Genomic DNA, 53,524 nt, shown 5'->3' with positions numbered 1-53,524 from the left:
GCTTTCTTTTTCACTTCTACTGGATAGCTGACTCTCGTTGCCAACGCAAAAACACCTCCATAGTTGTCCCCATATCTTACGACATGGTTGCATTCTCTTGAAGGTGTTTTTAATCTGTCTCACGTTATGGGGTCAGTCCCGGTCCTCGGCGGATGATCCATGCTTCTTTTGTATGGAGGATAAAGAATCGCTGCACATGAGTTACCAAAGTTCGACGCAGGTCAGGTCGTACGTCGTCGCCAGTTCCTGCCGATGCCGATAATAGCTCTCTTCTTCCTGTTAAGACGATGGACGCTTACGGATCAGCTCAATCACGCTGGCGAAGTCGTCCCCGCCATAACCTTCCTCCACCCGTCGTTTCATCAGCTCGAAGATCGGCGCGAATGTTTCGGCGCTGACGCCTTGTACCCTGCTGACCTCCCCGATGGTGTCATGAGCGGCTTGCATCGCCAGACTCGCATCCTTGGCGGAATAATCTCCGGTATCGATCTGCTTCGCCATTTCCGGCATGGTGGAGATCATGGCTTGCAGAAACGGAATCAGCAGCGTTGTCGTGAAATCCGCTGCCTTCGTGCCTTCGGAACCCGCAAGCGCCACGGCATGGATGAAGCCGCCGAACATGCCGTACATGCCGCTTAGCAGTGCCAGGTCATTCAGTGGAGCGAGAGCAGGGTCGGAGCCTAAATAGTGACTAGTCCCTAAGCTTTCTAAGACCTGTTTATATGTTTCGTAAGCAGTTTGAGAACCGCTGTAGAGTATGACGGCATGAGGCGTGGCGATCAGGGAAGGCACGGCCATGATGCCGCCATCCAGATATTCGGCGCCCTGGGTTCTCATCCAGGTCCCCATCGTGCGGGCCTCTTCGGGAGTGCCGGTTGTCAGATTTACGACAACCTTGCCGGAAAGCTTCTCCCTTATGGGTTCAAGAATATGGCGGGCGGCATCATAATCAAGTACGCATACAATCAAGAGGGGACTGGCGGCGATGGCATCCGCGATGTCCGTAGTGCCGGAGGCACCCAAGCCTACAAGTTCAGCGGCTTTTTCAGGCGTGCGGTTCCAGACGGTGGTGACATATCCGTTGTTCACGAAGGTGCGGGCCAGTGTGGAGCCCATGGCGCCTAATCCGATCACGGTTACCGGACCAAGGATAGAGCCGTCCGCCTGCGCATCGTAAGGATGATTACCATTAGAAAATTTCTTTGGATTTGTATTCATCGGTATAACCCCTTTCTGGGTTTGGGATGATACCCATCCTAAAGTATGACACTAGTGATAATGTCAAGAGAGACGATGGTCATGAAAATGGATGCTACACCTTATAAAACGTAAATAATCAGGCATTGCGCGTCTAGAATGTTCGTTTTCAAGAGTTTTTTAATGGTAATACGAAGGTGTAAATAATCAGTAGCGATGTTATTATATGGATTGTGTCTTTTTGCAGCAAATTTTTCGTCCAAGCGCCGATAGCCCATCATAGATTTTTGAAACGATTCCCAATATAATGCGTAACAATACTCACTGCTTTAAATGGAAGGGGTTGTCATCATGGATTATGGAATGAACGTTATTTTGTTTGAAAAGAGACCGGACGGTGAGCTGGTGCAGATTGAAGAGCGGGCATGGACGATGAACATGGTCGCTGCGCTGGAGCACGTGAATTATATCGTCGCGGGCGGCAGGGAATATGAAACGATCGAAGGCAGATTAAACGTGGACACGGGTAAACTGGAGCTTCTGCTCGTTCCGATGCGGAACGATTAATTCTGTCCGAAAGGAGACATCATCTTGAGTAATGAAAAAGACAAAAAAGACCAGCCCGCTTCCAAATGGCTGACGCCGGAAGGCAAACCGATTCGAGTCTTGTCAAGCTCGCTCGGCATCGCCTTGTTGGCGAATGCGTTTCTGGTGTCGGGCGCGGCAGCGAAGGATCTCGCTTCGGAAGCGGTTACCTCATCCGAAGAGCCGCAGCTGGTATCCTGGTCGACGGAAGAAGTAAAGAAGTATTTTGACAAGAACGTGGACTGGAACATCCCGTTCCCTAGCGCAGAAGAATTCGAGGAAGAGCCGGCGGAAGGAGCATCCGCAGGATCAGGCGGGGGAACGACGGTAATCAATAACTATGGCGGCTACAATTCCGGTTTCGGGTGGGATGATCTGCTGCTCTACCACATGCTGTTCAACAACGGCTCCTACTATTCCTCCAGCGGATGGTACAACAATCATCGCGGATATTACGCGAATAACGGCAAGCCTTACAAACCCCGCACGTATTCGAGCGGTACGTTCCAGAACAAACCGGTGGTGAACTCCAATGTCCGTCCCAAGACCTCAACGTCCTCTTCGGGAACGATAACGCGCCGCTCCACATCGTCCAAGTCCGGCGGCATTGGCGGCAATTCCAGCGGCTTCAGCTCCTCGGGTTCGAAATCCAGCTCCAGATCCGGCGGTTTTGGCGGATGAGCCGCGAAAGCGTGTTTACCGTTTCGGGACAGCCTGACCCCAATCGGGATGAGCGGGTATCGAAGCTCGCCGAGCTTGGCTTTACCTGGGCGAATCTGGAAGGGGAAGCCTACTGGATAGACCAAATCGTCACCATACGTCAAGAGACCTATCGCGAGCTGGAAGAAGCCGCTGCGGTACTGTGGGCGACGCTGGACAAAACCGTACGTTACGTTCATCGCAACCATCATATTTACAGCTTGATCGGCATTCCGCCGATTCTGTGGCAGATGCTGGACGAATGTCCGCTGCCGGAGGAAGGGTTGATCAGCCGGTATGCCAGATTTGACTTTGCGATTGCCCATGACGGCAGCATCAAGCTTCTGGAGCTGAATGCGGACACACCCACAGGGTATGTTGAGGCTTCCATTGCAACGCCGTGGATGTGCGCTCAGGCCGGCATCTATTCTCCCAATGAGCGGATGCAAGAGCTGGTGGCACAAGCGTGGGCGGCAGAGCGTCCGGATACGGCCGCATGCATTGCTTACGGCGAGCATCTGGAGGACTCCGGCACGATCGAAGCATTGGTCCGGCACAGCGGGCTGGATATCAAGCTGGTGGATTGTCTGGATCTATGGGTGGACGAAGGCATGCTGAAGGACGGCGAAGGCCGGGAGATTCACCGGATGTTTGCTCTTTATCCGAAGGAATGGATGTCCGTCGATGATGGCGGAGATGCGCTTGCCTATGCCATCGAGACGGGGCGACTCCAGCTGTTCAACTCGCCGCACAGCATTCTGCTGCAGTCCAAAGGCTTGCTGGCCGCCATGTGGGGCATGTATGAGCTGGGCCTATTGTTCGATGAGCAAGAACGTGAAGCGATCGTTAAATATATGCTGCCGACATACAACAAACCGGTGTTTTCCGGCAATTTCGTATCAAAGTCGATGTTCGGCCGAGAGGGTGGTTCTGTCAAACTGTACGACCAGACAGGACAAATCGAGGTAGAGGATCAGGACGGATATGATACTAGCGTCATGTTTCCGACGGTCTATCAGAGGAGGGCCGAGCTGGCTCGCGTCGAGACGGCGGAAGGGGAATTTCATTTGCTGACGGGGTTGTTCGTCCTTAATGGTATCCCATGCGGTTTGCTGGGACGGGCGGGCGGTTTGATTACGGGCAATTCGAGCCATTTTATCGCAATGGGAGTGAAATAAATGCAGTTGAAACAAGAGAAAAGGCAGCAAAGCGGTGCTCCGAAGGGAAAGAGGAAACCTCCGGTCGTCCTGGCGGTGCTTATCTTATCCCTTTTGGTTTTAGCGCTGAGCGCATGCTCCGGCGGCAGCTCCACCGTGTTCCATACCGGATCGGAGGAAGTATCTTCAACCTCTAGCCGCGTGCCTTGGGACTATCGCATCATTGAAGGGACCGTCGGCGATTTGATTGGCGGCGACATGACCGTCCTGCCGGATAACGAGCTCCTGCCTAACGATAACAACTATGCTACAGGGGACAAAATTTGGACGCTGCAATTCATGGACGCCGAGCTGACCACGGATGCGAATCAGCGCAACGATATCCGGTTATCGTCCTGGCAGACCATTAAGTCGTTCAAGGATAAAAAGACCGCGGAATCGGATTTGGCCAACCTGAAAGTGACCGTCAAAACCGACGTGAAGCTGGTTGGGGTATATAAAACAACGTACAAAAAAGACACCAGGCATTTTGCCGTCGTTGAGCTGCCGACGGGCAACCGGATCAAGCAGCCGATCGACGAGAAGCGTTATGCCGCAATGGAGAAGAAGGACACGGTTGGTGTTGTATTGGAGGAAGTGCATGATTTCGCCGATTACGACTTGGCCTATGCAAAATTTCGGGGGTGGGCGGATTGACGGTCGTCATTAATATTGTTATAAGTGTGATCTGCATTATCGTGCTTCAATTGCTGGGTATGCTGATTTTCAGCTGGATGACCCGGTTTAACGACATGGAAGAGCTGAAGAAAGGCAATGTCGCGGTTGGTCTGGCATTCGGCGGCAAGTTTATGGCAACGGCCATTATTTTGGGCATATCGGCATATACGAATTCATCGATATGGCATATGATACTGTGGTTTGCCGTTGGATATGTATGCTTGATCGTTGCCTATTGGGTATTCGAGCTGGCGACGCCGGGTCTTCGAATTTCCGAGCACCTGCAAAAGGGCAACGTAGCGATCGGCATCCTGCTGGCGATGGTGTTCATCGGCACAGCCTTTGCGATCAGCAGCCTGATCATTTAGGCTGATTTGCACCCATGGGGAGAGGAGCAGGAGCGTGCACTTTTTTCTGAGATTATCTTTGAAAATGATGCGTCTGCGTAAAACAACGATCAGCGTGATCGTGGTGCTGTTTGTGGTGCTTTGCTCGACCCTGGCATTCCTGCTGGAGCCAGAAACGTTTCACCAGTGGTTTAACGCCCTTTACTGGGTGCTTACCACGATGGCCACCGTAGGTTATGGCGATTATTATGCAGCTACCGTGCCGGGCAAGATATTAACGATATTCATCTATATCTTCGGTATCGGGCTGCTCAGTTTAGTGATCGGTAAAGTGATCGAATCGTTTGGAAGCATGCAGCGGCAGAGAGGAGCGGGCAGGTTGAACTTTAAGGGCAGCGGCCATGTCATCATTATCAATTGGAGCAAAAAAGCGATGTCCGCGATCGACGAGATTCTGTCGTATTCGCCGCAGTCCGAGATCGTGGTCATCGACGATTCCAGCCGGCATCCCGTGGAGCATCTCGAACAGGTGCATTTTGTAAGCGGCGATCCTGCATCGGATGACGTGCTGATGAGAGCCAACATTCTGGAGGCCAAATCGGCCATTGTCTTCGCGGACGCCCGGATCGACGAATCAGCGCTGGTGGACGGCAAGTCGCTCCTGATTGTTTCGAGCATCGAGCGGATAGCTCCGGACGTACATACCACGGTGGAGATCATGCAGGAGAAGCATGTGCAGAATTTCCGCCACAATCAAGTAAACGAGTTTGTCCTCTCGCACGATGCCGTTTCCCGATTGGCGGTGCGGGCAGCGCTGCAGGAAGGAAACTCGGATGTGCTGATGCAGCTGCTCAGCCGCCAGCACGGCGACGATATTTACGAAGTGGCATTAAACCCCGCATGGAAGACCTACGGGGATGCATTTCAGGATCTGCTGCGGCAAGGAGCGACGCTGATCTCCGATCGCAGTGACCTCAGCATCAACCGCAAGCTCGATTTGCCGATTCCGCGGGATGCGAGGCTGTATGTGGTTTCGGACGAAGCGACCATGAACCGGATTGCCGGTAAGCTTGTTTGAGGGGCTGCGAACATTTCATTAAAAGACCATGCTGTCTCACGTGAACGGGTGAGGCAGCATTTTTTATTGCGAAGCTGCCAATTACGAATTGACGTTTCGAAATCATATGCGTTAATCTGCTTGTTTCAGGTGGTCGGTGTAAATCGACTGCTTGACCTGCTGGATTCTCGAAAATGAACTTGGGTCAGCGGTCGGATGTCATGGGTAACCGGCAGCTGACTCCTCGTTTGAGGGCTGTCGGCAGCCAAAGTATGGGACATCCGTCGCGGATGCATGGACATACTCCAAAGTGAAAACGCCCCTGTTTAAACAGTGGGCGTTTTTTCCTATGGGCTTCAGATCATGTCTCTTAGCAAGTTCACGCTGCTCTTCTCCAGTGCCATGGGAAACAGCTTCACCTTGCCGGGAGCTAACGATCGAACCTCTTCATATACGGCATCAGAGGCATACACCTGATCGGATTGCTCGATCCGCTGCAGCAGGTCTTCCCGATGATCCAGACCGGCCAGGCTGGCACGGACCACATCGATACCGGCTTCTTGAACGCGGCCGGCCATCCACTGCGCACCTGCCTTCCCCAGGCAGACAAAACTGAGATGGCTGCCAGGTGTCAGCCGGGCAATATCAAGCAGGACCGACGTTTCCGCATTCGCGCCAATAACGAAAGCTTTTTTGTCGTATTTGCTGCACAGGGCTTTGACTTCGGAATCATGATTAAGCGTCGTGACAATGAGGCTCGAATAGTCGAACGCTTCGAGCAGCGCTTGTTCTCCCGCCAACAAATCCTCCAGAAACACCGTTTTGACTTCCGCGCCCGTAATTTCCTCAATCGCTTTCTGATAGAAGGGGAAATCATGCCCTTTACATTCGATGAACAGAATTCGCCGCTCTGCGTTCAGGACAGGCTCCTGCAGCAGCGTATAGGCAAGGGATGCGGCAAAGAACTCGCTCGCCGGGATATGAAGGGAGCCCAGCTCCTCCGTCGTTCGCTCTGCGAGCTCATGCATCAGCTTTCTGCGATTTCGAAGCTCTTCTACCTGAGGGTTGTTCAGAACCTGCGTTCCTTTGCCTTTATGCATGGAGACGATCCCCTCGTCCTTCAGCTGGTTGTACACCAGGTTTACGGTGTTGCGGTTCAGCCCGAGGTTGTCCGCGAGCGCGCCCGCCGGGGGCAGCATATCGAATGGTTCGATCTGTCCAATACCAATCAGCCACTTTAGCTGTTCCTTGACTTGCGTGCTTACATTCATGGGAGCGTGCGGGTCGACTCGAAGCATGAGCTTGTGCGCCATATCGAGACCTTCTTTCCTAGTCAACTAGTAATTTAACTTTACACAATAAACGGAAAATATACAACAAAGGTATTGACATGTATAGTTTTAAATCGTTATTTTATATATAACTAAATAACTAGTTAATTATGAATATGGAGGGTTAATATGAAGGATCAAGCTGATTCTTATTTGCAGAAAATGAAAGGGGGGGCTAGAAGTCCGTTGACCGTTCGTCCCATGAATCTCGCCGTTGGCTTTATCGGGGGTGCCGTTTCGATCGGCTTACTGGCCCTTCTCTCCTCGCTCGCAGGAAGTCCATGGATCATGGCGCCCTTTGGGGCGAGCTGCGTGCTGGCGTTTGCAGTCTGGGATGCGCCGTTATCACAACCAAGAAACCTGGTCGGAGGGCATCTTATTTCCACGCTTACGGGACTTGTCGCGCTGGAGGTCCTGGGTGACGGAATATGGGCCATGGCGATCGGGGTGGGAGCCGCGATCAGCCTGATGGGAATGACCAAGACGACCCATCCTCCCGCCGGCGCAGACCCCTTGGTCGTTATTATGGCTGGCAGCGGCTGGTCATTCCTGTTCACGCCTGTGCTCGTCGGATCGGTCATGATCGTGGTGGTGGCTCTGCTTGTCAATAATGCGGTAAAGGAACGAAGATATCCGACTTTTTGGTGGTGAAGGCAGTTTTTTCTTTGATGAATAAACGGTAATCATGGCAAGTTCTTCAATCTCATATCGTCAACAACAGACCCGGACCGACAATGGACCGGGTCTGATTTATGTTGTCGCACCGCAGATTTGAACATTAGCCAAACTAATTTATATAACGCAATGAGGGGAAATCCAAACCGAAATCCCGAAAAATAGGCGATACTTACCACTTGATCCTGGTTATCAAATCTATAGAATATTACACAATCCCGGTACAGGACTCTATTCTCATTTTGGATAAAAGGTTAATATTGCCAAACCTTTACAGAATGCGGTTCTCAGCCGTTTTTTTATACGACTTTGGTATCAAATTTGTCATAACTATGGATAATGATGTAAAAATGACCGGAACTTTAGCAATTTTTTTGCGTTTAACATTACGATTCGCGAAAATTTTCTGAAAATATTCGTAAATCTCGCTGTATCTCACGTATGGGATGAAGTCGTTCGGTTCCAGCCTTGTCAGGGCAAACGCACATTGGTTTCACACAACTAACATCAGGCTGTGAAGTTGTCAATGAACAGGCAGGAAGGAGCAGCGATTTGATTTATCGGGGGGAAAATTATGGAAGAAGTTTGTTTTACTTCTTTTTGACTACTATCGAGATCGGAAAAGTTGGTAAAGAAGGAATATGGTATCGGGAGCGCATCGGCTATAGAATGACGAGTATGGCTCAGTCGTCATATGTCGGTGCAGCAACAAGCATGTCAAAGAAAGGGCAGGTGAGCAACGAAGACGATGAGCAGGCGAAAATGGTGGGTGGTCGCAGCATTTTGCACTATAGTGCTTCTCTGCGGTGCCGCTGTAATCTTAGGATATCTACGGCCGTCATTAAAAACGTATGCGGATGCGGACGGCGTGAAAATGAAATTCAAAACAGAGGGAACCTCCTTTCTGGTATATGAGGATGAAGAGGTTTGGAAAGAGGTTTTTGCCAAGGGCGTGAACCTGGGCGCAACCGTACCCGGGCACTTTCCCGGCGAGCTGCCGGCCACCGAGGAAGATTATCTGCGCTGGTTCAAACAGATCGATGATATGGGAGCAAACGTCATTAGGGTCTACACGGTGCATAATCCGGTCTTTTATTCCGCGCTGGTGAAATACAACCGGGATAAAGGCGATGATCCCCTGTACTTCATGCAGGGCATCTGGTCGCCGGAGGAGCAGCTAATCGAGCGTCGGGATGCGTATGACGAAGAAATCGTCCAAACGTTTAAAGCGGAGATCTCGAAGGCTGTCGCTGCAGTTTACGGGGATATCAACGTTGAGCCCAAGCATGGGCAGTCGAGCGGCAAGTATAAGGTCAATGCGGGCAAGTACCTCATGGCCTGGCATGTGGGTACGGAATGGGACCCAGCCATGGTTGATAACACCAACAAGGTACATAAGGGTGTCCCTCAGTATAAGGGGTCCTATTTCTCGGGGACGAAGGACGCAAGTCCCTTCGAGAATTGGCTGGCATCTTTATTGGACTACACGGCTGCCGAGGAGCAGAAGCACGGATGGCAGCATCCGATGACATTTACCAATTGGGTCACGACCGATGTGCTTGAGCATCCGGGGGAACCGCTGTTTGAAGAAGACCTGGTGTCCGTCGATGCAAGGCATGTCGAACCGGTGAACTGGGATGCGGGATATTTTGCGGCATACCATGTGTACCCGTACTATCCGGATTTTTTCCGGACGGACAAAACATTGCAGACCCTTCCCGACGGGGACGGTGGCTACAACACGTACAAAGCCTATTTGCGAAAATTGAAGGCAGAGTTCGAGGATATGCCGATCATGGTTACCGAGTACGGCGTGCCTTCCTCCATCGGTATTTCCCACCACGGTCCTGGAGGGAAGGATCAAGGAGGACATGACGAGGCGGAGCAAGGCGAAGTAAATGTCTCGCTGACCCAGGATATTTACGACGAAGGCTATTCCGGAGCGATCTTGTTCATGTGGCAGGACGAATGGTTCAAGAAAACATGGAACACGATGCCTTTTGAAATACCGGCAGACCGCCGGGCATTCTGGTTGAATGTGCTGACCAACGAAAAGATGTTCGGCGTTCTGGCGATGCAGCCGGGTAAAGCGGAACAAATTACGATCGACGGGGATTTGACCGACTGGGATCAGGTTCCTGAAGGGGAAGTCAAAACCTGGTCCGGTACGGCTCCGGGCGTAAAGAACATGAAGTTGACGCATGACGAGGCTTATCTGTATATCGGCATGGAGCTGGACGAAGCATTTGATCCGAAACGTTCCAAACTCTTCATCGGAGCGGACACCATCCCTGGCGGCGATATACCGAAGAAAGAGCTGGCGGGACGAACGCTCACCGGCGGGGCTTTGGAAACGTTGATTCAGGTAGGTCAAGAGGACGAATCCCAGGTAACCATAGCGCCATCTTACGATTTCCACAGCCGGCTGTACGGCAAGGAAGGCTATTGGATGCTGCCGGGAGAGGAAGCCAAGGGAACGAAGGACGATCCCGTCGTACCGGGCGGCTCGTTCCATTCCTGGAAGCTGGCCATCAGCCTGCTGATGAATCCGCCGGACACCCGATTCTCCCATCCGTTTGTGGATGAGACGGTGGGGACGCTGAAACGGGGAACCAGCGATCCGGAATCTCCGGATTTCAACTCCCTTACGGCATGGCAGTATCAAGACCGCTTCGTCGAGATGAGGATTCCGTGGATGCTTCTAGGATTCGGAGATCCGAGCTCGCTGCAGGTGCTGGACTACGGTCCGCTTCAAGACAAGCGCACGTTCAGCACGACCACGGCGGACGGTATCCGGCTGGTTCCATGGATCACGGAAAGATCCGAGAACACCGGCAAACCTGCTTCAGGATCGGGGCAGTCCATTAATCTGCAGGACATCGAGCCTTATACATGGGAGCTGTGGGAAGCAACCCAATACAGCGAACGCTTGAAGCAAAGCTATTACGATATGCAGGAAATATTCACGCGTCTCCCTGAAACGGGGCGGCAGCCAGATGCTAAATAAAAGGAGGAGCCATCGGAGATGTTTTCAAATTTAGAAATGGCATACGTCTTTGTCTATGTATGTCTCGGCCTGATTGCAGCCGGCATTATCCTGTTGTTCCAAATGAAGATCAAGCATAATGCCATACAAAGAGAAACGGAACGATTTACGGAAAAACACCATGATTACTTTGTGTATGTGCAGAGTCATCTGCATGATGATACGACGCTGGAGCTGCCGCCAGGCAAATTGACGTCGGCCGAACGCCGGGTCATTCAAGCCAAGTTTATGGAGTGGATCGAGCAATTCAAAGGCGACGCCAGAGAGAAGCTCCTGCGTTTGTGCCGGGACGCCGGGTTTGTGGAACAGGAAATTCGGGCATTATCCAGCATGAGGAAAGACCGCCGCATTGAAGCGGTCTACCGCCTCGGCGGGATGCGGGCGGAAGAGGCCGTTCCCCAGCTCCAGCAGCTGATGAACCGGACGAAATACGGTCCGATGACCATCATCATTGCGCGGGCAATTGCCAAAAGCGCGGTTTCGTCCCAGCAGATTCGGGAAATGTTGTCCAAGCTGCTGTCTTACGATAAAGCCATTCACCATATGGCTGCCGATATTTTGCTGGAGACCCGGCTGGATTCGGCCAGCCTCATGCGCAAGCTACTGGACGATCCCGATCCCGGGCTGGTCAAGGTTTCGCTTGTTGCCATGTGGGGACAGGCCATTCCGGCAGTCGTGCCGGCACTCGACCGATTGGTCGGATCCGAGGAGAAGGACGTGCGTGCCGAGGCCGTCAAGCTGTATCTTGGCTCGAACCCGGCCCTGAAGGATGACACCATCGCGGCACTCATGAATGATCATGAGTGGGAAGTGCGGGCGGCAGCGGCGAAAGCGCTCGGACGGCTTCATGCCGCAGGCAGCATTCCGCTCCTGGCTTCAGCCCTGAAGGACGAGAATTGGCATGTGCGGAACAACAGCGCGGAGAGTCTTGCCATGTTGGGAGAACAAGGCTTCGAGACCTTGTGCCAAGCCGCGCTTACAGGAGAAGGTCCAGCTAGGGAAACGGCCCTGTACCGGATCGAACGGATCATGTCCAACGAAGGCGAATACGAGCAAGTGGAGCAAATGGTGGCATTTAATAAAAGAAAACTGGTGTACGATCGTTATTTCGGCGTTCAAACGAACAAACGGATCGGCACGGTTGCAGGAGTAGGAGGAGATTACACTGCTTAGAGATATCCTGCTCACTTACGGGATGGTGGCGATTTATTACGTCATGATCGTTAGCGCGCTTTATTTTGTAATTCTGATGTTTTCTTTCAGAAATATTAAGGATATTTTCAGACGCGCGACGTATTCGAAATACAATACGCTTTCGGGCTCGGAACTGGTACCATCGGTATCCTTGCTGGTCCCGGCCTATAACGAAGAGCTGACGATCGCGGAGAATGTCCGCTGCCTCATGACGCTGAACTATCCAACCTACGAGGTCATCGTCATCAATGACGGATCCTCCGACGAAACGCTGAAGGTGCTGATTGAGGAGTATGGTTTGACACTGCTGCCCAATCCGGAGATCCGAGGCAACATCAGCACGAACAAGGTGCGGGGCATTTATTATAATCCGCAGTACCCGCAGCTATACCTCATCGACAAGGAGAACGGCGGTAAGGCGGATTCCTTGAACGCGGGCATCAACCTGTCCCGTTATCCGCTGATTTCTTCCATCGATGCGGATTCATTGCTGGAGAAGGATGCGCTGATCCGGATGGCCCGGATGTACATGGAGAATCCCGAGGAGACGGTGGCGATCGGCGGCGACGTCCGGATTGCCAATGGCTGCGTGATCGAGAACGGTGAGGTTAAGGACGTATCCTTGCCGCGCCGGATGTGGCCGATGTTTCAATCGATCGAATATTTGAAAGCTTTTCTGGGGGGCCGAATCGGGTGGAGCCATTTCAACGGGCTCATCATCGTCTCCGGGGCATTCGGTTTGTTCCGGAAAGACTATGTCATTGCGGTTGGCGGCTATCGCGGCGGTTACCCCGGCGAAGATATGAACATCATTATCAAGCTGCACCGCTATATGCTGGAAAATAAAATCAAATACCGCGTTTCCTTTTGTCCGGAAGCGGTGTGCTGGACGCAGGCGCCGGACAGCTACAACATTTTGTCCAATCAGCGCAAGCGTTGGGGACGCGGAAACTTGAAGAACATGATCGAGAACCGGGATATGGTGTTCAATCCGAAATATAAAGTCATGGGCTTGTTGACAATGCCCTACAACGTTATTTTCGAAGCGCTAAACCCTTACTTCAGAATTACGGGCCTTCTGGCTCTGCTTGGATATGTTTTGCTGGATATGACAAATTGGCATGTGCTGGTCGTGTTCGGGCTCGTCAATTTTTTAAGCGGGTACCTGCTCAGTGTGGGAGCCCTCATCCTGGAGGAGATGGCCTTCCGCCGGTATACCAAATTGTCCGACCTGGTGAAAATGCTCCTCTTCTCGGCGCTCAAGTTTGTGGGTTACCATCAGCTTGGCGTGCTGTGGAGAGTACAGGGACATATTCAATATTTGCAAAACAACAATTCATGGGGCACCATGACCCGGCAGAGCTGGAAAGATAAGAACGAGGCGGCTTGACTTCAAGGCCCGGTTCAAATGCAGCATCAAAATATAAAGAGAGGTGGGACTTACTGTTATGTCTCAATCGGCAACATTGCAACGCGTGCAGGCCGTTGATTTTTACGGCCGCGTGGAGGAGGAAGTGAGAGAACATCCCAATGGAACAGCATTGCTGTTTCTGTACTGTGCTGGCAATCCGTCCGGGACGGAGGCTGAGCTGGCGGAGGTTCAAAGCTTTATGGACCAGCTGACCGGCGTAAACGGCGAGGTTCTGCACGACGCCAATACCGGCGTATCGGCTGTTACCCTGCCCGGCTACACGCTGGATGCCGCCCATTATCAGGCACTGCTCCTGAAGCAGCATCTGCAGGGCCGTTTCGAGCAAGCGGACCCGCGTATTACGCTTGCAGCGCTTACGGAAGCGCCGCCTCGGCAGACGTTGAAACAGATGGCGGAAACCGCCAGGCTCAGCACCTCTTCGGATATTCATATATTTACGCAGGAGGAAGCGGACAGCGGCCAAAACCGCATTCTCATTGTGGACCAAGATGCCACGGTGAGGGAATTTTTACAGATTCGCTTGGCCATGCAGGGTTACGAAACGCTGGAAGCGGTGGATGGTTTGGAGGCATTGGAGCTCATCCCGAAATGGGAGCCGGATCTTGTCCTGACCGAGCTGAACCTGCATGGCATCGACGGCCTGCCGTTCATTCATCATATCCAGCAGCTGGACGTGAAGGAGCCGCCGAAAATTGTCGTGTTAACCGAGAAGCGGGTAGAGCAAACCATCAGCCAATGTTTCCAAAACGGGGTCGATGACTACGTAACCAAACCGTTCTCGCCGGTGGAGCTGGATGCCCGCATCCGACGCTGCCTTCATTAAACACATGGTTATTAAAGCTTTTAGTTAGATGAGATTCAGGATTGATACGTGATTAGTTGAGCTGAAGAGGTTCTTTAATCGCAAGGAAAGAGTTCAACAAACAAGTCTGTCTTTTGGCCGACGAACAAAAGAAATAGACGAATAGACTATACATCCGATGGAGGTTGAATACTTGTGAATGAGGAATATGAAACTTTATTGAGTGCCATTGAAAATAAGAAAGCTGTACTGGGTGTTGTGGGACTAGGTTATGTAGGTTTGCCGCTGGCTGTGGAAATGGTGAAACAAGGATTTACGGTCATCGGCATCGATCTGGATTCCGACAAAATCGACCGCATTTACCGCGGCGAGTCCTACATTACGGACATCTCGTCCGAAGAGCTTGCGGCATGCATGGAGACCGGACGCTTTAAGCCGACAACGGATTACAGCATGATCGCCGTCATTGACGCGGTCAGCATCTGCGTGCCGACGCCGCTCAGCGAGAATCAGGACCCGGATACTTCCTACATTACAATGGTAGTCGATCAGCTCAAACGCTTCATGAAGCCTAATCTGTTAATTACGCTGGAGAGCACGACATATCCGGGAACCACGGAGGAACTGATTCAACAACCGATCGAGAAGCTCGGTTACAAGGTCGGCCAGAACTTCTATCTGTGCTTCTCGCCGGAGCGCGTCGATCCGTCCAACAGCCGCTTTAATACGCGGAACACGCCGAAGGTGATCGGCGGAACGACGGATGCCTGCCTGAAGCTGGGCGAAGCGCTGTACAAACAGTACGTGGAGACGGTTGTACCTGTCAGCAATCCGAAAGTTGCGGAAATGTCGAAGCTGCTGGAAAATACGTTCCGCAGCGTGAATATCGCCTTCGTCAACGAGATGGCAATGATGTGCGACCGTATGGGCATCGATGTATGGGAAGTGATCAATGCGGCGGCCACCAAGCCGTTCGGTTTCATGCCGTTCTATCCGGGGCCAGGCATCGGCGGCCACTGCATCCCGCTGGATCCCATGTACTTATCGTGGAAGGCCAAGGGCTTCCGCTTTTACAGCAAATTCATTGAGCTGGCACAATCCACCAATGACAACATGCCTTACTACGTGATCAACAAAACGGCGACGATTCTGAATGAATATGCCAAATCGATCAAACGCTCCAATATCCTGTTGTTAGGCATGGCCTACAAACCGGACATCAGCGATTTGCGCGAATCCCCGGGCCTCGAAGTTTACGAACAGTTCAAGGAGAACGGCGCTTATGTGGATTACTACGATCCGTATGCCAACAGTTTCGTGGATAAGCAAGGCGAAACGATTCGCAGCGTGGAGTATGATCTCGCGAAATTCAGCCGGTACGATTGCATCGTCCTCATTACGAACCACAGCAATCTGGATTATCATTCGATCGCTTCGGCCGGCGTGCCGATCTTGGACACGCGGAATGCATTTAAAGCGTATGCCGAGCCTCATATTTACAAGATCGGCCATTCCGTTCAGCATGTGCCTGAGCCGGGCGAGGCTGTCTTGATCTGATGAAATGGACGAGAAGACTGAGGCATATCGATGCAAAAGCGAAGTGGATCATCTTGGCTGCCGGCATCTGTCTTTTGCTGCTGATCCTTTTTCTTCTTCCGTCAGGCAAGGTGAATCAAAACAAGGCTACCTGGCTGTGGGATGCAAGTCTGATCCGAAGTGAAACGGAGGAGATTGTAGCCTTTAGCGGCAGGGAAGGCATTACAACGATCTTTTTGCAAATTCAACAAGAGGTTACGGACGAGGAGTACCGCCATTTCGTGGCTGCGGCACATCGGCAGGGCATCAGCGTCCATGCTTTGAACGGCCACCCCGACTGGGCTTATGAGGAAGGCCGGCAAAAAGGGATGGACCTGCTGGCCTGGCTGGAAGAGTACAACCAGGCTTCCGCCCCCGAGGAGAAATTCGAGGGCGTGCAGTTCGATGTGGAGCCTTACGTGCTTCGCAGGTGGGATCGCGAACAGGAACGGGTAGTGGAAGAATGGAGCGCCAACACGGAAGTCTGGGTCCAGGAGGCCAAGCGTCAGGGTCTCCCGTTCAGTGCCGCGGTTCCGTTCTGGCTTGATTCGATACCTGGACCGAGCCGAGCGGATACCGATTCGTTCAGCCGCTGGATGATCCAAAATACGGATGCGATTGCCGTTATGGCATACCGCGACAGCGGGGAGCAGATGTATGAATTGTCCAAGGAGGAGCTGGAGCAGGCCGACGAACTTGGCAAATCCGTGTGGATCGGCATGGAGCTCGGGGATACGGACGAAGGCGAGCATTTGACCTTTTATTCCAAGAGCGAGCAGGAGATGGAGGACGAAGCCCTGCGTGCCGCCAAGCTTGGCAGCGACCATTCCTCCTTCGCGGGATTGGCCGTCCATCACTATCAGGCCTGGGTCCACAAACGAACCGCGATGGGCGGGGAAGAGCGTTGATATTGCCATGATGGCCTGTCGCCTCCGCTCCGTGTTACAAGGAAACAACTTCATATCATTCACTCATTCAACGTACCTCCGAAGGTCTCCAAGAGACTTTCGGGGGTATTTTTTTTGTCCAAGGAAGGGAAGAGAAATCGGGTCTGCGCGGTATTGTCTAGAAATTGTAGAGAACCGAATTCTATAATGGGTATCATTGAGCGGCAGGCAGAGGAACATGCCTTGAAACAAAGGGCAAATATTGACATAAGATGGAGACGATTTCTAAGCTCTTATATCATTGATTTTTGAAAAAGGTGGATTTTTATGAATTTTTTCAAAAAAGCATAGCAATTACGTCAGGTTGGTGTTAAATTCTAATGGTTTGTTCAGGAGGGGCTCCACAATAAGCCCTGTTTGAAATGTTAAAGGAGTATTCAAATGAAGAGAGTTTCTAGTAGTAACCGAGTGTTTTGCATGCTTTCCCGAATGACCGCTTTGCTGGCGATCCTGGCGTTTTTGGGCGGCTGCGGTTTTTTTGGCGGTAAGGCAGCCTCCAGCGATGAAGCGGGAGGTACGATAGCGCCTGCTCAAAAGGTGGAGCGGTATACGGGGGAGAAGAGCAGGGAAATTCCGTACGTGTATACGGCCAGGAAGGAATTGGCGCTTACCTTTAACGGCATGGGGGATAAAGCCACCATGACGGCACTGATCGATGAACTCGAAACGTACGGAATCAAGGCGACCTTCTTTCTTCCGGGCATCCGAGTGGCGGAGGAGCCGGACATTGCGGGGGCAATCTTGGCCGGAGGCCATGAAATCGAGAACAATACGCTCAATCAGCTGGATATGAACAAGCTGGATTACGACCAGATCTATAAGGAGATCAAGCTGGCAAACGACGTTATTGAACGGGAGACCGGCGCCCAGCCCCGCTATGTCCGGACGCGTTCGGGCGATTACCCGGAAGATGTGCCGCTGGCGGCAGCGCATCTTGGAATGAAGGCGGTTGTCAGCTATAACATCAATCCGAAGGACCGCGATATGCAGAGTGCCGAAGCCATCGGAGAATACGTGGCGAGGTTCGTCTCCAGAGGCGGGATCATCTCCATGAACACCGACGTCAATCCGGAAGTGGTCTCTTCTATAAAATACATTGCCAAGGCCGTGGACGATATCGGATATCGGCTGGTTACGCTGGATGAGCTGGTGCAGAACGGGGGCGAGCGAAAGCCGCTCGAGCAAATTCCGGGATATGACGCTGCCCGCATCAATCCGGATTATCAACGGGCGAAGTATGAGCTGGTTTATCAAGTCGATACCGACAAAAAAGAAGTCGCCCTGACGTTTGACGATTTCGGAAGCGATAAAACGGTGACCCGCATACTCGATATTTTGGCCGAGCATGATGTCAAAGCGACCTTCTTCCTGAGGGCCAAAGGCGTGGAAAGCAATCCGAATTTGGCGCGGGCGATGGTGGAAGGCGGGCATGACGTGGCCAACCATTCCTACAGCCATCCCGTCGTTACATCGCTGACGCCCGAAGAGCTTCAGCAGGATGTCGTCAAGGCGCATCAGGTCATTACCGAAGCCATCCAGCAGCAGCCTGTCATGCTGTTTCGTCCGCCGACCGGCGTGGTCGACGATAAACGGGCCAAAGCGTTGGCGGCAGTCGGTTACCCGGTGATTGCCATGTACGACGTGACGACGCTGGATTGGGATATTTCCAATAGTGCCGACGATATTGTGAACGGGGTTATGACCAAGACGCAGCCGGGAAGCGTCATCTTGCTGCATATGCTGGATGACATTCATACCATTGAGGCGCTGCCGCGCGTGCTGGAAGGCCTCAAGGATAAAGGGTATACGTTTGTAAAAATGGCGGACATGATGCAGTTGCAGGACCAGGCCGCAATGGAGATGGAGTAAAATGGAATTATATGAAAACATGCTGGACCGCGTGGATAAATTGGCGGTCGTCGGACTGGGTTATGTCGGACTGCCGCTGGCGGTCGCGTTCTCGAAAAGGCTGGATGTCATCGGCTTTGATCTGAGCGAGGCGAAGGTGTCTCAGTATCGCAGCGGATTCGATGCTACCGGTGAGATCGGAGATGCCCTGCTTGCGGGCAGTGCGGCCGATTTCACCTCGGATCCGGACAAGCTGAAGGAGGCTCGCTGCTTTATCGTGGCCGTTCCGACACCCGTGAAAAGCGGCAATGTGCCGGACCTGAAATTCGTGCGGAATGCCAGCCGTTTGGTCGGCCGCGCCTTGACGCGGGGAGCGGTGGTTGTCTATGAGTCAACGGTCTATCCGGGCGTTACGGAGGAAGTCTGCATTCCGATTCTCGAAGAGGAGTCGGGCCTGAGGCTGGGCGAGGATTTCAAGGTGGGGTATTCCCCGGAACGGATTAACCCCGGAGACCAGGTCCACCGGCTGGAGACCATCGTGAAAATCGTGTCCGGCAATGATCCGGAGGCGCTGGAGACGGTTGCCAGACTGTATGAGCTGATTATCGAGGCAGGCGTTCACCGGGCGGAATCCATCCGGGTGGCGGAAGCGGCAAAGGTCATCGAGAATGCGCAGCGCGACATCAACATTGCCTTTATGAACGAGCTTTCGATGCTGTTCAACCAGATGGACATCGATACGAATGCCGTGCTGCGCGCAGCGGAAACGAAATGGAATTTCCTCCCGTTCCGCCCTGGCCTCGTCGGCGGGCATTGCATCGGAATCGACCCGTATTATCTGACGTATAAGGCCGAGGATACGGGGTATCATTCCAAGATTATTTTGGCAGGACGGCATATCAATGACGGAATGGGAAAATACGTCGCCCAGCACGTCATTAAACTTGCGATTCGCCAAGGGATAGATCTGATGAAGGCGAAGGTGGCCGTCATGGGCCTTTCGTTCAAGGAGGACTGCCGGGATATCCGCAATTCCAAGGTCATCGATATTATTCGGGAGCTGCAGGATTACGGGATCCGGCCGATGGTGGCGGACCCGCACGTAGACCCGAAGCAGGCTTATGAGGAATACGGCATCGAGCTGTCGGACATGAGCGAGCTGAGCGGAATCCAGATTGCGGTAGTGGCGGTCGCTCACCGGGAGTTCAAGCAGCTCGGGATTGCGGCATTCAAGGAGATGTTCAGTTCGGAACAGGCGAAGCTTCTGATCGACGTGAAGGGAGCTTATCCAAAAACCGAATGCGAAGCCCATGGCTTTCATTATTGGAGTTTGTAAGATAACGATGGGAGAAGGCAATGAGGATTATAAAAAGAAAGCAACCGAAGAGCACCAAGGAAGTGCTAACGCTTCCGCGCACCGACAGGCGGACACTTTCCTATGTGCCCGATCCGGAGCAGATCCGGATGAACGCGGACCGAAGAGGCAACCGGGCGCAGAAGCCCGGGGAGGATTTGTCCAGCTCTGAGTACGTCAACAAGCTGCGGATGCTCAGCCTGCGTTACGAGGCGGATTTTGAAGTTTTGCTTGTCCCGAACGGGAAAAAGAAAAAAGCCGGGATTAAGGGCGTGGCTGCCGATATTTCGGCCACGGGCCTTCTGCTCAGGCTGCCGGATGACTCTTCAAGCCTCGAAGTCGGCGACAAAGTGAAGGCGCGATTCCGCATCCCGCCGGGGGCTATGCCCGAGGGCTTCGAATCGAGCGTCAGAATCGATGCAGCCGTTGTCCGCAGGGCCCTGAATTCGACGGAAGCCGGCGAAGAGCATCTGCTTGCCTTGGAGTTCGAGAAACCGCTCACGGATTATTTTCAGCGCAAACGGTGGGGGTATTCCGTATATTCCGCCAGCGCATTGCTGTTCATGGCGGTGCTCTTCATCATGCTGATGCGGGCGGAGAGCATCATTTATTTCAAATACAACATGGTGCTGTATTTGTACAGCCTGATCGCGGCCCTGTTTCTGCTGACGCGCTACCTGTTCGGAGCGTTGTACCGCGATGTGCCGATCAATCCGGATTATACGCCGGGAGTTTCCATTATCATCCCCTGCTTCAATGAAGCGGAATGGATCAAACGCACGATACTCAGCTGCATGAATCAGGACTATCCCGTAGACAAGCTGGAGGTCATTGTGGTGGATGACCGATCGACGGACCAGTCGGTACAGCAGATCCAAGACATGATCGAGTTGATTCATTCCGAGGCGGAGCGTTACGCTACCCGGGAGCGCTTGTCCTATATGGTGCTGCCCGAGAATGCGGGCAAACGGGCCGCTCTGGTCAAAGGCGTCGAGATGGCTAAGCATGACCTGGTGGTCTTCGTGGATTCGGACAGCTTCCTGGATCCGACGGCGATTCGCCACCTCGTCCAGCCCTTTCAGGATCCTAAGATGGGCGGCGTTGCCGGACGGACGGACGTCGAGAACAAATATACCAATAACATGACGAAGCTGCAGACCGTCCGTTATTATATCGCCTTTCGGATCATGAAAGCTGCAGAGTCCTGGTTTGACAGCGTGACCTGCCTGTCGGGTCCGTTATCCTGCTATCGGAAAGAGCTGATCGTGCAGCATGCGGACGCTTGGCTGAACCAGAAGTTTCTGGGCAGGCCCGCCACCTTCGGAGACGACCGGAGCATGACGAACTTTATTTTGAAAACGCATCGGACCGCTTACCAGGATTCTGCCATTTGCTCGACGATCGTGCCTTCGCAGATGAAGGTGTTTCTGAAGCAGCAGATGCGGTGGAAGCGCTCCTGGCTGCGCGAATCGCTGCGGGCCGGAAGTTTCATATGGCGCAAAGAGCCGTTTATGGCGTTGTTTTTTTACATAGGCCTGATCGTGCCGATTGCCGCGCCTGTCGTGGTTGCCTACAACCTCATGTACGTGCCGATCGTTCACGGCATTTTCCCGGGGACCTTCCTGATGGGATTGCTGCTGATGGCGCTGCTGATGAGCCTGGCCCACCTGCTGTTCCGGAAGAGCAGACTTTGGGTGTTCGGCTTCGTATTCTGTCTCTTCTATGAATTCGTCCTGTTATGGCAGATGCCGGTGGCTTGGTTTACCTTCTGGAAATCGACGTGGGGGACCCGGGAAACGCCGCAGGATATCGAAGCCAGGGAGAAGAAGGAAGCCCGCAAGCGCAAAGGCAAAAAATTCGGATTACCGTTCTGATCGTGTCAAAGCGGTTGAAGTGAGGATTGAAGTGAGGATGACATATGGCTAAAAAACAAAAAACAGCCCTCAATGTTCGGCGAAAAAATCGCAGGAAAATCATCAAAGTAACGGCACAGGTCGTTGTATTGGCCGTTGCAGCCGTCCTGTTGGCCAATGCGATTTTCGATTTTCGAACATATAAGGAGCCGGACAGATCCGCCTGGCGTCAGGATCAGGGCTTTATTGCCCTGTCCTATTTCGGGGTCGGCCGCACCGGGACGTCCAAGCTCGTATCCAAGGCCCAGCTGGATGCCCAGCTGAAGGCCTTATACGAACAGGGCTATACGACGATTTCGCAGCAGGATATCATCGATTATTACAGCCATGGCAAGAAGCTGCCCGACAAGGCGCTGTACCTGTCCTTTGAAGACGGGCGGAATGATTCCGCGCTGTTCGCGCAGCCGCTGCTTGAAAAATATAATTATAAGGCTACCTTTTTGTCCTATGCCAACAAAATGGGCAACAGCGAACGGAAATTTCTGCAGCCGAAGGACATGCTGAAGATGACCCGCACCGGGTATTGGGAGCTTGGGACTAACGGCAACCGGCTGACCTATATCAATATTTTCGATGATAAGGGCCGTTATGTCGGCGTTAAAGACGAGCGCGAGCTGACGGTCAAATCCAACGTGGAATATTACAACCACTATTTGATGGATTTCATCCGCGACGAGAACATGATTCCGCTCGAGAACCGCGCCGAGATGGAAGAGCGGATCCGGGCCGACTATGCGGCAATGGACAAGGTTTACACGGAATCGCTCGGTTACGTTCCGCTCACGTATATGATCATGCATGCCAATGCGCTCGGCGGAGGAATGAATCAGCTTGTGGCGAATGCCAATTCGGATCAGATTCAGAAGCTGTTCGGGATGAATTTCAACCGGGAAGGCGTTGCCTTCAATTCGAAGGATAGCGATCTGTATAATCTGACCCGGGTCCAGCCCGCGCCGTATTGGTCTACCAATCACCTGTTAATGAAGCTGCATAAGGACAAAGGGCAGCCTATGCAGTTTGTACGGGGCGACACGGAGCAGGCTGACAAGTGGGAGCTGCTTGGCGGAGCGGCAGAATTTACGGATAACCGGATGGTGGTCACATCGCCCCCGTCCCAGGCAGGAACCGTGTATTTGAAGGGCAGCGGGGAGCAAGACGTCACCGTCTCGGCCAAAGCGCTCGGCAATGTGGTAGGACGGCAGTCGGTTTATGTCCGTTACGACCGAACGAAGGATTCGTATCTCAGGCTTCTGCTGGAGAACAACCACGTGGTGGTGGAACAGAAGATAGCGGGCCAAGCTCCCGAGGAGCTGTTCACGTTTGCCTTGCCGAAGGTGGCATGGGGCGAAGAGGATCTGCAATTCGATAAGGCTTCGGTCTATACAAAGGAGCAGACGCTGTCCGGAGACCGGGATGATGAGAATGAGTACCCTGTCAACATACTCGGAAATCGGCGGCTGGAGATTTCGGTGAAAGGCGATGCCCTGTCCGTGAGCGTTGATCGGCAGGTGCTTTTGGACCGGCAGCCTGTGGATGCATCGATCGGCGCAGGAGGCGTGGCGCTTGAATCGGAGTATCATGAGCAGAACGAAAAGGATGATATTTACGACGCCGTCTTTGAAGATGTCACGATTGTGTCGGAGCAACCGGGTGCCGAACGCAAGCTGCTGTTTACGAACAAGCCGTCCGGACTTGCCGGTGTCCTGACCGGCGTGCAGCGAAGCATGAATCGCGCGGTCGACTGGGCTGTCGAGACTTTCTAAAAATTGGGCGTAGGACGTGAACAACGAATGAAGAATCGCAGGAAGAAATGGGCGGCAGCTGCGGGGTTTGCCGTATTGTGCGCTGCCGTCTCCTTCTGGTGGTTGGAGGATCAAAAGAAGGAGCCATCGATGCTGCCCCAGCCGCTGCAGGCGCAAGTCAAGCTGTCTGCCTGGATTACGGATTGGCAGTGGGAGACGGGCATGACAGATTGGAAGCAGCTCGGTGATGGGCTTGAAGAAATCAAGCTGTTTGCAGCCTATTTCAATCATAAAGACGAGCTTTACTTGACGTCGGATTTTCGGGAGGCGCTGCCTGCGTTCCTGGAGGCGTCCAAGGAAGGGGGGCCGGCTCGCGGCGTCCTGACGATCGTCAACGATCGTTTCCATCCCGATGGAACGGCCAAACAGAAGGATCCGGAGCTGATATCCCGGCTCGTCGCTACTCCCGAAAGCCGCAGCCAACATATCAGGCAGATTCTGGACATGGCATCCCAGCACGGCTTCGACGGCGTGGAATTGGATTACGAGAAGGTCCGCAAGGAGGATGGGGCCAACCTCTCCGCGCTGTACGAGGAGCTGTATGAGCGTCTCCGGGCGGAAGGCCTCTCGCTTCGAATCGTGCTGGAGCCTGGCGTATCCCTGTCATCGCTTAAGCTGCCGGAGGGGCCGGATTATGTCCTGATGGCATACAACCTGTACGGGGGGCATAGCGGACCCGGACCGAAGGCGGATTATGCCATGATCAAGGAGCTGGGGGGCAAACTGCGGCAGCTGCCGGGAGACCATGCCATCGCGTTGTCGGTTGGCGGGTTTGACTGGGCGGAGAATGGCAAGGCGGTTTCTTTAACGGAGAAGCGTGCGGTAGAGCTGGCGCGTGCCAGCCCGGACGAACCGAAGCGGGATCCGGACAGCGGGGCCCTATACTTCGAGTACACGGACGACCAAGGCATCGGGCATACCGTATGGTATGCGGACGGAACGACCCTTGCCGGATGGATGGATGCGGCGGGGGAGGCGGGCATTTCGAAGATTGCGATCTGGCGGCTCGGCGAAATGGATGCAAATACGCTGCAGAAGTTGAGCGAAATTCGACAGCAATCCCATCATGAATGATTTCGCATAACCCAAAAGGACACCCCGCGGCTTCAATAAGAAGCCGCTCGGGGTGTCCTTTCACGTATGGGAACATTCGGGGGGCAGTCCGCTCGTCATTCTGTCCGTCCCCATCGAAAGGGGAGTCAATGGATGAGCTTTGAAGCTTTCGCTTTGCGGATCAGCCCGCTGCTGGCCCGGTTGATCGGCTTCTTGAGCACGATCCCGATCACAAGCGCGATCGCCGCGAAGACCAGCATGAGCAGCATATCGCGGATGACGATATCCCACAGGATGCCGCCGACGGCTTCCCGCATCATGCTGATGGCATAGGTGAACGGCAAATACGGATGCAATGCCTGGAAGAACGGCGGCGTCATCTGGATCGGAAAGGTCCCGCCCGCGCCGGCCAGCTGCAGCACGAGCAGAACGATCGCCATCGCTTTTCCGACATTGCCGAATACGGACACCAGCGTATAGACGATCAGCATGAAAACGCAGCTGATCAGCAGCGCAAACAGAATGAACCAGCCGGGGTTCACCACATAGGTTCCCAGCAAATAAATATCGCCTAGGGTAACGAACAGCGCCTGGAACAGGGCAATGGTCAGAAAGGTGAGATAGCGTCCGAAGTAAACCTCGATGCTGCGGAAGCTTCTCTGCTCATCATGTACGTCAACGGAGAGCAGGGAAACGAGCAGCAGGGCGCCTACCCACAAGGACAAGGTCGTGAAGAAGGGCGACATCGCGGAGCCGTAGTTCGGGATGGGGTACAGGCGATTCTCTTCCAGCGTAACCGGCTCGGCAAAAAACTGGCTCTCGAGCTCGAAATTGTTTTGGAGAAGATCGATGATCTCTTGAATATCCCCTTCCGCTTCCATCTCGCGCAGCCGGTTGGCCAGCTGCGTAATCCGAAGCTCCGCCTCCGGCAGGCGATTTTGGGCGAGCTGCACTTCTTGGCCTCCCACTTTGAGGCCTTTCCGTGCATCTTGAAGCAAACGCTGGATGTCGGGGACGCTGGCAAGCGCCTGGGTCAATTCCTGCTGAACGCGCTTGGCCGTATCGGAGCCCTTGGTGAAGGCCTTGCTTATCGCCGGGCCGATTTCGCTGTCGTACCGGCTTAGCAGCGCGTCGGTCAGCCCCGTAATGTCATCGGTCAGCTTCTTCAGCTTATCGATGGAATCCGCAGGTGCTTCCTCCCCCCGTTCCACCGCTTGGGCAATGGTTTGGAGCGCGGCTTGAGCCGAGGTCCATCGTGCGGCAATGTCCTCGAGCTTGGCCGCCGCGGAAGCCGCCGCCGGGGAGATCGAGCCCAGCCGCTTGAACAATTTCCCCAGCCTGGCCGCGGCTTGCGCTGCAGTCTGAGCGCGCTCCTTCGCAACGGTCAGGCGGCTGGCCAGCTCCTTCGGGTCGATGCCTTTTTGCCCTAGCGCGTCCAGCACTTGCGAAAGCGTTCCGGTGGCTGCACCCAGCACCTCCAAGTCCTGCCGCAGCGCAGGCTCCAGCGATTTCGAGGCCCCTGCGGCCTGATTCGCGAACTCCGCCAGCGCACCGGCCATTTCCTTGCCGTCCGTGGCAATCCCTTCAAGGCGGGGCAGAGCGGCATCGGCCTGCTGAACCAACCGGTTGGCCAGCTTGATATCCTGCTGGGCCGTGCTCACCGCCTCGTTGAGCTTGGGAAAGCTTTTTTCGAGCCGGAACAGCAAGCTTCGTACTTTGTTGATCGCAGGGAGCTGGTTCTCGATCTCGATCCCGAGCGTGTTGAAAATCTCGAAGATGGTGCCGTTGGCGGTTTTGATGAAATTTTTGCTGACTTCCTCCACGACGGCAGATGCCCCCTGGGCCGTCACCTTGGGCGAAATGGCGTTGATTTTTTCGTTCGTGTAATAGAGGATCTGTGCCTTGACGGGCTCATTGGTCAGTACGGTGCCGATCCGGGCGGAGAAGTTCTCCGGAATGACGATAGCGGCATAATCGGTGCCGCGCCGCACCCCCTGTATCGCATTCTCGCTGTCCTCCGTAAACCGCCACCCCAGCTTCTCATTGCGATGCAGGGACTCCACGATTTCTTTGCCCAGGTTAATGGGCTGGTCGCGAAGGGTGGTGCCTTTATCCAGGTTGGCAACGGCAATGGATACACCTGAGGTTTGGCCGTAGGGATCCCAGGAAGCTTCGATGTTAAACCAGGCATATAGAGAAGGAAGGAGGGCAAGACCCCCGATGATAACGGCTGCAGCCCAATTGCGGACGATTCTACGGATATCGGCAGAATATATATGGATAATATTCTTCATGAGCGCTCCTGTCTTGTACGTAGTTGGAGCTAGTATGCCGCCAAATCCGTGCCAAGATACGAAACGAGCCGCTCTTTTATCTCTTCCTTGAGAGAGGGCCGATCGCAGAGCAGGCTGCCTTCATACCCGCGGCACAGATAATGCACCTGCAGCCCTTCCTCGGGGGTACGGCCCTGGCTTTGAATCCGGATGCCGCGCCGCTTCATCTGCTGTCGAATGGACCAGGCGCGTGCCGAAATCCCTTTTTGGATATGCTGCAGATTTAAAATATAGATTTCGGCCATTTTGAGCTTGAGGGTCTTGAGGATTCCAATATCCCGTTCGAGAACAGATTGAAGCAGGTCATGCAGCAGATAATCTTTGATCAGGGCTTCGTCTTCGACCGAAGGCGGAGGAGGAGTGGAAGGTTTCATCATAAGAGACACATCCCCGGACATGAAAAAAATATAAGAACGCACGTTCTATTATATACATGGTATGCCATCCTTATTCGGCCTGCAACCATTAATTTCTGGCATTTGTGATCACCTCAGTGGATTCATGGCGGCATATCGTTTACACTCCTGATAACTGCATTTTTTCTGGAGGAGATTAACCATGATACTGCATAAAGGCGAAATATTGTTCCGGCAAGGGGATAGCGGGGATCATTTATATCACATTCGGAGCGGATTGTTTAAGGTGACCCGTCTGCATGCCAACGGCAATATGGTGCTTTTCAATATTTTATATCCCGGCGAAACGGTACCCCATCACTCGCTGATCAGCCCGAAGGAAACGCATGGAACCGCGATCGCGCTGATTCAGAGCGAAGTGGAGGTAATATCGGCTGAAACTTGGTATCGACAGCTGGAGGAGGATCCGCGAAAACCGCTCGAGGTTGCCAGATTGCTGCAGGAAAAGGTGAGGTTCATGCAGATGAGGCTGGATCACTTAACCGTGGGCGGGCCGGCGGAGCGGCTGGAGCTGCTGATTCAATGGCTGGATGAGTATTCCCAAGGGATACATTTGACCGAATATTTGACTCAGGAAGAGATCGGACAACTGATCGGGGTAAGGAGAGAAACGGTAAACCGGCTGCTGCGGGAGCACGGCAAGCACGTTTAGCCCATATCCCTTTGCCGACGCCTGAACCGGCTTTATACATCGGTTTATAAAACCCTGTACGAGCATGCGCCGGACAAAGCAATGAGTCGATGCACCCTTCGCGGCTGATCGATGCCGCCGGAAGGCGCCAAACCAAAAAAGATGCCCCTTTTGCAGAAGAGGGGCATCTTTTTTGGTTTTGAGATACGGTTAACCTAATATTAACTTTCCAGCGTACCGGCCGGACCAAAGAATTCATAGTGGATCCGGTCAGCAGTTACCTCCATCGCTTTCAAATGGCCGTTCACGGCACGCATGAACGGAACCGGCCCGCAGAAATAGAAGTCGGCTTTCGGATCGACCGTTTTGCGAAGGAACTCCAGATCGATGTAGCCGGTTTGGTGGCAAGTGTCTTCCGTTTCCGGCTGTTCATAAATGACGTACGTGCTTAGCTGCGGATGCTTCGAGGCGAGCTCATCGATATGCAGCTTCATTGCATGCTGACTGCCGCATTTGGCCGCATGGATAAAGCTTACTTTCCGTTCCGGCTGATTCAGCAGCACGGATTCCAGCATGGCCACCATCGGAGTCAAACCGACGCCGCCGCTGATCAAGGCAAGCGGAAGATCGGAGTCCGTATCCAGCGTAAAGGTACCGGCCGGAGCCGTGACCTCGAGAACGGTCCCGACTTCTGCATGACGGTGCAGCCAGTTGGAGACGATGCCGGCAGGTTTTCCATCCAGCTCGTCTTCTCGTTTCACCGTAATTCTGTAGTAAGGATGTCCGGGTGCGGACGAGAGGCTGTAATGACGATTATGATAATAGGCTTCGCCCTCAGGTTTTACCCGAAGCGTGATGTATTGGCCGGGCAGATAATCGGAAATTTTCCCGCCGTCCTGCGGTACCAGATAAAAGGAAGTAATGACGGAGCTTTCCTCCACCTTCCGGTCAATGACGAAATTACGGTATCCGCTCCAGCCGCCGGCTTTGTTTGCGGCTTGCTGGTACATATCCGCCTCGATGCCGATAAAGACATCGGCAATGACGCCATAAGCTTCGGCCCAAGCCTCGATAATTTCGGGGGTTGCGGCATCGCCCAGCACATCCTTCATGGCGCCGAGCAGCGTTTCGCCGACGATCGGATAGTGCTCCGGCAAAATGTTTAATGCCCGGTGCTTGTGTCCGATTTGTTTAACAACCGGGACGATGGCTTCAAGACGGTCGATATGGGCCGCGGCTGCGTATACGGCATTGGCCAGGGCAAAGGGCTGTTTGCCTTCTCTTTGATTCGCATGGTTGAATATGTTAAGAAGTTCCGGGTGATGATGAAACAATTTTTGGTAAAATGCGCTTGTGATTGCCGTGCCGTGGGTTTCCAGAACCGGCACGGTCGATTTAACGACCTCGATCGTACGTTGGCTTAACATGCAGACTCCCCCTTGATTCATATGATACTTAGTCGAATTGGTGTTCCCTTTAAGTATAGACAGGCGATGGAGGGGCTCTTGTGATTAAGATCACATCGGATTCAGCGAATATGTGAACAACATTTTTACGCGCAGGAGGTTCTTAAAGCTGGATTTTTTACATATTCCATATAGAGATTCCAATTCATTCTAGCCAGCTGTTTAGCTTGTATGCCAACTGTGTTATAATAATGTTAGCACTCTAACTAAAACGAGAAAGGATCAGGATACCATGTGTCCCCGAAGGACGAATCCCCAAAGGACGATTTGGAAACGTTATGATCTCTCATACACATAGCTTCCTTTGTAGAGCGAAGTCGGACGTCTGAAGACAAGGACGGTCTCTACGAAAGGATGGGAACTATGGTTCGAAGGATGAACTCCTCCAGGTTGCCTCAAGGTAGAGATTGGCCTATGTCTGACCAATCTACTACGACAAGAGGGATCCTGTATGAGGAAAAGACAAAACACATTTATCACCATGTCGGCGATGTTGTTCGGAACGTTTTTAATGGCTTTTACGTATTATCACATTAATTTTCACAATCATTTGACCGAAGGCGGCTTTGTCGGCCTTGCGCTGCTTGGCAAATATGCGCTTGATATTCCGCCAGCATTGAGTATGGTCCTTATGGACATACCGGTACTGCTGATTGCCTTGTTCATCAAGGGCCGGAAATTCATATTCAATACCGTTGTTGCGGCGAGCATGTTTACCTTGTTCTACGCATTGATCGAGCGGTATTCCACGCTGGTTATCGATCTGAATCATAACCTGCTGGCAGCCGCGCTGCTGTCCGGATTATTGACGGGCTTTGGAGCCGGCATCGTGCTCCGCTATGGCGGGGCGACAGGCGGTGACGACGTAATCTCCGTGCTGTTCAGCGAGTGGAGCGGGCTTAAGGTAGGGACGGTGTTTTTCCTGATGGATGCCGTAGTACTGCTATTATCGCTATTCTATATGCCATTGGTTGAAACCTTATATACTATATTAGCCGTATCGATTGCCGGGCAAGTGATCACCATCACAGTGACGTACGGTACCGAGAAAGCGGAAAAGAAACCGGTTCGGAAGGCGGTCCGTGCCCCAAGCACTCCGGTTACTCCGAAAACAGCGCAGCATACCGTTAGCGGCCGTTCGTAATGCGGTCCCAATAAGAGAAGCTCACCCGCATGCAGGGTGAGCTTCTTTCATGTGCTTTAAATCGATTACTTCTCGTCCTTGGGGTGGTTCTCGTCCCACTCCTGTGCCTTGGCGGTGGCGATGGCGATGGCACGTCCCTCATCGTAGTTCTCCTCCAGCAAGGCATTGGCAATTTCCACGGCTTTATTCCTCACCCGGGGCTCCAGATTTTTCATGGATGGCGGATAATCATTTTTGCTCCAAGGCATGGTACGATCCCTCCAATTCAATTGTTCATGGCATGTACTGTATATTACCCCGTGCAACCAAATTGAATAAACGGGTTCAACCGCACAAAAAAATGCATTACCCCTGAGGGGCAATGCATTTGGACATTTGGATTTATTCGAACAGCTGCAAATACTCGCCGTAGCCTTCCCTCTGCATTTCTTCCTTCGGCACAAACCGGAGCGCAGCGGAATTGATGCAATAACGGAGCCCGTTCGGTCCGGGCCCGTCGTCGAACACATGGCCGAGGTGAGAGTCGCCTTTTTTGCTTCGTACCTCGGTGCGGACCATCATGTGGGTAAGATCCATTTTTTCCTTGATGTTGTATTCGCGAATCGGACGGGTGAAGCTCGGCCATCCGCAGCCGGCGTCGTATTTGTCCGTAGAACTGAAGAGCGGCTCGCCGGACACGATATCGACGTAAATGCCTTCCCCATGATGGTCCCAATATTCATTGTGGAACGGGGGTTCGGTAGCGTTGTTCTGCGTCACTTCATATTGGATCGGCGTCAGGCGCTGCTTAAGCTCGGCGGTATCCACAGGCTCCGACCAGTGCTGCTCAATGAAATCCTCCCGTCCGGAGCCTTTGCGATAGCGTTTGTAATGGCTCGGATTTTTCTTGTGGTAATCCTGATGGTATTCCTCGGCTTCATAGAAGGTGCTCGCCGGGATGATCGGCGTCACGATCGGTCCGTCGAAACGTCCGCTGGCCGCCACGGCCTGCTTGGATTGCTCCGCAAGCTCGCGCTGCTCCTCCGTATGGTAAAAAATAGCGGTGCGGTAGGATGTCCCGCGGTCATGGAATTGTCCGCCCTCATCCGTAGGATCGATTTGCTGCCAGAAAAGCTCGAGCAGCTTCTCATATGGGAAAACTTCCGGGTTATAGGTGATTTGAACGGCCTCATAATGGCCTGTGGTATCGGAGCATACCTCTTCATAGGTTGGATTTTCCTTGTGGCCGCCAGTATAACCGGAAACGACCTTCAGAATGCCCGGCAGCTCGTCAAAAGGAGAGACCATACACCAGAAGCAGCCTCCCGCAAAGGTAGCCAATTCGCTTGGGGTTGAACGATTATTCATATATTATCCCTCCATCGTTTTATAACAATATAAAATGTAAGTCTTATTGTTATTATAATCATTTTGGTCAAGGAAACCAAAATATTGCTCCGATTATGTCGTTCTCCCCTTATACCACCGGAAAGCGGCCATGAACAAAGCGGTTAGCAGCATAAGTCCTGCCGCAACAGCCGCGAAGATGACCGGATGATCGGCCAATCCGCTGCCAAGCCAGGCGTACAGGAGGATGGCTGGAATTTTGCCGATGGCGGAAGCGGCGGTGTACGTCCAGAATGGGATGGAGGCGACGCCGGCATATAGATTGACGGCCATTTGGGGTATCACGGGCAGCAGGCGGGCGAGCAGGATCGACTGAAAGGGGCGCCGTTCGACCGCGGTCGTAAACCTATGTATAGCCGTGTATTTCCCAAGCAGCCGTCTGCCGGACTCCTGGTATAAAGACCGCACAGCCGCATACAGGATGACGGCGGCGATCGTCGTTCCGAACCACGATATGGCTGCCGCCCAGACGGTGCCGTATGCATACCCGAGAATAGCGATGACCACTTTGTAGGGAGCAATGGGAAATAAGGCAAGCAGGGCTGCCAGCAGGATCATGAGGAAGAGCGGGGGATCGCTCTCCAGCCACTCCGTGATATCATGCCTGTATGAAAAAGCAAGTGCCAGTACTGCCGCATATAGGATGGGGATGATCCATCTCTTCATGTAGAATCCTCACTTTGCATCGTTGACTTGAATAGCACCATGATAGCAAAAAAACAGGCATGCTGCCCGTTTTTCGTAGACTCTGGCAATCGATACTATGGAAAAATTTGAATATACAAGCGGTTTTTCGTATGTTATAATATGTCCAACCGAATAGTTCCCAAAGGGGAGTAGCTTCATAAGAAAACCTCTGTCGTGGCCTTATCAAGGATGAACAACCGCGACTTCAACGGTAGGTTTTCTTGCGATATAGAATCTCATGGGCTCTGCCGATGACTTATAAATTCTATATTGTAAGTAAAGTCGTCATTACGGGACCAACCATCCCCGGCTTTATTGGCAACGATGAGTTGTTTAGCGAGACCTTTGCCTGATTGTTTCATGATGAGGTGGAGGTCTATTTTTGCGCCCAAAAAACGCTGTAGACCCCATCGATGAAGGGAACAGCGTTTTTTTTGGGTGGAGGACATCGGTAGGTGAAAGCCTAATCAGAACATGAAGAAAGGGTGGGGAATCATGGATTTGCTTTCGATGGAATTTTGGACCGCGCTGCTGTCGATTGTCCTCATTGACCTCGTGCTGGCAGGCGATAATGCTATCGTTATCGGTCTCGCCGCTCGCAATGTCCAGAAAGAGGACCAGAAGAAGGTCATCCTGTGGGGAACCGTCGGTGCGATCATCATACGGATCGTAGCCACGCTGCTCGTTGTCCAGCTCTTGATGATCCCCGGCTTGCGCTTGATCGGCGGCATCGCGCTGCTGTGGATCGCCTACAAGCTGCTGGTCGATGAGAAGCAGCATGAAATTTCCGCGGGCAACCAAATGTGGGCGGCTATCCGTACGATCATCATTGCGGATGCCATGATGGGACTGGATAACGTTCTTGCCGTAGCAGGCGCTGCCGGTGAAAGCTTCATGCTCGTTATTGTCGGACTTGCGATTTCCGTTCCGATCATGGTGTGGGGCAGTACCATTATCCTGAAGCTGACGGATCGCTTCCCGATTATCATCACGATCGGCGCTGCGGTGTTAGCCTGGACCGCATCGAAGATGGTGGTGGAAGAGCCGATGATTCACGGCTGGTTCGCAAATGGCGTCGTGAAGTACGGGTTTGAGGTCATCGTCATTGCCATCGTCATCGGCATCGGAACCTGGATGAAGAAGAAGAATGAGCACAAAGCGAAGAGCAACCCGGTACAGGTAAAGATGGTCGACTAGTTTAAGACTTTGTCTGAACGGGAACCAAGCGGTATAATGTCTTCATGAACGAACAGAGCCCATAAAACCCTGTTCGCATGAGGAGGAGTAATGCATGGAATCTGCGGGGAAGTCCGTAGAAGAACGGATAGCGGAATCGTACCGCCAGGATGAGGATATGATGATCCTCGTATTTGCCCAATGGTGTGTGAATCACGGTCTGGATCCGGCTGAGCTGTACCGTAAAGCCTATCCGGATCAGCCGGACAATGAGCGGTTGACGCGCGTGCTTGAACTGACGGTGCCCAAAGAAGAGGCTGGGGAAATACCGGATCAGACCCTGCTTGGCGTCCTGTCGATGTTCGGTAATGAAGACTTGGCTATCGTTGTTGCCGAGGCAGCGGCCACCCTTGGTCCTGACAAGAAGTAACGGAATCATGGAATATCTTACATCCGATTCAAAGAAGAAGCGGGTCGATCAAGGAAAAACCTTGGTCGGCCCGCTTTTTTTATCGTGCAGTTATGGCCATTAATTGGAGGTACGGCTGGACATGCGGAATTGCTTAGGCGAAACGCCGAATCGGGAACGGAAAACGCGGTGAAAATAAGTGTAGTTCGCAAAGCCGGAGGTTTCGGCGACATCCTCCAGGGAGAGGGGGCTGAAAACGATCCGTTCCTTTGCCATGCTCAGTCGCACGTCCATGGTGTACTGCATGATGGTGGTGCCGAATGCTTCCTTGAACAGATGGACTGCCCGGGAAACGCTGATGCCGACATGGGCGGCGACATCCTCCAGCTTGAACATGGAGGAGGCATTCTCCTCAATGTAGTTCTTCATGCGGTAGGCGAGATACGTCTTGGGGGTTGTTGACGGCTGCTCCGATAACAGGCGGTCCACCTCAAGGCACAGAATCCGCACGGTGTAATCCGAAATCTCGGGATAAGGATCCGATACGCGCCGCTGCTCGAGCAGAATTTGCCGAAACAGGCTCAGGTAACGCTCCTCCAGCGGCACCCTGATTTTGGTCGGGCGTTTCTTGGAATTCCACCACGCGTCCGCCCAAGGCCCTTTGAAAAAAATATGATAATCGCCGCTTTCGATGGTCAATTCACCCAATGCGTTGTATTCGTCATCGATTCGAAGTTCATAAGGCTGTCCGGGCGTGAAGATCAACAGATCCCCTGCCTCGACGAGCGACAGCTTGCCGTCGATTTTGGCGCGGCATTTGCCGTCGGTCTGCCAACGCATCAAATAGGTGTCGAAACCGTCCGCCAGGGACATCTTGAAAGGTTTGCGATGAAATGAGAAATCCGCTGCTACGACTTGGTTGGAAAGATTTGAATCCATTGCTAAAGTCCCCTTTGAAGAATAAGAAAATAATGACCAGATTGTTCATGTTTTAATCATATTCTTCATTTTAAACGAAAGCATAAAAGAATACCATTGTACTAGTCCGAGCACATCTATTGGTTCAAGGAGTGACATCGATGAAAAAAATGAGAGCAGGTATAATTGGCTGCGGAACCATTAGCGGCGTATACTTCACGAACTTGAAAAACAGCCCTTGGGTTGAAATCGTGGCATGTGCCGATCTCATTCCGGACAACGCCAAAGCGAAAGCGGAAGAGTTCAACATCCCGAACGTATACACGGTTGAGGAGATGCTCGCACAGACGGATATTGAATTTATTATTAATTTGACCATTCCGGCCAGCCATGCCAATGTCGATATCGCCTCCCTGGAAGCAGGAAAGCATGTCTACAGTGAAAAACCGCTGGCCATAACCCTTGACGAAGCCCGCCGCGTTCTGAATATCGCGGATCAGAAGGGGCTTCGCGTCGGCTGCGCACCGGATACGTTCCTAGGCTCCGGCGTACAGACGGCCAAAGCGGCCATTGAATCCGGGCTGATCGGCAGACCTGTTGCCGCAACGGCGTTTATGATGGGGGCAGGACCGGAAGCATGGCATCCCAATCCCGAATTTTTTTACGCGTCGGGCGGAGGTCCGATGATGGACATGGGACCTTATTATGTGTCGGCCCTGGTAGAGCTGCTGGGTCCCGCAAGCCGGATCAGCGCATCCACAGGCATCCAGATCCCGGACCGTTCCGTCGGCTCCGGCCCGCTTCAAGGAAAGCCGATCACGGTTCAGACGCCGACGCATTTGGCAGGGACGCTGGATTTTGAGAACGGTGCCATTGCAACCATGATTACCAGTTTCGATATCTTTGGCGGGTCCAATCTGCCCTGGATCGAAATCTACGGCACGCAGGGCAGCCTGAGTCTCGGCGATCCGAACTACTTCAACGGGGAAGTGAAGCTGCGCAAGCACGGCTCCGAGGAATGGGAATTGCTTGAGCCCGCCTTCGAATGCGGGAAGAACGAGCGGGGTCTGGGCATCCATGATATGATCCAATCGATTCATGAGCAGAAGGACCATCGCGTAAGCGGGCGCTTGGCTTATCACGTGCTGGAGATCATGCAGTCCTTTCAGCAGTCTTCGCTGGAGGGCAGGCATATCGTTCTGCAAAGCACGTACCGTTATGGCAAACTTCCGGCACCTCAGCAGGCCGAATCGGCAGAATAGGGAACTGGAAGCCTGGTCCATATTCTTGTAAACTGGTTATGAACAACAGGCAAACCAGCTTCTGACGGATCTGGCAGGATGATGAGCTCTTGCCCGGCGATCCGCATGAAAGCGTTGCACTAATATTGGGACAGCTCCAATAAGATCAACAGTATGGGGAGGAAATGGACATGTCGAACACGTTGAAAATCGGAATTATCGGCTGCGGGGGAATCGCCAACGGCAAGCATATGCCGAGCTTGAAGAAGCAGGCGCAGGCTGAATTGGTCGCTTTTTGCGACATCGTGGAAGAGCGTGCGCAGAAGGCAGCAGCCGAATATGGGGTTGAAGGCGCTAAAGTGTACACGGATTTCAGGGAATTGCTGAAAGACGGCAGCATTGACGTCATCCATGTATGTACGCCGAACGATTCGCACTCCGAAATCACGGTAGCATCCCTGGAAGCCGGCAAGCACGTGATGTGCGAGAAGCCGATGGCAAAAACGGTTTCCGAAGCACAGGCCATGCTGGACGCCGCAAAGCGCACAGGCAAAAAACTGACCATCGGTTATAACAACCGTTTCCGGGACGATAGCATGTATTTGAAGGGGATCTGCGAGGAAGGCGAGCTGGGCGAGATTTACTACGGCAAAGCCTTGGCCATCCGCCGCCGTGCCGTTCCGACTTGGGGCGTATTCCTTGACGAGGAGAAGCAAGGCGGAGGTCCGTTGATCGATATCGGAACCCATGCGCTGGATTTGACCTTGTGGCTGATGGACAATTACAAGCCGAAAAGCGTGCTGGGATCCACGTTCCATAAATTGGGTCAGCGCGAGAATGCGGCGAATGCGTTCGGTCCGTGGGATCCGAAGGAATTCACGGTAGAGGATTCGGCATTCGGATTTATTACGATGGAGAACGGCGCTACGATCGTTCTGGAATCCAGCTGGGCGCTTAACGTCCTGGAGATCGGCGAAGCGAAAGCCGTTCTGGCGGGAACCGAAGGCGGAGCCGACATGAAAGACGGCTTGCGCATCAACGGCGAGAAAATGAGCAGACTGTATGAAACCAAAGTGGATCTGAACGCCGGCGGCGTAGCTTTCTATTCGGGCTCCAAGGAAAACGACTCGGACCGTGAAGCAAGAATGTGGCTTGAAGCGATTATAGAGGATAAGGATCCGGTCGTTAAGCCGGAGCAGGCGTTTGTGGTGACGCAAATCCTGGAAGCGATCTATGAATCGGCGAAGACGGGTAAAGCGGTTTATTTCGACAACTAAATCTTGCAATCAATATGATGACTAAGCCAAACCAGGAGGTTATACAATGAAATTAGGCGTATTTATGGTATTGCTGAGTGGACGTAAACTGGAGGATGCATTGGACTACGTGGCATCCAAGGGCCTTAAAGCAGTTGAAATCGGAACAGGCGGTTATCCCGGAAATGCACATTGCAACCCGGTCGAGCTTCTGGAGAATGAAACCGCGCTGAAAAACTTCAAAAACGCGGTGGAATCCCGCGGGCTGATCATTAGCGCACTGAGCTGCCACGGCAATCCGCTTCATCCGCAAAAGGCAATCGCTAAAGAATTCCATGACACATACGTAAAAACGGTGGAGCTTGCCGAAAAGCTTGAAGTACCTGTTGTCAACACATTCTCCGGCTGCCCAGGCGACCACGAGGATGCCAAATACCCGAACTGGCCGGTAGCGCCTTGGCCTAACGACTATCAAGAGATCCTGACTTGGCAGTGGGATAACAAGGTCATTCCTTATTGGACCGAGTGGGGTAAATTTGCGGCAGACCGCAATGTCAAAATCGGTTTGGAACTGCACGGCGGCTTCTCCGTTCACACGCCGGGCACGCTGCTCCGTTTGCGCGAAGCCGCAGGCGAAGTGATCGGTGCCAACCTGGATCCGAGCCACATGTGGTGGCAAGGGATCGACCCTGTTCAAGCGATTCAAATTTTGGGCCGCGAAGGAGCGATCCACCACTTCCATGCGAAGGATACTAGCATTGATCCGATTAACGTGAACAAACACGGTCTCACGGATATGCAGTCGTATGCGAACATGCTGGATCGTGCTTGGCAGTTCCGCAGCGTAGGTTACGGACACGATGTGAAGGAATGGGCGGATATGATGAGTGCTCTTCGCCTGGTTGGATATGACTATGTCGTGAGCATTGAACATGAAGACGGACTGATGTCCGTTGAAGAAGGCTTCTCCAAAGCGGTGCAAAACCTTCAGCAAGTGCTGATCGAAGAGCCGCTCGGAGAAATGTGGTGGGTCTAACAGCGTAGAGAATAACGAATAAGCAATTAGGGGGAACAGCAACATGCTTAACGTAACCATATGGAATGAATTCGTGCACGAGAAAATCCATGATGAGGTTCGGAGCGTTTATCCGACGGGCATTCACACAGCTTTGGCGGAGGGTCTGCAAAATCCGGATTTCATCATTAGAACGGCAACGCTCGACCAGCCGGAGCATGGATTGACGGACGATGTACTGGATTCAACCGATGTGCTGTTGTGGTGGGGGCATATGGCTCATGACCAGGTTAGTGACGAAATCGTAAGCAAGGTCGTAAAACGCGTGCAGGATGGTATGGGACTGATCGTTCTCCATTCCGGACATTTTTCCAAACCGTTCAAAGCTTTGATGGGCACGAGCTGCGATTTAAAGTGGCGCGAAGCAGGAGAACAGGAAATTATTTGGAGCGTGAATCCGACGCATCCGATTGCGGCGGGAATTACGGGACCGATCATCATCGAGCACGAGGAAATGTACGGGGAGTTCTTTGACATTCCGGCCCCCGATGAGCTGGTATTCGTCAGCAATTTCGAGGGCGGGGAAGTGTTCCGCAGCGGATGCACATTCAAACGCGGGCATGGGAACATTTTTTACTTCCGTCCAGGGCATGAGACCTATCCAACCTACTACAACCCCGAAGTGCTGAAAGTGATCTCCAATGCGATTAACTGGGCTCATTCCACGGCAGGCAAGCAAACGTTCGGCAACAGTCAGCCGGTTCGCGCGCTTCCCGTTTTAGTCTAAGCTATAAACAGCGCATTATCTTAATCATCAACGAACGAGCCGTTCAAGGTACAGTCCTTGTTCGGCTCGTTTTTTTGGTATGTTGGGGCTGCTTTTTCGAAATGTTTTTTGCCGGCTGGGGATAGAATATATGTGAATATGGGGTATTGTATGATATAGGAGAGGGGGGCTGTACACATGAACGAAGTACAAAGCGCACCTGTAGATCCCGCAATCATCGCCATATGCCGGGCCAGGCTCGTCCATCAACCCGTTGAGGGCTTCCTGCTCGGAAGGGGAGTCCGCTTTGCGAAAATCATGTTCATCGGGGAAGCGCCCGGAGCTCATGAAGTTTTGGAAGGCAAACCTTTCGTAGGGCAGGCCGGACAAGAGATGAACGCGTACCTGGAACGTCTGAAACTGACGCGGGACCAGGTATATATTACCAGTACCGTGCGAAGCAGGCCCTACAAGGATAAAGTGCTCGTGAGGCCTTCAGGCGAGAATGTCATCAGCCGATCGAATCGTACGCCGACCAAGGCTGAAATTTTGGCGCATGCGCCTTTGCTTGATGAAGAAATCCGATGGGTCCGCCCGGTCATCCTGGCACCGATGGGAAATACCGCGCTGCACCGGTTAATCGGAAGCCATGAAACGGTGACGTCGCTGCACGGCAAGCTGATGGAGGGCCCGGTTCAGCAAGCGGCAGATCCGGAAAATCCCGGAGCAGGCTATGTTTTTTCACCGGAGACCTATAAGATATTCCCTCTGTTCCATCCAGCGGCGGTGCTGTATAATAGGAAATTATCCACTTTGATTGAGGACGATTTGGATATTTTGGCTCGGATATTAGGGGGATAAGCGCTGATTTTCTGGGAAAAAGGGGCTAGGAGGTTTTCAGCTTCTCGAAAATATGCTAAAATGAAACATACTTACAATTCGTAAGTTTTCTAGATTTCTGGGTAAGCTTATGAGTTTCTATAAACAAGGTGACTTCGTAAAGAGGTGAAGGGATATGGAAGTTACAAATGTTACGATGTGTCCCCGTTTCGAATCGGCCTTTTCTTTTCTGGGCAAACGGTGGAATGGCTTGATTATTCAAACGCTGATGAGCGGGCCTAAGCGCTTTAAGGATATCTCGAATTTGATTCCGTCCATGAGCGATAAAATGCTCTCCGAGCGGATGAAGGATTTGGAATGCGAAGGCATACTGATTCGTCATGTCTATCCGGAAACTCCGGTACGTATTGAATATGAACTGACTGAAAAAGGCAAAGCACTGCGTCCGGTGATGGAGCAAATTTCATCCTGGGCAGAACAATGGGTCGACAGATGAGTCATCATAAGACTCCCGTTGACGATTAAACCCTGGCATGAGATATCCTCATTTCAGGGTTTTTTTTCTAACCAGAATGGCTGAGTTTTCGTTTCGTCCTGCAAAAACATCCGGACATGCACCAAGCTGACGCACCTTCTATATGATGTAATAATCCAGGCGGCATATCAAGGAGGCGAGCCCATGATCAAGCGAACGAATATCTCCCGGTTCCATTATGGACAAGAGGACATCTCAGAGCTTGAAAACGCTTCATTACAAGTGCTTCATATATTTGAGAAAACCAAGCGGGTGCTGAGCCAGTATGTACCGGAATCACTATGGTCGGCCGTGTGTGGAACAAGCCCAGACGCTGTAGCATCCCTTAGCCAAGACGGCACAGCTCGGGTCGACATGTTCCAGAAGTGGGTCAAGACTCCCGGCGGATGGAAGTTCATTGGTTATGAAACCGAAACATTGAATTCGTCTTCCGAGCAAAATAAGGGACGGATGGGAAGATTCCTGCATATGATCATCTGGTCGCTCTACGAGAAAATCGTGATGCTGCATCCCTTCCTCGGCAGCGAAGCGTTCTTCGACGGGGAGGAGCTGGACGTGATCGCCCATTATTTTGTGCCTACGTATATTAGTGCCTTACCTTTGGTGCAGCAAGGAAAAGCCTATAAGACCATTCAGGCCGGCATCGTACTGTACCAGGAGCATATCGAGGCGCCTGCCGTCATCATGCAGTCGGAAGGAGGCCTTTTGGAGGGGAATTGGATGACCGGGGTGAACCTGGATGCGGGGGGATTTGCCGGAATTCGTCCCTATTTAAAAGTGCCCGGCGGCGAACGAGCCTATATGGAAGCCGAAATCATATAGCAGGCCGTTTCTTTAGGATAACCTTGTTCCAATCGGACAGGGTTATTTGGTATTTTTATTTAAATTTTAAAGATTAATGTGAAATAAATCACAAAAATATATGCCCTTACACGATATAATTTACTTGTAACCAGTGGAATATACGAGCACAAGATCACGTGTTGGGGAGGAATCAAACGATGTCCAATATAAAGAGAGATAAGTTGGTTATCATTGGCAACGGTATCGCAGGCATAAGCACGGTCGAGCAAATCATTAAATTGGGTGGGAAATTTGACATCACCGTCATTGGACAGGAGCCTCACCCGAACTACAATCGCATTATGCTGTCCTATGTGCTGGAAGGCAGCAAAACCTTGGACGACATTGTATTGAATGACTGGAAATGGTACGAGGACAATCAGATCACCCTGCATACGGGTGTGACCGTCACCGCCATCGACGGGGAGCGCAAGGTAGTGACGGCCGATAACGGATTGACGGTTCCTTATGACAAATTGATTATAGCTACAGGTTCGAAACCTTTTATATTGCCTGTACCGGGCAGTGATAAAGAGGGAGTTATCGGATTTCGAAACATCGCCGACTGCACGCAGATGCTTCAAGCCGCCAAGGCATACAAGAAAGCGGCCGTCATCGGCGGAGGGCTGCTGGGTCTGGAAGCCGCTAAGGGATTGGTCAGCCTGGGCATGGAGGTGACGGTGGTTCATCTCATGCAGGATTTGATGGAGAGCCAGCTGGATTCCATGGCATCGGGGATGCTGCAAAGGGAGCTGGAGCGGCAGGGCATCCGGTTCTTATTAGGCAAACAAACCGCGGAAATCATGGGCGATGAGAGGGTCACGGGGCTGCGGTTCAAAGATGGGGATGAGCTTGAAGCGGAACTCGTGGTCATGGCCGTGGGGATCAGAGCGAACGTTGCTGCCGCCCAAGCGAGCGGTATCGAAGTGAACCGGGGAATCGTAGTCAACGATTATCTTCAGACCTCGTGGCCGGATGTGTATGCGGTCGGCGAATGCTGCGAGCATCGGGGGGCATGCTACGGCCTGGTTGCGCCGTTGTTCGAGCAGGGGCAGGTTCTTGCCAAGCATCTCTGCGGCGTGGACGGCCAGCCTTACGAGGGCAGCATCGTATCGACGAAACTGAAAATCAGCGGCGTTGATGTATTCTCCGCAGGAGAATTCATGGAGCAGGCTGAGCACTCGGTGATCGTGGCGAAGGACGATTGGCGCAAGACTTATAAGAAAATCCTGCTGCGCGACAATATCATCGTCGGCGCGATATTGTTCGGGGATGTCAGCGATTCGGCCAGCCTTCAATCCATGATACGCAAAAAGACGGCCATGACCGAGGAGATCTATCATTCGATCATGGGCACCGAATGTGCAGGGAAAGGAAGCGGCAAGGCCTTCTCGCTGGATAAGATGCCCGACGATGAAATCGTCTGCGGCTGCAACGGCGTAACCAAAAAGGCCATTGTGGATGCCGTGACGCTTCAAGGCCTCACGACGGTGGACGAAATCAAAGCTTGCACGGGAGCGACCCGTTCTTGCGGGGGCTGCAAGCCAGTCGTGGAGCAAATCCTTCAGAGCGTACTGGGCGATGGCTTTAAGACGGCAGGCAAACAAGGCATATGTCCGTGCACCACGCTCGACCGGGACGAAATCGTCGCCGAAATCAGCGCCAAGGGGCTGACTACGACGAAGGAAGTCATGCATGTTCTGAACTTCAGCAACCCTGAGGGCTGCTCGAAATGCCGTCCCGCCATCCATTATTATCTGGCGATGCTGAATCCGGTGACCCATCAGGAGGAGAGGGAGTCCCGCTTCGTCAACGAGCGGATGAACGCCAACATTCAGAAAGACGGCACTTACACGGTAGTGCCAAGAATGTACGGCGGCGTTACCACGCCGGAGGATTTGAAGAAAATTGCGGACGTATCGCTTAAGTACAATGTTAAGGTCGTTAAGGTAACCGGCGGACAGCGACTGGATCTGATCGGCGTGAAGAAGGAAGATCTGCCAAGCGTATGGGAAGAGCTGGATATGCCGTCCGGTTATGCTTATGCCAAATCGCTGCGGACCGTCAAGACCTGCGTAGGCTCCCAATTCTGCCGTTTCGGCACGCAGGATTCGATGGGCATGGGTGCATTCCTCGAGGAGAAATTCGAGCGGCTGGATTTTCCGGCGAAGTTTAAAATGGCGGTCAACGGATGTCCGCGAAATTGTGCCGAATCGTGCACGAAGGACATCGGGATCGTCGGCAATGACGGCGGATGGGAGATATTCGTCGGAGGCAACGGCGGAACGAAGGCGCGCCTGGCCGATTCGTTCTGTAAGGTGAAGACGGACGAGGAATTGATCGAGATCTGCGGCGCCTTGATGCAGTACTACCGTGAAACCGGCAAGTACCTCGAGAGAACGTCGGAATGGGTAGAGCGTCTGGGACTGGAACAAATCCGTGCGGCGGTCCTTGATGATGCTAAACAGCGTAAGGAGCTGGTGGAAAGAATTGAGCTGGCCCTGCAGCAAGTGGAAGATCCGTGGAAGAAAGTGCTGAACGACGATAAGCTGCGCAATACGCTGTTCCAGGACGCAAGACCGGTCGGCAGCAAGTAATCGAGGGGGAGAACGGTTCCCCCTCGGCTGCCGGATTATAGAGAGCTTATTGTTTGGATAGGAATCGAACAAGAGAAGTGGAGGCTGCGCATTATGGAAACCGGAACTTATATCACGGTAGGGAATGAACATGAATTTCTGTCGCAACTCGGAAGGGTGGTCCAAATCGGTGACCGGGAGATTGCCGTCTTCCGGACCTCGGATCATCAATGGTTTGCTTTGGAGAATAAAAGCCCGCATCCCAAAGGAGGTCCGTTAGCCGAAGCCATCGTATCCGGGCATTACATTTACGATCCGTTATACGATTGGAAGATCGAGCTTTCGACAGGGCTTGTGCAGGCTCCGGATAAGGGCCAAGTTCGGATATATCCGGTTCGCGCCGTGGACGGAAAGGTTGAGGTAGGTGTATAAGGCCGTAATAAGCAGCTTCAACAGACGAAACCAAGAGGTGGTAACCCATGTTTAACAATGATGTGGAAGCCGTCGTCAATGCCGCGGTCGCCAAAAAAGAGCAGATGAACAACAACTTGCTGCGTTACATGGTATCGGCCATGCTGGCCGGCGCTTATGTCGGCATTGGGATCGTATTAATCTTTAAGCTGGGCGCGCCGCTGGCAGCCGCCGGTTCGCCTTTCCAGTCCCTCGTCATGGGAGCCGCATTCGGGATTGCGCTCACGTTGGTTGTGTTTGCCGGTTCAGAGCTGTTCACCGGAAATCATATGTTTTTTACGATAAGCACGTTATCGAAACGAACGACGATGGGGGACACGCTGAAAAACTGGGGCCTTGTGTTTATCGGCAATTTGGCGGGAGCGGTCCTGCTCAGCTATCTGGTTTACGCTTCCGGCCTGTTCAAAGGGCTGCCGCCCGATCATCTCATCTTCACGGCAGCGGCCAAGAAAATGAACGATCCGTTCATGGAGCTGTTTTTTAGAGGCATATTATGTAACTGGCTTGTATGTCTGGCCCTGTGGATGGGGATTCGGGCCAAAGGAGAAACCACGAAACTGATTTTAATATGGTGGTGCCTGTTCGCCTTCATTGCGACAGGGTATGAGCATAGCGTAGCGAACATGTCGCTTCTGACGCTGGCGACGATATTGCCGGGACATCCCGAGACGGTATCCATCGGCGGCTGGATCAGCAACATGGTGCCGGTCACGCTGGGGAATATCATTGGCGGCGGGTTGTTTGTAGGCATGGCTTACTGGTTTATCTCTTCGGGAAAAGGGAACAAGCAAAAGTAAGCTGTGATAGGCGGTGAAACGGAGGAATTCCATCCTCCTAGTTCATTGTCAGAGAAAGTCCAACCTGGTGAATAAACAAAGAAACCGTTCTTGGTCAATGGTCTGTCATTCGTCCATTCGCCAAGCAACGGTTTCTTTTTTTGTAAAGATACAACCGTTCCAAGAAATTTGGGACAAAGGCAATGGGAGGAACGATGCGCACACGGAACGTCCCCAAACAGAAATAGTGGGCTTCCCGTCAGATGTAATATTCTTTTGGGAAACGCTTTTGGATATGCCATCGCTGAAGGAGCAGGAGGGCAATAGCATAAATAAGCTGTCCTCCTCAGTCATTGAACTGAAAGGACAGCCGTGAGAATCTTGCCTTCCAAATCGTTTACCGATGTTCCACCAGGTCGATCGCACCAAGCACCATATGAGCCAGTCCGAAGCCTAGAATACCGGTTGCAGCGAATTTATACCTGCTGCAAAGCAGAGCGGCACCCGAAGCAGAAACCACGGTTCCAAGAACTGCAGGAATCAAACCTTCACGCATGCTGAGCACTCCCTTTGATTTGGATTGGAAAGACAAGGCTTATTGTAAGCAGATGCCCGTATATTATGCACCGAAGGGGCTTTAGGCGGATCAAATCCGGCAGATTTCGTTCGGACACAGCTCGCAGTGGCATATTTCCTGCAGCATCGGCAGATCTTTGATAACAATCATGCCGCCGGCATATTCGATGACATCCTTTTTGCGAAGGTCGCTTAGCATCCGGTTCACGCTTTCGCGGGTGGCCCCGATCATGTTCGAAAGATCGGTGTGGGTGATCTTTTTGTTGATGAGAATGGTGCCATCCTCTTGATGCTGCCCGTAGGTATTGCCCAGACGAATCAGCGTCGACGTTAATGCGCCGGGCTTGCCGTACATCATGAGATCACGGAATTTGGTCTGCGTGATGCGGTGGTGTATACCCATCCACTTCATGAAATCAATCGCGAAGTCGCAATGCTGGCAGATCAGCAGCTCCAGATCCTTGTGCTCGATGACCCCGACTACGCTGTCCTCAAGCACCTCTGCCGAAAAACTGTGGTTGTTGCTGAAGAATGGATCGGCTTGCCCGACCATGTCTCCTGGATGGTACATATATAGAATAAGCTCTTTGCCTTCATCCGTCGATTTGGTTAATTTAATTCTTCCTTGTTTAACGAAGTACAGCTTGTCGGCGAAGTCGCCTTCCCAGAACAAATGCGATCCTTCAGGGAGTACCCTTTCCTTCATGGTGACCAGCAGACGGTTGCGGTTTTGTTCCGAGAAGCACTGCGTGTTCCCTAAGTTTTCGATTTCCATTACATGGTCTACAGTTTTCATGGTGGTATCCCCTAACATCCTAAAATTTGATCTGTTTAATCTTTAAATACATTATAACGTGAAAACATTCACTTGTGGGGCGGAACAAGAGGGAAATCATGGCGAATTTTCAAACATTGTGATCTCTTTCACTTGAAAGAGGGAAAAGACAGGTATAAATCACACAGAAAAGATAAATTTTAATATTGTGAAATATTTCACATGATTTAAGGAGCGTCTGTGTTACGATCGAAGCGTAGACAAAAAAGAACATGAACCATGGGAGGATGAGAGATATGGCTGTGAGCAAAGGAACAACGGTTGAAGTGAAGGGACAAACGGCAGCAGAGTACATTCAAGGTCTGATCGACAAGGCGAATCGGGCCAAAGAAAAGTTTATGAAACTCGATCAGGAGCAAGTCGACGGAATTGTGCAGGCCATGGCCATGGCCGGACTTGAGAAGCACATGCAGCTGGCGAAAATGGCGGTTGAAGAAACGGGCCGCGGCGTGTATGAAGACAAAATCATCAAAAACCTGTTTGCCACGGAGTATATCCACAACAGCATCAAGTACGACAAAACGGTAGGTATCATCGAAGACAATGCCTATGACAGCTTCCAAAAAATTGCGGAGCCGATCGGGATCATCATGGGGATCACACCGGTAACCAATCCGACCTCGACCACCATATTCAAGGCGCTGATCTCCATCAAAACAAGAAACCCGATCATCTTCGGCTTCCATCCATCCGCGCAGGCATGCAGCAGGGAAGCCGCGCTCATCCTGCGGGACGCCGCCGTGAAACAAGGCGCTCCGGCCGACTGCATCCAGTGGATCGAGGCTCCTTCCATGGATAAAACCAATACACTCATGAACCATCCTGACGTTGCCTGCATTCTGGCTACGGGGGGATCGGCGATGGTCAAAGCAGCATACAGCTGCGGCAAGCCAGCCCTCGGCGTAGGTCCCGGCAACGTGCCGTGCTTCATCGAGAAGAGTGCGGACCTCGATCAAGCGGTGAACGACTTGATTCTATCCAAGACGTTTGATAACGGCATGATCTGCGCATCCGAGCAAGCCGTCATTATAGAGGAGCCGATCTATCATACCGTGAAGAAAAAAATGATCGCCAGCGGCTGTTATTTCGTGAACAAGGAAGAGCTGGCGAAGCTGACTGCGCATGCCATGGTAGCGGATAAATGCGCCGTCAATCCTACCATCGTCGGACAGCCGGCAGCCAAGATTGCCGAGGCTTGCGGCTTTGAGGTACCGGAAAGCACCAAGATCCTGGTCGCCGAGCTGGAGGGAGTCGGTCCTGCTTATCCGTTGTCCGCCGAGAAGCTGAGCCCGGTGCTGGCCTGCTATAAAGTGAAAGATGCGGAAGAGGGCATCGCGCGCGCCGAAGAGATGGTTGCTTTTGGCGGCATGGGCCACTCGTCGGTCATCCACTCGCACAATGAGGACGTCATCCTGAAATTTTCGGATCGCATGAAGACCTGCCGCATCCTGGTCAACCAGCCTTCCTCGCAAGGCGGCATTGGGGATATCTACAACACGAACCTGCCATCGCTGACGCTCGGCTGCGGTTCGTATGGCCGGAATTCCACGTCGTCGAACGTGACGGCCGTCAATCTCATCAACGTGAAAAGGGTGAACCGCAGAACCGTGAATATGCAGTGGTTTAAAGTGCCGGACAAAATTTACTTTGAAAAAGGCTCGACGCAGTATCTCGCCAAAATGCCTGACATCACCCGCGTCGCGATCGTAACCGACCCCATGATGGTGAAGCTGGGATATGTGGAGCGGGTAGAGCATTACCTGCGTCAGCGCAGACTGCCGGTAGCCATCGAGGTGTTCTCGGAAGTCGAGCCGGATCCATCGACAACGACCGTAGAACGGGGTACGGAGATGCTGGAACGGTTTCAGCCGGACTGCATCATCGCCCTCGGCGGCGGATCGCCTATGGATGCCGCAAAAGCAATGTGGCTGTTCTATGAATATCCGGATACGGATTTCAACAACCTGAAGCAAAAATTCATGGATATCCGAAAACGGGTCTATAAATATCCGAAGCTGGGACGAAAGGCGAAATTCGTAGCCATTCCGACAACGTCGGGAACGGGCTCGGAAGTAACTTCGTTTGCCGTCATCACGGACAAAGTGCAGGGAAATACCAAATACCCGCTGGCAGACTATGAGCTGACGCCGGACGTGGCGATCATCGATCCGGAATTCGTGTACACCTTGCCTAAAAAGGCGGTGGCCGATACCGGCATGGACGTCCTGACGCATGCGATTGAAGCCTACGTATCGGTGATGGCCAGCGATTACACGGATGGGCTTGCCATCAAAGCCATACAGCTGGTGTTCCAGTATCTTGAGCAATCGGCGCTGACCGGCGACAAACTCGCCCGCGAGAAAATGCATAATGCTTCGACGCTTGCAGGCATGGCCTTTGCGAACGCGTTCCTGGGCATCAACCACAGTCTGGCGCATAAATGGGGCGGACAGTACCATACGGCGCACGGACGGACCAATGCCATACTGATGCCGCACGTCATTCGCTACAATGCCAAGAAGCCAACGAAATTCGCGGCATGGCCGAAATACACCCACTTTGTGGCCGATGAAAGATATGCCGAGATCGCACGGATTCTTGGACTGCCGGCAAGAACGACGGAGGAGGGCGTAAACAGCCTGATCGCCGCCATCCGCGAGCTGAACAGCAAGCTCGGCATCGAGGAATCGTTCCAGCAGCTGGGCATCGATCCACAGGACTTCGAGAGAAACGTCGAGCATTTGGCGGACCGGGCTTTCGAAGATCAGTGCACGACCAGCAATCCGAAGCTGCCGCTGGTGACGGAGCTGGCAGAAGTATATCGCAACGCCTTCTATGGACGTTTCTAAACAGGAATGGGACAGAAGGATGATCCTAAATTCCATTATAAATGGTGGTAGAAGCCAGGGGAGCCCGGAATCAGAGTGATAAAAATCACGGATTACCACAACTTTGTGATTTTTATCACAGATGCTGCGGATCAACAGGACTACAATAAAGGTGTAGCAGAAAGCTGAATCTCAGATCTTTGATATAGAAGCTTGAAGGCACATGGCGGGGCAGAGATGCCATTGATCGTGAAAATAATCACATTTAAGATCTGAGATAGATCAATGTGTGTCCCCGCCAGCCCCTGCAAGCTGCAGCATAATCTAGGAGGGATTCAATATGTCGGTGATTGAAAAAGAAGTTGGTTGGAAAGGTTTTAAATCAGGTAAATGGACCAAGCGCGTTGACGTTAACGATTTTATTGCAGAGAATATTACCCCTTATTATGGCTCTGATGATTTCTTGGCGGGACCTACGGACAACACCAAGGCATTGTGGGATATCGTATCGGATTTAACCAAGAAGGAGCGGGATAACGGCGGGGTTTTGGACGTGGATGTTCATACGCCTTCCACCATCACCTCCCACCAGCCTGGCTACTTGGATAAAGATAAAGAACAGATCGTCGGCGTGCAGACCGACGAGCCGTTCAAACGCTCGATTCAGCCTTTCGGGGGCATCCGGATGATGATTGATGCGTGCAACGCATACGGCTTCGAAATGCCGCAGGCGGTAGTGGATATCTTCAACGGCATCCGCAAAACGCATAACCAGGGCGTATTCGATGCCTATACTCCGGAGATGAGAGCAGCGCGCAAAGCCGGGATTATTACGGGTCTTCCCGATGCATACGGCCGCGGCCGCATCATCGGCGACTACCGCAGAGTATCGTTATACGGCGTGGACGCGCTGATCCAGGACAAACTGAGAGAACTCGGCGAGCTTGAAGTGGACGCCATGGACGAGCCGGTGATCCGTCTGCGGGAAGAGCTGTCCGAACAAATGCGCGCCCTCAAGGAACTGAAAGAAATGGCCGGCATGCACGGCTTTGACATTTCCAAACCTGCGAATACGGCGAAGGAAGCATTCCAATGGCTGTATTTCGGTTATTTGGCCGCGATCAAGGAGCAAAACGGCGCTGCCATGTCGCTTGGCCGGGTATCTTCTTTCCTCGATATTTATATCCAGCGGGATTTGGCTGAAGGCATCCTGACGGAAGAGAAAGCCCAGGAGCTGGTGGACCATTTTGTCATGAAGCTGCGGATCGTGAAGTTCCTGCGCACGCCGGATTACAACGAGCTGTTCAGCGGCGATCCGACGTGGGTGACCGAATCCATCGGCGGCATGTCGTTGAACGGTGAAACGAGAGTAACCAAGAACAGCTTCCGTTTCCTGCACACCTTGTACAATCTGGGACCTGCGCCGGAACCGAACTTGACGGTGCTGTGGTCGGAGAAGCTTCCGGAGGCCTTCAAAAAATACTGTTCGAAGGTATCGATCGAAACGAGCTCGATCCAATATGAGAATGACGATCTCATGCGTCCGATCTACGGGGACGATTACGGCATCGCCTGCTGCGTATCCGCCATGCGCATCGGGAAGCAGATGCAGTTCTTCGGAGCCAGAGCGAACCTGGCCAAAGCGCTGCTGTATGCAATCAACGGCGGGAAGGATGAGAAATCCGGCGCCCAGGTCGGACCGGAATATCCGGCGATCACCGCTGAGGTTCTGAGTTATGACGAGGTCATGAAGCGCTTCAAGCCGATGATGGAATGGCTCGCGAAGCTCTACATGAATACCCTCAACGTGATTCACTACATGCATGACAAATACAGCTACGAGCGGATTGAAATGGCGCTTCACGACCGCGATATCCTGCGGACGATGGCATGCGGCATAGCGGGCTTGTCCGTAGCAGCGGATTCGCTGAGCGCGATTAAATATGCGAAGGTGAAGCCGGTACGCAATGAGCAAGGGATTGCGGTGGATTTTGAAATCGAGGGCGATTTCCCATGCTACGGCAACAACGACGACCGCGTGGACGGCATCGCCGTTGAACTGGTCGAGGCCTTCATGAGCATGATCCGCAAGCACAAAGCCTACCGCGATGCCATGCCGACCCAATCGGTGCTCACGATTACGTCGAACGTGGTATACGGCAAGAAGACAGGAACCACGCCGGATGGACGCAAAGCAGGCGAGCCGTTTGCGCCGGGCGCAAACCCGATGCACGGACGCGATAAGAAGGGAGCCCTCGCTTCGCTGACTTCCGTGGCCAAGCTGCCTTATGAGGACAGTCTGGACGGCATCTCGAATACGTTCTCGATCGTGCCGAAAGCCCTGGGCAAAGAAAGCGACATTCGGGTAAACAATCTGGTTGCCATGCTGGACGGATACTTTGGCAGCAAGGCCCACCATTTGAACGTGAACGTGTTTGACCGTGAGCAGCTGATCGATGCGATGGAGCATCCGGAGAATTATCCGCAGTTAACCATCCGGGTATCCGGCTATGCGGTCAACTTCGTCAAACTGACGCGCGAACAGCAGCTCGATGTCATTAACCGTACCTTCCACGGATCGATGTAAGGATGGAAGACAACCATAGCGGATACAGAAAGGATGACGCACCATGCTAAAAGGTCATGTACACTCCATAGAAACGTTCGGAACGGTGGACGGTCCGGGTATCCGCTTTGTGCTCTTCATGCAGGGCTGCCTCCTGAAGTGTCAATACTGCCACAACCCGGATACCTGGGGACTTCATGAAGGACATGAAATGACAGTGGATGACGTCCTCCGAGAGATTGAGCCTTATCTGAGCTACTACCGGTCATCGGGTGGAGGACTCACCGTTTCGGGCGGTGAGCCGACGCTGCAGTATCCTTTTGTCACGGAGCTGTTCAAGGAAGTGAAGCGCCGCTGGAATTTGCATACGACCCTGGACAGCAACGGGTATAACGAGCCGGATAAAATATCGGAATTGCTCGAGCATACCGACTTGGTCCTCCTTGATCTGAAGCATATCAACGACGAGAAGCACATCAAGCTGACAGGCAAGTCCAATGAAAGGACGCTGAAGACCGCCCGCTGGCTGTCCGACCATGGTCGGAACATGTGGATCCGGCACGTCTACGTGCCGGGCATCCATGACAGCGAGGACGATTTGGTGGCGCTCGGTCAATTCATCCGCACGCTGCACGGCGTGGAGAAGTTCGAGATCCTGCCATACCATCAGATGGGCGTGTACAAATGGAAGGAGCTCGGTATGGCCTATCCGTTGGAGGGCGTACCTTCACCGTCCGAGGAAGAAGTCGCACGCGCCTACCGGTTGATTGGCGAAATTCCCGAGAAATAGCCGTCGGCTCTGAACTCATTTTAGTTGTATAATATTAAACATAATATGTTATCATTAATAACAATAACCTTTCCTCAAATGGAAGGGTTATTGTTTTTTGTAGAGGATATTATCCCTTGGATAGAAAAATATCGACCTATCGTAAAGTGGAATCGCTTTCTATAATGAAGATGTAAGGAAAGCGCCTATCAATATACAAACACTTCGGGAGGGTCAAAGACAATGAAGAAAAAGGGTCTGGCATTATTCATGTCGCTTTTGTTCGTCTCATCCACGCTTTTGTCTGCATGCGGCGGCGGTGACAAGGCGGCAG

General features: G+C 52.6%; 47 protein-coding genes (1 of these 47 only partly in view). 36 read left to right on the top strand and 11 right to left on the bottom strand.

The window, feature by feature from the left end; translation table 11 throughout:
* Positions 1–279: 279 nt before the first annotated feature.
* Positions 280–1,218 (bottom strand): NAD(P)-dependent oxidoreductase, encoded by a 939-nt coding sequence (locus tag RB298_RS08255; RefSeq protein WP_486046738.1) that lies wholly within the window; start codon positions 1,216–1,218, stop codon positions 280–282.
* Positions 1,219–1,548: 330 nt separating this feature from the next.
* On the opposite strand from RB298_RS08255, the gene RB298_RS08250 reads away from it, so the two are divergent.
* From RB298_RS08250 to RB298_RS08225, 6 genes are read left to right on the top strand one after another with little or no spacing between them, the layout of a single operon-like run.
* The gene (locus RB298_RS08250; protein WP_015734394.1) at positions 1,549–1,764 is read left to right on the top strand and encodes a hypothetical protein; all 216 of its coding nucleotides are present in this window, start codon (positions 1,549–1,551) and stop codon (positions 1,762–1,764) included.
* Between the two features lie 24 nt (positions 1,765–1,788).
* Positions 1,789–2,463: a hypothetical protein gene (locus RB298_RS08245; protein ID WP_009592614.1), complete on the top strand. Its 675-nt coding sequence runs from the start codon at positions 1,789–1,791 to the stop codon at positions 2,461–2,463.
* Positions 2,460–3,659, top strand: coding sequence for a glutathionylspermidine synthase family protein (locus RB298_RS08240; protein WP_096773192.1), 1,200 nt, complete (start codon positions 2,460–2,462; stop codon positions 3,657–3,659). The genes RB298_RS08245 and RB298_RS08240 overlap by 4 nt, the downstream gene beginning before the upstream one ends.
* The gene (locus tag RB298_RS08235) at positions 3,660–4,334 is read left to right on the top strand and encodes a signal peptide protein (protein ID WP_486046735.1); all 675 of its coding nucleotides are present in this window, start codon (positions 3,660–3,662) and stop codon (positions 4,332–4,334) included. It abuts the gene before it with no gap.
* On the top strand, positions 4,331–4,723 hold the full coding sequence (locus RB298_RS08230; protein WP_009592598.1) for a DUF350 domain-containing protein: 393 nt from the start codon (positions 4,331–4,333) through the stop codon (positions 4,721–4,723). The genes RB298_RS08235 and RB298_RS08230 overlap by 4 nt, the downstream gene beginning before the upstream one ends.
* 34 nt (positions 4,724–4,757) lie before the next feature.
* A complete protein-coding gene (locus tag RB298_RS08225; RefSeq protein WP_486046733.1) occupies positions 4,758–5,780 on the top strand; it encodes a potassium channel family protein in 1,023 nt (340 codons plus the stop codon).
* Positions 5,781–6,115: 335 nt separating this feature from the next.
* Here the strand turns inward: RB298_RS08225 and RB298_RS08220 are convergent, their stop codons facing one another.
* Positions 6,116–7,072, bottom strand: coding sequence for a GntR family transcriptional regulator (locus RB298_RS08220; RefSeq protein ID WP_486046731.1), 957 nt, complete (start codon positions 7,070–7,072; stop codon positions 6,116–6,118).
* A 147-nt stretch (positions 7,073–7,219) separates the two neighbouring features.
* Between RB298_RS08220 and RB298_RS08215 the strand changes: the two genes are divergently transcribed.
* The 12 genes from RB298_RS08215 (at position 7,220) to RB298_RS08160 (ending at position 24,752) form a co-directional block, all read left to right on the top strand.
* A complete protein-coding gene (locus RB298_RS08215) occupies positions 7,220–7,741 on the top strand; it encodes an HPP family protein (protein WP_192572525.1) in 522 nt (173 codons plus the stop codon).
* A 772-nt stretch (positions 7,742–8,513) separates the two neighbouring features.
* Positions 8,514–10,772: a hypothetical protein gene (locus RB298_RS08210; RefSeq protein ID WP_452519680.1), complete on the top strand. Its 2,259-nt coding sequence runs from the start codon at positions 8,514–8,516 to the stop codon at positions 10,770–10,772.
* Between the two features lie 18 nt (positions 10,773–10,790).
* On the top strand, positions 10,791–11,984 hold the full coding sequence (locus tag RB298_RS08205; RefSeq protein WP_009593076.1) for a HEAT repeat domain-containing protein: 1,194 nt from the start codon (positions 10,791–10,793) through the stop codon (positions 11,982–11,984).
* Positions 11,985–12,027: 43 nt separating this feature from the next.
* Positions 12,028–13,395, top strand: a complete 1,368-nt coding sequence (locus RB298_RS08200) for a glycosyltransferase family 2 protein (RefSeq protein WP_176502381.1) — start codon at positions 12,028–12,030, stop codon at positions 13,393–13,395.
* 58 nt (positions 13,396–13,453) lie between these two features.
* Complete coding sequence (locus tag RB298_RS08195) at positions 13,454–14,260, top strand: response regulator transcription factor (protein ID WP_096773198.1); 807 nt, start codon at positions 13,454–13,456, stop codon at positions 14,258–14,260.
* A gap of 174 nt (positions 14,261–14,434) precedes the next feature.
* Positions 14,435–15,796 carry a nucleotide sugar dehydrogenase gene (locus tag RB298_RS08190; protein WP_015734405.1) on the top strand — a complete coding sequence of 454 codons (1,362 nt, stop codon included), beginning with the start codon at positions 14,435–14,437 and terminating at the stop codon, positions 15,794–15,796.
* On the top strand, positions 15,796–16,722 hold the full coding sequence (locus RB298_RS08185; RefSeq protein WP_096773199.1) for a hypothetical protein: 927 nt from the start codon (positions 15,796–15,798) through the stop codon (positions 16,720–16,722). Before RB298_RS08190 ends, RB298_RS08185 begins: the two co-directional genes overlap by 1 nt.
* A 420-nt stretch (positions 16,723–17,142) precedes the next feature.
* Complete coding sequence (locus tag RB298_RS08180) at positions 17,143–18,630, top strand: polysaccharide deacetylase family protein (RefSeq protein WP_486046726.1); 1,488 nt, start codon at positions 17,143–17,145, stop codon at positions 18,628–18,630.
* 1 nt (position 18,631) lies between these two features.
* Positions 18,632–19,945, top strand: coding sequence for a nucleotide sugar dehydrogenase (locus RB298_RS08175; RefSeq protein ID WP_486046724.1), 1,314 nt, complete (start codon positions 18,632–18,634; stop codon positions 19,943–19,945).
* A gap of 20 nt (positions 19,946–19,965) precedes the next feature.
* On the top strand, positions 19,966–21,837 hold the full coding sequence (locus RB298_RS08170) for a glycosyltransferase family 2 protein (RefSeq protein WP_192572521.1): 1,872 nt from the start codon (positions 19,966–19,968) through the stop codon (positions 21,835–21,837).
* 44 nt (positions 21,838–21,881) lie between these two features.
* Positions 21,882–23,639 (top strand): polysaccharide deacetylase family protein, encoded by a 1,758-nt coding sequence (locus RB298_RS08165; protein WP_486046721.1) that lies wholly within the window; start codon positions 21,882–21,884, stop codon positions 23,637–23,639.
* Between the two features lie 27 nt (positions 23,640–23,666).
* Positions 23,667–24,752 (top strand): glycosyl hydrolase family 18 protein, encoded by a 1,086-nt coding sequence (locus RB298_RS08160; protein WP_375120959.1) that lies wholly within the window; start codon positions 23,667–23,669, stop codon positions 24,750–24,752.
* Between the two features lie 125 nt (positions 24,753–24,877).
* On the opposite strand, the gene RB298_RS08155 is transcribed toward RB298_RS08160, so the two are convergent.
* Positions 24,878–27,025, bottom strand: coding sequence for a YhgE/Pip domain-containing protein (locus tag RB298_RS08155; protein ID WP_486046719.1), 2,148 nt, complete (start codon positions 27,023–27,025; stop codon positions 24,878–24,880).
* A gap of 29 nt (positions 27,026–27,054) precedes the next feature.
* On the bottom strand, positions 27,055–27,441 hold the full coding sequence (locus tag RB298_RS08150; protein WP_486046717.1) for a YhjD family protein: 387 nt from the start codon (positions 27,439–27,441) through the stop codon (positions 27,055–27,057).
* 181 nt (positions 27,442–27,622) lie between these two features.
* Between RB298_RS08150 and RB298_RS08145 the strand changes: the two genes are divergently transcribed.
* On the top strand, positions 27,623–28,132 hold the full coding sequence (locus RB298_RS08145) for a Crp/Fnr family transcriptional regulator (protein ID WP_096773206.1): 510 nt from the start codon (positions 27,623–27,625) through the stop codon (positions 28,130–28,132).
* Positions 28,133–28,332: 200 nt separating this feature from the next.
* Here the strand turns inward: RB298_RS08145 and hmpA are convergent, their stop codons facing one another.
* On the bottom strand, positions 28,333–29,538 hold the full coding sequence (gene hmpA / locus RB298_RS08140) for an NO-inducible flavohemoprotein (RefSeq protein ID WP_486046715.1): 1,206 nt from the start codon (positions 29,536–29,538) through the stop codon (positions 28,333–28,335).
* A 490-nt stretch (positions 29,539–30,028) separates the two neighbouring features.
* Between hmpA and RB298_RS08135 the strand changes: the two genes are divergently transcribed.
* The gene (locus RB298_RS08135) at positions 30,029–30,721 is read left to right on the top strand and encodes a YitT family protein (protein WP_009592920.1); all 693 of its coding nucleotides are present in this window, start codon (positions 30,029–30,031) and stop codon (positions 30,719–30,721) included.
* A 65-nt stretch (positions 30,722–30,786) separates the two neighbouring features.
* Here RB298_RS08135 and RB298_RS08130 read toward each other — a convergent pair whose 3' ends face one another.
* The 3 genes from RB298_RS08130 to RB298_RS08120 form a co-directional block, all read right to left on the bottom strand.
* Positions 30,787–30,969, bottom strand: a complete 183-nt coding sequence (locus tag RB298_RS08130) for a DUF2188 domain-containing protein (protein ID WP_015734417.1) — start codon at positions 30,967–30,969, stop codon at positions 30,787–30,789.
* A gap of 133 nt (positions 30,970–31,102) precedes the next feature.
* Positions 31,103–32,068 carry a peptide-methionine (S)-S-oxide reductase MsrA gene (gene msrA, locus RB298_RS08125; protein ID WP_375120954.1) on the bottom strand — a complete coding sequence of 322 codons (966 nt, stop codon included), beginning with the start codon at positions 32,066–32,068 and terminating at the stop codon, positions 31,103–31,105.
* Positions 32,069–32,161: 93 nt separating this feature from the next.
* Positions 32,162–32,773: a TVP38/TMEM64 family protein gene (locus RB298_RS08120; protein WP_015734419.1), complete on the bottom strand. Its 612-nt coding sequence runs from the start codon at positions 32,771–32,773 to the stop codon at positions 32,162–32,164.
* Between the two features lie 516 nt (positions 32,774–33,289).
* Here RB298_RS08120 and RB298_RS08115 point away from each other — a divergent pair.
* Positions 33,290–33,991, top strand: coding sequence for a TerC family protein (locus tag RB298_RS08115; RefSeq protein WP_015734420.1), 702 nt, complete (start codon positions 33,290–33,292; stop codon positions 33,989–33,991).
* Positions 33,992–34,085: 94 nt separating this feature from the next.
* A complete protein-coding gene (locus RB298_RS08110; protein ID WP_009592829.1) occupies positions 34,086–34,400 on the top strand; it encodes a hypothetical protein in 315 nt (104 codons plus the stop codon).
* Between the two features lie 99 nt (positions 34,401–34,499).
* Here RB298_RS08110 and RB298_RS08105 read toward each other — a convergent pair whose 3' ends face one another.
* Positions 34,500–35,318: an AraC family transcriptional regulator gene (locus tag RB298_RS08105; protein ID WP_090911011.1), complete on the bottom strand. Its 819-nt coding sequence runs from the start codon at positions 35,316–35,318 to the stop codon at positions 34,500–34,502.
* A 140-nt stretch (positions 35,319–35,458) separates the two neighbouring features.
* Here RB298_RS08105 and RB298_RS08100 point away from each other — a divergent pair, with 140 nt between their 5' ends.
* The 10 genes from RB298_RS08100 (at position 35,459) to RB298_RS08055 (ending at position 45,637) form a co-directional block, all read left to right on the top strand.
* The gene (locus RB298_RS08100; protein ID WP_009592824.1) at positions 35,459–36,559 is read left to right on the top strand and encodes a Gfo/Idh/MocA family protein; all 1,101 of its coding nucleotides are present in this window, start codon (positions 35,459–35,461) and stop codon (positions 36,557–36,559) included.
* Positions 36,560–36,729: 170 nt separating this feature from the next.
* The gene (locus tag RB298_RS08095; RefSeq protein WP_015734422.1) at positions 36,730–37,815 is read left to right on the top strand and encodes a Gfo/Idh/MocA family protein; all 1,086 of its coding nucleotides are present in this window, start codon (positions 36,730–36,732) and stop codon (positions 37,813–37,815) included.
* A gap of 46 nt (positions 37,816–37,861) precedes the next feature.
* Positions 37,862–38,830 carry a sugar phosphate isomerase/epimerase family protein gene (locus tag RB298_RS08090; protein ID WP_009592834.1) on the top strand — a complete coding sequence of 323 codons (969 nt, stop codon included), beginning with the start codon at positions 37,862–37,864 and terminating at the stop codon, positions 38,828–38,830.
* Between the two features lie 43 nt (positions 38,831–38,873).
* Positions 38,874–39,596 (top strand): ThuA domain-containing protein, encoded by a 723-nt coding sequence (locus tag RB298_RS08085; RefSeq protein WP_009592827.1) that lies wholly within the window; start codon positions 38,874–38,876, stop codon positions 39,594–39,596.
* A 177-nt stretch (positions 39,597–39,773) separates the two neighbouring features.
* Positions 39,774–40,436 carry a uracil-DNA glycosylase gene (locus RB298_RS08080; RefSeq protein WP_486046709.1) on the top strand — a complete coding sequence of 221 codons (663 nt, stop codon included), beginning with the start codon at positions 39,774–39,776 and terminating at the stop codon, positions 40,434–40,436.
* Positions 40,437–40,590: 154 nt separating this feature from the next.
* Positions 40,591–40,911 carry a winged helix-turn-helix transcriptional regulator gene (locus RB298_RS08075; RefSeq protein ID WP_009592832.1) on the top strand — a complete coding sequence of 107 codons (321 nt, stop codon included), beginning with the start codon at positions 40,591–40,593 and terminating at the stop codon, positions 40,909–40,911.
* Between the two features lie 183 nt (positions 40,912–41,094).
* A complete protein-coding gene (locus RB298_RS08070; RefSeq protein WP_096773211.1) occupies positions 41,095–41,772 on the top strand; it encodes a hypothetical protein in 678 nt (225 codons plus the stop codon).
* Positions 41,773–41,951: 179 nt separating this feature from the next.
* Positions 41,952–44,390, top strand: coding sequence for a nitrite reductase large subunit NirB (gene nirB / locus RB298_RS08065; RefSeq protein WP_486046706.1), 2,439 nt, complete (start codon positions 41,952–41,954; stop codon positions 44,388–44,390).
* Between the two features lie 93 nt (positions 44,391–44,483).
* Positions 44,484–44,801: a nitrite reductase small subunit NirD gene (gene nirD, locus RB298_RS08060; protein WP_009595012.1), complete on the top strand. Its 318-nt coding sequence runs from the start codon at positions 44,484–44,486 to the stop codon at positions 44,799–44,801.
* Positions 44,802–44,848: 47 nt separating this feature from the next.
* Complete coding sequence (locus RB298_RS08055; RefSeq protein ID WP_375120949.1) at positions 44,849–45,637, top strand: formate/nitrite transporter family protein; 789 nt, start codon at positions 44,849–44,851, stop codon at positions 45,635–45,637.
* 376 nt (positions 45,638–46,013) lie between these two features.
* Here RB298_RS08055 and RB298_RS08050 read toward each other — a convergent pair whose 3' ends face one another.
* Complete coding sequence (locus tag RB298_RS08050) at positions 46,014–46,172, bottom strand: hypothetical protein (protein ID WP_009595014.1); 159 nt, start codon at positions 46,170–46,172, stop codon at positions 46,014–46,016.
* 90 nt (positions 46,173–46,262) lie between these two features.
* On the bottom strand, positions 46,263–46,988 hold the full coding sequence (locus RB298_RS08045; protein ID WP_486046703.1) for a Crp/Fnr family transcriptional regulator: 726 nt from the start codon (positions 46,986–46,988) through the stop codon (positions 46,263–46,265).
* Positions 46,989–47,263: 275 nt separating this feature from the next.
* Between RB298_RS08045 and adhE the strand changes: the two genes are divergently transcribed.
* The 4 genes from adhE to RB298_RS08025 all read left to right on the top strand — a co-directional run.
* Complete coding sequence (gene adhE / locus RB298_RS08040) at positions 47,264–49,876, top strand: bifunctional acetaldehyde-CoA/alcohol dehydrogenase (RefSeq protein ID WP_486046701.1); 2,613 nt, start codon at positions 47,264–47,266, stop codon at positions 49,874–49,876.
* A gap of 319 nt (positions 49,877–50,195) precedes the next feature.
* Complete coding sequence (pflB, locus tag RB298_RS08035) at positions 50,196–52,442, top strand: formate C-acetyltransferase (RefSeq protein WP_096773215.1); 2,247 nt, start codon at positions 50,196–50,198, stop codon at positions 52,440–52,442.
* 43 nt (positions 52,443–52,485) lie between these two features.
* Positions 52,486–53,211: a pyruvate formate-lyase-activating protein gene (gene pflA, locus RB298_RS08030; RefSeq protein ID WP_096773216.1), complete on the top strand. Its 726-nt coding sequence runs from the start codon at positions 52,486–52,488 to the stop codon at positions 53,209–53,211.
* A gap of 222 nt (positions 53,212–53,433) precedes the next feature.
* Positions 53,434–53,524, top strand: partial view of an ABC transporter substrate-binding protein gene (locus tag RB298_RS08025; protein WP_452519647.1) — the start only. It continues 1,268 nt past the right edge of the window; 91 of the gene's 1,359 nt are visible here — the first part of the coding sequence; its start codon is at positions 53,434–53,436; the stop codon falls past the right edge of the window.

The organism is Priestia sp. BR_2, assembly GCF_041954005.1.
Classification (GTDB): Bacteria; Bacillota; Bacilli; order Paenibacillales; family Paenibacillaceae; genus Paenibacillus_AQ; species Paenibacillus_AQ lautus_A.
Note: the sequence above shows the minus strand (reverse complement) of the source record. Positions and strands in the feature narration are given on the sequence as shown.

Bases quoted from the DNA above. Each gene is read 5' to 3' on its own strand.
- RB298_RS08255 (WP_486046738.1), bottom strand. From the start codon at position 1,218: ATGAATACAAATCCAAAGAAATTTTCTAATGGTAATCATCCTTACGAT.
- RB298_RS08250 (WP_015734394.1), top strand. From the start codon at position 1,549: ATGGATTATGGAATGAACGTTATTTTGTTTGAAAAGAGACCGGACGGT.
- RB298_RS08240 (WP_096773192.1), top strand. From the start codon at position 2,460: ATGAGCCGCGAAAGCGTGTTTACCGTTTCGGGACAGCCTGACCCCAAT.
- RB298_RS08235 (WP_486046735.1), top strand. From the start codon at position 3,660: ATGCAGTTGAAACAAGAGAAAAGGCAGCAAAGCGGTGCTCCGAAGGGA.
- RB298_RS08220 (WP_486046731.1), bottom strand. From the start codon at position 7,072: ATGGCGCACAAGCTCATGCTTCGAGTCGACCCGCACGCTCCCATGAAT.
- RB298_RS08215 (WP_192572525.1), top strand. From the start codon at position 7,220: ATGAAGGATCAAGCTGATTCTTATTTGCAGAAAATGAAAGGGGGGGCT.
- RB298_RS08210 (WP_452519680.1), top strand. From the start codon at position 8,514: ATGAGCAGGCGAAAATGGTGGGTGGTCGCAGCATTTTGCACTATAGTG.
- RB298_RS08205 (WP_009593076.1), top strand. From the start codon at position 10,791: ATGTTTTCAAATTTAGAAATGGCATACGTCTTTGTCTATGTATGTCTC.
- RB298_RS08200 (WP_176502381.1), top strand. From the start codon at position 12,028: ATGATCGTTAGCGCGCTTTATTTTGTAATTCTGATGTTTTCTTTCAGA.
- RB298_RS08195 (WP_096773198.1), top strand. From the start codon at position 13,454: ATGTCTCAATCGGCAACATTGCAACGCGTGCAGGCCGTTGATTTTTAC.
- RB298_RS08185 (WP_096773199.1), top strand. From the start codon at position 15,796: ATGAAATGGACGAGAAGACTGAGGCATATCGATGCAAAAGCGAAGTGG.
- RB298_RS08180 (WP_486046726.1), top strand. From the start codon at position 17,143: ATGAAGAGAGTTTCTAGTAGTAACCGAGTGTTTTGCATGCTTTCCCGA.
- RB298_RS08175 (WP_486046724.1), top strand. From the start codon at position 18,632: ATGGAATTATATGAAAACATGCTGGACCGCGTGGATAAATTGGCGGTC.
- RB298_RS08170 (WP_192572521.1), top strand. From the start codon at position 19,966: ATGAGGATTATAAAAAGAAAGCAACCGAAGAGCACCAAGGAAGTGCTA.
- RB298_RS08165 (WP_486046721.1), top strand. From the start codon at position 21,882: ATGGCTAAAAAACAAAAAACAGCCCTCAATGTTCGGCGAAAAAATCGC.
- RB298_RS08160 (WP_375120959.1), top strand. From the start codon at position 23,667: ATGAAGAATCGCAGGAAGAAATGGGCGGCAGCTGCGGGGTTTGCCGTA.
- RB298_RS08155 (WP_486046719.1), bottom strand. From the start codon at position 27,025: ATGAAGAATATTATCCATATATATTCTGCCGATATCCGTAGAATCGTC.
- RB298_RS08150 (WP_486046717.1), bottom strand. From the start codon at position 27,441: ATGATGAAACCTTCCACTCCTCCTCCGCCTTCGGTCGAAGACGAAGCC.
- RB298_RS08145 (WP_096773206.1), top strand. From the start codon at position 27,623: ATGATACTGCATAAAGGCGAAATATTGTTCCGGCAAGGGGATAGCGGG.
- hmpA (WP_486046715.1), bottom strand. From the start codon at position 29,538: ATGTTAAGCCAACGTACGATCGAGGTCGTTAAATCGACCGTGCCGGTT.
- RB298_RS08135 (WP_009592920.1), top strand. From the start codon at position 30,029: ATGAGGAAAAGACAAAACACATTTATCACCATGTCGGCGATGTTGTTC.
- RB298_RS08130 (WP_015734417.1), bottom strand. From the start codon at position 30,969: ATGCCTTGGAGCAAAAATGATTATCCGCCATCCATGAAAAATCTGGAG.
- msrA (WP_375120954.1), bottom strand. From the start codon at position 32,068: ATGAATAATCGTTCAACCCCAAGCGAATTGGCTACCTTTGCGGGAGGC.
- RB298_RS08120 (WP_015734419.1), bottom strand. From the start codon at position 32,773: ATGAAGAGATGGATCATCCCCATCCTATATGCGGCAGTACTGGCACTT.
- RB298_RS08115 (WP_015734420.1), top strand. From the start codon at position 33,290: ATGGATTTGCTTTCGATGGAATTTTGGACCGCGCTGCTGTCGATTGTC.
- RB298_RS08110 (WP_009592829.1), top strand. From the start codon at position 34,086: ATGGAATCTGCGGGGAAGTCCGTAGAAGAACGGATAGCGGAATCGTAC.
- RB298_RS08105 (WP_090911011.1), bottom strand. From the start codon at position 35,318: ATGGATTCAAATCTTTCCAACCAAGTCGTAGCAGCGGATTTCTCATTT.
- RB298_RS08100 (WP_009592824.1), top strand. From the start codon at position 35,459: ATGAAAAAAATGAGAGCAGGTATAATTGGCTGCGGAACCATTAGCGGC.
- RB298_RS08095 (WP_015734422.1), top strand. From the start codon at position 36,730: ATGTCGAACACGTTGAAAATCGGAATTATCGGCTGCGGGGGAATCGCC.
- RB298_RS08090 (WP_009592834.1), top strand. From the start codon at position 37,862: ATGAAATTAGGCGTATTTATGGTATTGCTGAGTGGACGTAAACTGGAG.
- RB298_RS08085 (WP_009592827.1), top strand. From the start codon at position 38,874: ATGCTTAACGTAACCATATGGAATGAATTCGTGCACGAGAAAATCCAT.
- RB298_RS08080 (WP_486046709.1), top strand. From the start codon at position 39,774: ATGAACGAAGTACAAAGCGCACCTGTAGATCCCGCAATCATCGCCATA.
- RB298_RS08075 (WP_009592832.1), top strand. From the start codon at position 40,591: ATGGAAGTTACAAATGTTACGATGTGTCCCCGTTTCGAATCGGCCTTT.
- RB298_RS08070 (WP_096773211.1), top strand. From the start codon at position 41,095: ATGATCAAGCGAACGAATATCTCCCGGTTCCATTATGGACAAGAGGAC.
- nirB (WP_486046706.1), top strand. From the start codon at position 41,952: ATGTCCAATATAAAGAGAGATAAGTTGGTTATCATTGGCAACGGTATC.
- nirD (WP_009595012.1), top strand. From the start codon at position 44,484: ATGGAAACCGGAACTTATATCACGGTAGGGAATGAACATGAATTTCTG.
- RB298_RS08055 (WP_375120949.1), top strand. From the start codon at position 44,849: ATGTTTAACAATGATGTGGAAGCCGTCGTCAATGCCGCGGTCGCCAAA.
- RB298_RS08050 (WP_009595014.1), bottom strand. From the start codon at position 46,172: ATGCGTGAAGGTTTGATTCCTGCAGTTCTTGGAACCGTGGTTTCTGCT.
- RB298_RS08045 (WP_486046703.1), bottom strand. From the start codon at position 46,988: ATGAAAACTGTAGACCATGTAATGGAAATCGAAAACTTAGGGAACACG.
- adhE (WP_486046701.1), top strand. From the start codon at position 47,264: ATGGCTGTGAGCAAAGGAACAACGGTTGAAGTGAAGGGACAAACGGCA.
- pflB (WP_096773215.1), top strand. From the start codon at position 50,196: ATGTCGGTGATTGAAAAAGAAGTTGGTTGGAAAGGTTTTAAATCAGGT.
- pflA (WP_096773216.1), top strand. From the start codon at position 52,486: ATGCTAAAAGGTCATGTACACTCCATAGAAACGTTCGGAACGGTGGAC.